Annotated in this window: 38 protein-coding genes and 1 pseudogene; 32 read left to right on the top strand and 7 right to left on the bottom strand. The window is 66.9% G+C overall.

Annotation, left to right across the window (positions count from 1 at the left end; translation table 11 throughout):
- Positions 1–3: 3 nt before the first annotated feature.
- The 3 genes from ureG to G1C96_RS08465 form a co-directional block, all read right to left on the bottom strand.
- Positions 4–612 (bottom strand): urease accessory protein UreG, encoded by a 609-nt coding sequence (gene ureG / locus G1C96_RS08475; RefSeq protein ID WP_169276158.1) that lies wholly within the window; start codon positions 610–612, stop codon positions 4–6.
- A gap of 204 nt (positions 613–816) precedes the next feature.
- On the bottom strand, positions 817–1719 hold the full coding sequence (locus G1C96_RS08470; protein WP_169276157.1) for an urease accessory protein UreF: 903 nt from the start codon (positions 1717–1719) through the stop codon (positions 817–819).
- A 49-nt stretch (positions 1720–1768) separates the two neighbouring features.
- Complete coding sequence (locus G1C96_RS08465; protein WP_169276156.1) at positions 1769–2446, bottom strand: urease accessory protein UreE; 678 nt, start codon at positions 2444–2446, stop codon at positions 1769–1771.
- A 375-nt stretch (positions 2447–2821) separates the two neighbouring features.
- Here G1C96_RS08465 and cbiM point away from each other — a divergent pair, with 375 nt between their 5' ends.
- The 11 genes and pseudogenes from cbiM to G1C96_RS08415 all read left to right on the top strand — a co-directional run bounded on the left by cbiM (position 2822) and on the right by G1C96_RS08415 (position 16914).
- Positions 2822–3934, top strand: coding sequence for a cobalt transporter CbiM (gene cbiM, locus G1C96_RS10315; RefSeq protein WP_240945179.1), 1113 nt, complete (start codon positions 2822–2824; stop codon positions 3932–3934).
- Complete coding sequence (locus G1C96_RS08455; protein WP_169276155.1) at positions 3934–4830, top strand: energy-coupling factor transporter transmembrane component T; 897 nt, start codon at positions 3934–3936, stop codon at positions 4828–4830. The genes cbiM and G1C96_RS08455 overlap by 1 nt, the downstream gene beginning before the upstream one ends.
- A 9-nt stretch (positions 4831–4839) precedes the next feature.
- The gene (locus tag G1C96_RS08450) at positions 4840–5595 is read left to right on the top strand and encodes an energy-coupling factor ABC transporter ATP-binding protein (protein WP_205832106.1); all 756 of its coding nucleotides are present in this window, start codon (positions 4840–4842) and stop codon (positions 5593–5595) included.
- 333 nt (positions 5596–5928) lie between these two features.
- The gene (locus tag G1C96_RS08445) at positions 5929–7767 is read left to right on the top strand and encodes an ABC transporter ATP-binding protein (protein WP_169276154.1); all 1839 of its coding nucleotides are present in this window, start codon (positions 5929–5931) and stop codon (positions 7765–7767) included.
- A gap of 89 nt (positions 7768–7856) precedes the next feature.
- Positions 7857–9680 carry an ABC transporter ATP-binding protein gene (locus G1C96_RS08440; RefSeq protein ID WP_169276153.1) on the top strand — a complete coding sequence of 608 codons (1824 nt, stop codon included), beginning with the start codon at positions 7857–7859 and terminating at the stop codon, positions 9678–9680.
- Between the two features lie 271 nt (positions 9681–9951).
- On the top strand, positions 9952–11625 hold the full coding sequence (locus G1C96_RS08435; protein WP_169276152.1) for a choice-of-anchor A family protein: 1674 nt from the start codon (positions 9952–9954) through the stop codon (positions 11623–11625).
- 12 nt (positions 11626–11637) lie between these two features.
- Positions 11638–11874 (top strand): annotated as a pseudogene (locus tag G1C96_RS10390) (SpaA isopeptide-forming pilin-related protein); the annotation flags it as partial.
- Positions 11875–11958: 84 nt separating this feature from the next.
- A complete protein-coding gene (locus tag G1C96_RS08430; RefSeq protein WP_240945183.1) occupies positions 11959–13062 on the top strand; it encodes a SpaA isopeptide-forming pilin-related protein in 1104 nt (367 codons plus the stop codon).
- Positions 13063–13185: 123 nt separating this feature from the next.
- On the top strand, positions 13186–14826 hold the full coding sequence (locus G1C96_RS08425; RefSeq protein WP_169276150.1) for a SpaH/EbpB family LPXTG-anchored major pilin: 1641 nt from the start codon (positions 13186–13188) through the stop codon (positions 14824–14826).
- Positions 14827–14887: 61 nt separating this feature from the next.
- Positions 14888–15832: a class C sortase gene (locus tag G1C96_RS08420; RefSeq protein WP_169276149.1), complete on the top strand. Its 945-nt coding sequence runs from the start codon at positions 14888–14890 to the stop codon at positions 15830–15832.
- Complete coding sequence (locus tag G1C96_RS08415; RefSeq protein ID WP_169276148.1) at positions 15829–16914, top strand: Cna B-type domain-containing protein; 1086 nt, start codon at positions 15829–15831, stop codon at positions 16912–16914. The genes G1C96_RS08420 and G1C96_RS08415 overlap by 4 nt, the downstream gene beginning before the upstream one ends.
- Before the next feature lie 99 nt (positions 16915–17013).
- Here the strand turns inward: G1C96_RS08415 and G1C96_RS08410 are convergent, their stop codons facing one another.
- Positions 17014–17808 carry an HAD family hydrolase gene (locus G1C96_RS08410; protein WP_169276147.1) on the bottom strand — a complete coding sequence of 265 codons (795 nt, stop codon included), beginning with the start codon at positions 17806–17808 and terminating at the stop codon, positions 17014–17016.
- Positions 17802–19475 carry an alpha-amylase family glycosyl hydrolase gene (locus G1C96_RS08405; protein ID WP_169276146.1) on the bottom strand — a complete coding sequence of 558 codons (1674 nt, stop codon included), beginning with the start codon at positions 19473–19475 and terminating at the stop codon, positions 17802–17804. Before G1C96_RS08405 ends, G1C96_RS08410 begins: the two co-directional genes overlap by 7 nt.
- 254 nt (positions 19476–19729) lie before the next feature.
- On the opposite strand from G1C96_RS08405, the gene G1C96_RS08400 reads away from it, so the two are divergent.
- From G1C96_RS08400 to G1C96_RS08380, 5 genes are all read left to right on the top strand, one after another.
- Positions 19730–20992 carry an extracellular solute-binding protein gene (locus G1C96_RS08400; protein ID WP_169276145.1) on the top strand — a complete coding sequence of 421 codons (1263 nt, stop codon included), beginning with the start codon at positions 19730–19732 and terminating at the stop codon, positions 20990–20992.
- A 296-nt stretch (positions 20993–21288) separates the two neighbouring features.
- On the top strand, positions 21289–22695 hold the full coding sequence (locus G1C96_RS08395) for a carbohydrate ABC transporter permease (protein ID WP_169276144.1): 1407 nt from the start codon (positions 21289–21291) through the stop codon (positions 22693–22695).
- Positions 22692–23603 (top strand): sugar ABC transporter permease, encoded by a 912-nt coding sequence (locus G1C96_RS08390; RefSeq protein ID WP_169276143.1) that lies wholly within the window; start codon positions 22692–22694, stop codon positions 23601–23603. The genes G1C96_RS08395 and G1C96_RS08390 overlap by 4 nt, the downstream gene beginning before the upstream one ends.
- Positions 23604–24020: 417 nt before the next feature.
- On the top strand, positions 24021–26030 hold the full coding sequence (gene pulA / locus G1C96_RS08385; protein WP_417852183.1) for a type I pullulanase: 2010 nt from the start codon (positions 24021–24023) through the stop codon (positions 26028–26030).
- A 93-nt stretch (positions 26031–26123) separates the two neighbouring features.
- Positions 26124–26885 carry a TraX family protein gene (locus G1C96_RS08380; RefSeq protein WP_169276141.1) on the top strand — a complete coding sequence of 254 codons (762 nt, stop codon included), beginning with the start codon at positions 26124–26126 and terminating at the stop codon, positions 26883–26885.
- A gap of 53 nt (positions 26886–26938) precedes the next feature.
- On the opposite strand, the gene G1C96_RS08375 is transcribed toward G1C96_RS08380, so the two are convergent.
- The gene (locus G1C96_RS08375) at positions 26939–27958 is read right to left on the bottom strand and encodes a LacI family DNA-binding transcriptional regulator (RefSeq protein WP_169276140.1); all 1020 of its coding nucleotides are present in this window, start codon (positions 27956–27958) and stop codon (positions 26939–26941) included.
- 619 nt (positions 27959–28577) lie between these two features.
- On the opposite strand from G1C96_RS08375, the gene phoA reads away from it, so the two are divergent.
- The 5 genes from phoA to G1C96_RS08350 all read left to right on the top strand — a co-directional run bounded on the left by phoA (position 28578) and on the right by G1C96_RS08350 (position 35925).
- A complete protein-coding gene (phoA, locus tag G1C96_RS08370; RefSeq protein ID WP_335341944.1) occupies positions 28578–30884 on the top strand; it encodes an alkaline phosphatase in 2307 nt (768 codons plus the stop codon).
- A gap of 351 nt (positions 30885–31235) precedes the next feature.
- Positions 31236–33125: a molecular chaperone DnaK gene (dnaK, locus tag G1C96_RS08365; protein ID WP_169276139.1), complete on the top strand. Its 1890-nt coding sequence runs from the start codon at positions 31236–31238 to the stop codon at positions 33123–33125.
- An 11-nt stretch (positions 33126–33136) separates the two neighbouring features.
- Positions 33137–33808, top strand: a complete 672-nt coding sequence (gene grpE, locus G1C96_RS08360) for a nucleotide exchange factor GrpE (RefSeq protein WP_169276138.1) — start codon at positions 33137–33139, stop codon at positions 33806–33808.
- An 81-nt stretch (positions 33809–33889) separates the two neighbouring features.
- On the top strand, positions 33890–34900 hold the full coding sequence (locus tag G1C96_RS08355) for a DnaJ C-terminal domain-containing protein (RefSeq protein WP_169276137.1): 1011 nt from the start codon (positions 33890–33892) through the stop codon (positions 34898–34900).
- A 434-nt stretch (positions 34901–35334) separates the two neighbouring features.
- Positions 35335–35925, top strand: coding sequence for a heat shock protein transcriptional repressor HspR (locus G1C96_RS08350; protein ID WP_169276136.1), 591 nt, complete (start codon positions 35335–35337; stop codon positions 35923–35925).
- 111 nt (positions 35926–36036) lie between these two features.
- Here G1C96_RS08350 and G1C96_RS08345 read toward each other — a convergent pair whose 3' ends face one another.
- Positions 36037–37158 (bottom strand): LacI family DNA-binding transcriptional regulator, encoded by a 1122-nt coding sequence (locus G1C96_RS08345; RefSeq protein ID WP_335341943.1) that lies wholly within the window; start codon positions 37156–37158, stop codon positions 36037–36039.
- Between the two features lie 278 nt (positions 37159–37436).
- On the opposite strand from G1C96_RS08345, the gene G1C96_RS08340 reads away from it, so the two are divergent.
- The 11 genes from G1C96_RS08340 (at position 37437) to G1C96_RS08290 (ending at position 56560) form a co-directional block, all read left to right on the top strand.
- Positions 37437–39434, top strand: coding sequence for a glycoside hydrolase family 127 protein (locus tag G1C96_RS08340; protein ID WP_169276134.1), 1998 nt, complete (start codon positions 37437–37439; stop codon positions 39432–39434).
- 184 nt (positions 39435–39618) lie between these two features.
- A complete protein-coding gene (locus tag G1C96_RS08335) occupies positions 39619–41040 on the top strand; it encodes an MFS transporter (protein WP_169276133.1) in 1422 nt (473 codons plus the stop codon).
- 267 nt (positions 41041–41307) lie between these two features.
- Positions 41308–42651 (top strand): MATE family efflux transporter, encoded by a 1344-nt coding sequence (locus G1C96_RS08330; protein WP_169276132.1) that lies wholly within the window; start codon positions 41308–41310, stop codon positions 42649–42651.
- Between the two features lie 145 nt (positions 42652–42796).
- Positions 42797–43486, top strand: a complete 690-nt coding sequence (locus G1C96_RS08325) for an HAD family hydrolase (protein ID WP_169276131.1) — start codon at positions 42797–42799, stop codon at positions 43484–43486.
- A 556-nt stretch (positions 43487–44042) separates the two neighbouring features.
- On the top strand, positions 44043–44948 hold the full coding sequence (locus G1C96_RS08320) for an ABC transporter substrate-binding protein (protein ID WP_169276130.1): 906 nt from the start codon (positions 44043–44045) through the stop codon (positions 44946–44948).
- A gap of 45 nt (positions 44949–44993) precedes the next feature.
- Positions 44994–45782 carry an amino acid ABC transporter permease gene (locus G1C96_RS08315; protein ID WP_169276129.1) on the top strand — a complete coding sequence of 263 codons (789 nt, stop codon included), beginning with the start codon at positions 44994–44996 and terminating at the stop codon, positions 45780–45782.
- Positions 45783–45827: 45 nt separating this feature from the next.
- A complete protein-coding gene (locus G1C96_RS08310) occupies positions 45828–46622 on the top strand; it encodes an amino acid ABC transporter ATP-binding protein (protein ID WP_169276128.1) in 795 nt (264 codons plus the stop codon).
- 19 nt (positions 46623–46641) lie between these two features.
- A complete protein-coding gene (locus G1C96_RS08305; protein WP_169276127.1) occupies positions 46642–47511 on the top strand; it encodes a FadR/GntR family transcriptional regulator in 870 nt (289 codons plus the stop codon).
- Positions 47512–47591: 80 nt separating this feature from the next.
- Positions 47592–48752, top strand: coding sequence for an acetamidase/formamidase family protein (locus G1C96_RS08300; RefSeq protein WP_169276126.1), 1161 nt, complete (start codon positions 47592–47594; stop codon positions 48750–48752).
- A 203-nt stretch (positions 48753–48955) separates the two neighbouring features.
- Positions 48956–49891 (top strand): 3-hydroxyacyl-CoA dehydrogenase, encoded by a 936-nt coding sequence (locus G1C96_RS08295; protein WP_169276125.1) that lies wholly within the window; start codon positions 48956–48958, stop codon positions 49889–49891.
- A gap of 522 nt (positions 49892–50413) precedes the next feature.
- Positions 50414–56560 (top strand): InlB B-repeat-containing protein, encoded by a 6147-nt coding sequence (locus G1C96_RS08290; protein WP_169276124.1) that lies wholly within the window; start codon positions 50414–50416, stop codon positions 56558–56560.
- Positions 56561–57671 lie beyond the last annotated feature (1111 nt).

The raw sequence follows: 57671 nt of genomic DNA, 5'->3' as shown, positions 1-57671 counted from the left end.
CGGTCACATGCCTTCGAACAGGACGTACTTCTTGATCCACGCGATCACGTCGTCCACGCCCGCGCCGCCCATGAGGTCGGTGAAGATGTACGGACGGCCGTTGCGCATGCGCTCGGAGTCGCGCGCCATCACGTCGAGGTCGGCGTGCACGAGCGGCGCAAGATCGGCCTTGTTGATGACGAGCAGATCGGAGCGCGTGACGCCCGGTCCGCCCTTGCGCGGGATCTTGTCGCCCTCGTCGGTGGCGATCACGTAGATCGTCGCGTCGGCCAGATCGGGGCTGAACGTGGCGGACAGGTTGTCGCCGCCGGACTCCACGAACATGATCTGCACGTCCGGATGCGCCTTGGCCATCGCCTCGCACGCCTCCAGGTTCATCGAGCAGTCCTCGCGGATCGCGGTATGCGGGCATCCGCCGGTCTCCACGCCCACGATGCGGTCGGGCGAGAGACGCGAATGCTCGATGAGGAACTCGGCGTCCTCCTTGGTGTAGATGTCGTTGGTGACGACGCAGATGCTGTAGTCGTCGGCCATCTTGCGGGTGAGGCGTTCGATGAGCGCGGTCTTGCCGGAGCCGACCGGGCCGGCCACGCCGATGCGTACGTATGACATTGGTTCTCCTTGTTCTCGATGGGGTAGGGTTTTTGGCTCCCCTCAGTCGCCTGTCGGCGACAGCTCCCCTCGGGGAGGGGAGCCAGGGCGGGATGGTTTCCTTTGGCGCCCCTCGGGGAGGGGAGCCGGTCGTGTGTGGCTTTTCTTGGCTCCCCTCGGTGAGGGGAGCTGTCGGCGCAGCCGACTGAGGGGAGCCATCTGCAGTCAGCTCATGTAGAGCCTTGAGTAGAGGGTCTCGTGCTGCATGGCGGCGATGTCGAGGTAGGCGCCGGAGATGCCCAGATCCTCGGGGGCGAGCGTCAGCGCGATGTCCACGGCGCGCACGAGGCGCGGGAACGAGTCGTGCAGCGCCACCTGCCCGGCGTTCTGGCTGAGCGGGATCGCCTTGGCCGCGCACATCGTGAGCGCGCTGAGCAGCGAGTAGCCGTACATCACGGCCGCCTCGCGGATGCCGGGCGCATGGTCCGCCGCATACAGGCCCATGGCGATGGCGTGCACGCCGCGGCAGCGTCCGCTCTCGACGAGCTCGGCGTAGAGGTCCAGACGCGGCGACGCGGCGACGTTCGCGGCGGATCCGTGCAGCCGCGAACGCTCGGTGTGCGTCTTGTGCACGGCGATGATCTCGTCGTCGCGCGCGTCCGCGCCGACGGGCGCTTCGCCATCCGCTGCGTGTGACGTGCGCGCTGCGTCCGTTGCATCCGCCGCGTTCCCGCGATGCCGGTCGGCCGCCACCTGCCCGGCGTCCATCTGCCGCGCGAGCTTGATCAGGCGCGTGCACATGCGCTCGCTGCCCTCGCGGATCTCGCGCGCCGATTGCAGCGCGCTCGCCAGATCGTCCAGCTCGATGATGCGCTTCGCCAGCCCCTTGCGCGACAGCCGCGCGTCGGTGCCGTAGCGTCCGGCCAGCGCCATCTGCCCGATCTCCTTGTACGGCGCCACCTCGAGGTAGTTCTTCATGTACTGCTCGAAGTCGGCGCCGCGGCGCAGGAAGTCGCGCTGCACGAACGTCTCCATGCCGTTGGAGAGGGCGAACGCGCCGATCGGGAACACGCTGTCGCACACCTGCAGCATGGCGAGGCGGCGCGATTCGGTTTCGTTGGCGTTCATGGCGGTGGTCCTGGCATTCATGGGCATTGCGGTTTCGGTGTGCGTGCGGTCAGTGCGTATGCCAGGTGTGGCCGCCGTCATGGCTGTGCATGCCGTCGGCGCGGTGGAGCACGCCGTTGACCTCGTATTCGCCGTCGTGCGCGTCGTGCTCGTGGTGCGCATGATCGCCGTGTTCGTGCGCGTGCTCGTGCGCCTGCTCCCGCGCGAACTGCGCGTCCGCCTCGGCCTCCTGCTCCTCCTCGTTGAGATCGCCCGTGGTCTTGTTGGTGCCGGGGACGATGGTGCCGGAGCCGGCGTGCGCCTTGACGATGAGGAATCCGTCGAATCCGCCTTCGATGATGTGCGGCTCGTAGCCGATCTTCTTGGTGTACTCCATGGTGGGGTGGTCGTACGGCACGAGCACGCGGTCGTCCTCCACCTTGAGGCTCAGGTGGCGGTTGCCCAGCTCGAAGCACAGGCGGCCCATCTCCTTCATGGTGTGCACCGGGATCTCGATGAGCTGCGCCGACTTGATGCGCGCGAAGTAGCGCTTGTCGTCCGTCTCGGCGAGCACGTCGCCGTCCTGGATGGTCCGGCCCACCATGATGCCGAACTCGGTGCCGTCCTCGGCCACCTTCGACAGGCGCTTCTTGCTGGTCTCGAACCATTCGAACGCGATCGGCACGTTGAGCTTGCCGTCGCCGTACGTCTGGCTGATGACGTTGCCGGTTATCTCCTTGGCGATCATCCGCCCTCCTTCATGGCATGGTCATGGCGTTTCGTGGCGTCAGTGTAGCGGCGCGCGTCGCGGCGTTTGTAACGGGCGGAGGAACGATGGGGGATGCGCTCGGCGCACGGCGGCGCATAGGGGCGGATATGTGCGGAAAGCACGCCGGAACGCGCGCGTCGGGCGGCGTTGGAGGACATGGTCCGTATGGCGGACAGTGGCGTGTCGTCAATGATCGCAACGATCCGTGCGCGCGCGATCGTGCGCGAAGCAGCGGCGACGCACAAGTGTGATATTACGTCTGCAAGTTCACGGCATCATGCAACGTCACGCCGCGGCGCCACGGGACACGCAACGCCACAGGAAAACACCACAGGAAGAGAAAAGAGGACGGCCATGCTCGACGGACCCCAGATCACTCTGGCCATGCACATCCCCGACAACTTCGTCTCGCCGTCCACGGGCGGCCTGTTCTGGCTGGTCATGATCCCCGTGTGGACGCTGTGCCTGCGCGCCGTGATGCGTGAGGCGACGCCGGAGAAGATGGCGTATCTGGGCGCGGGCGCCGCGTTCTCGTTCCTCGTGATGATGTTCAACGTGCCCACGCCCGGCGGCACCACCGCGCACGGCGTGGGCGGCGCGCTGATCGCGATGCTGCTCGGGCCGCAGTACGCCACGATCGCCGTGTCCGTGGCGCTGCTGCTGCAGGCGCTGCTGTTCGGCGACGGTGGGCTGATCACCCTGGGCGTCAACTGCTTCAACATGGGCGTGGTGCTGCCGTTCGCGGCGTACGGGGTGGCGGTGCTGCTGCGCGGCTTGCCTGCGCGGGGCGTACCCGGCGGGGCGAGGGACGATGCGGCGGGCGGCTGGCGCGAGCGTGCGGCGCAGTTTGCCGGCGGCTACGTGGGCCTCACGCTGGCGGCGCTGTGCGTGGCGCTGGAGCTGGGCGTGCAGCCGCTGCTGTTCCGCGCGGCGGACGGCCAGGCGCTGTACTTCCCGTTCGCGCTGAACGTGACGGTTCCGGCGATGCTCGTGCCGCACCTGCTGGTGGCGAGCGTGGTGGAGGGTCTCGTCACCGTGGCGGCGGTGGGGTTCGTGCGCCGCAGCGCGCCGGAGCTTGTTGCGGGCGGGACGCCTGCGTCGGCTTCGGAGTCGGTTTCGGTATCGGCATCGACCGCATCGCATCGCGGCGGGCTGCGCTGGTCCGCATGGGTCGCGCTCGGCGTGGCGGCGCTGCTCTCGCCGATCGGCCTGCTGGCCACGGGCGACGCGTGGGGCGAATGGGGCGCCGAGGACTTCATGGGCGCCACCGGGCTCGACTACGTGCCGCGGTACATCGCCGACGGCTTCACGTGGAACGCGCTGCTGCCGGACTATTCGCTGACCGGGCTGCCGGATGCGGCCGGATACGTGCTGTCCGCGGTGATCGGCGTGGCGATCCTCACGATCGCGTTCCGGTTGCTGGCCGCCGCGCTGCCGCGCCGGAGCCGGGGCGCGGGCGCCCGCTGATGCGCGAACCGCCGCGTGAAGCCCGGCCGCCGCGCGATGCCCAGACGCTGCCCGCGTGGCTGTGCACGAGCGAACGCTACGTGCCGCTGCCGGACCGCTCGTCGTTCATCGGACGCAATCTGGGGCACGTCGGCGCGCTGCTCGCGCAGGTCGGCGCTCCGGTGCCGGTCGCGCGCAACGTCGTGGACCGCGCGCTGGGGTGCGTCTCGCCGGCGCTGCGTCTTGCGGGCATCGTCGCGCTCGTCGTCGCCATGAACCTCACGCATGCCATGGCGTTCACCTATCTGCTGTTCGCCCTGACGCTCGTCATGCTCGCCGCGCGCCCGGCGCGGCTCATCGCCGCGATCCTGCGCCCCACGCTCGCCGTGTGCGCGCTGAGCCTCGCGGTGGCGCTGCCGAGCGTGCTGATCGGCCAGGCAGCCACACCCGCGCGTCTGACGCTGCGCGCGTTCGTGGCCGTCTCGCTGGTGGTGGCGCTGGCGCGGACCGTGGCGTGGAACCGGCTGATCGCGTCGCTGCGCGCGTTCGGCTGCCCGGCTTCGGCGGCGTACGTGTGCGACGTGACGATCCAGTTCATCGACGTGCTCGGGCGGTCCATGATGAGCCTGCTCACGGCGCTCAGGCTGCGCAGCGTGGGACGCGACCGCACCAAGCTCACGTCGGCCGGACGGCTGCTCGGCGCGGTGTTCCTGCGCGCGCAGTCGCAGGCGCGCCGGATGGGCCAGGCGATGGTCTGCCGCGGGTTCGACGGCACGTACCCGGTGCGGCGCGTCCGCCCGTCCGCGGGCGGGATCGCGGCGAACGCGGCGTACGCGCTGGGCGTGGCGGCGCTGCTGGCCGCGGCCGCGTATCTGGAGCTGGCGGCGGGGCGGCCGCTGGGATACGCGCTGGGATAATGGGGCGTGATGTTCGGATTCAGACGCAGAGGCAAGGGCGGGGCGGATCTGCCCGCGGACGCCGCGGCATGGTTCTCCGGCGACCCGATCGTGGAGCTGGAGCACGTCGACTTCGCGTATCGCGCTGCCGCGGACATGGGCGCCGGCACCGCGCGTCCGGTGCTGCATGACTTCTCGATGACGGTCCGCCGCGGCGAATGCGTGGCGCTGCTCGGCCCCAACGGCAGCGGCAAGACCACGATCATGACGATCGTCAACGCGCTCGCGTTCCCCGACGCGGGCACGTACCGGCTCGGCGGCACCCCGGTGGAGCGCGCACGCGTGGAGGCGCGCGACAGTCCGTTCGCCAAGGCGCTGCACCAGCGCGTGGGATACGTGTTCCAGAACGCCGAGGTGCAGCTGTTCTGCCCGTCCGTGCGCGAGGAGATCGCGTTCGGCCCGCAGCAGATGGGACTGCCCGATGCCGAGGTGGACCGTCGCGTGCGCGACATGGCCGCGCTGTTCGGACTGGACGCGCTGCTCGAGCGGCCGCCGTACCAGCTCTCCGGCGGCGAGAGGAAGCGCGTGGCGCTGGCGTGCGTGATGTCGATGAACCCGGACCTGCTGGTGCTCGACGAACCCACCGACGGGCTGGACGAGCGCAACACCGACGTGCTGGTGCGCGCGCTGCGCGGGTTCGCGGCCGCCGGCAAGACCGTGCTGTTCTCCACGCATCACGACGACATCGTGCGCGAGCTCGGCGCGCGCGTGGTCCGTCTGGGCTGATCGTCGCGCCGCCGCCATCGCAGATTTGGCAAAACCGACCACGCGCGATCCCCGCGTCATCGCAGATTTGGCGGAAGTGACCCCGGAGGCCCGGAAAATCGCTGCTCCGGGGTCAGTTCCGCCAAATCTGCGGAAAGCGCGCGTCGGAGGATGGTCAGTTCTGCCCAATGTGCACGGTACCGGCGGACGACTATACTGGCCGGCGTCGTGAGGACGTCGTGAGGACGCGGCGCAGGCGACGGCGACCGTCCGGACGGACATCCGGCCGCGTCCGCCGAGCAGGCGGTCCGGCGCCGAGCGGTCCGGCAGCCAAGCACAAGGAACGGAAGCATCATGTACGTCGACCCCGCCCGCAACCGGTCCGCGAGCAACATCCGCTGGATCATGCCCTACTGCCGCCCGGACATGCCGCGCGTGGCCGGCGCGCTCGTGCTGTTCTGCCTCAACAACGCGATGGCGTTCACCATCCCGCTGCTGGCGGGCATGATCGTGGACCAGGTGATCGTGCAGGGCATGCGCGATCGGCTCGTCCCCCTGTGCGCGGCGATGATCGTGGCCACGCTGGTGCGCGTCGGCTCGCGCTACTCGTACGTGATGCTCATGGAACGGTTCGGGCAGAACTCCATCTACCGCCTCGTGTCCGACGAATACGAGCGCCTGCACGAGCTGGACTTCACGTACTTCAACCACACGCGCACCGGCGACATCATGAGCCGCCTCACGTCCGACACCGACGCGATCCGCCACATGCTCAGCTGGGTGAGCTACAACATGCTCGACTGCGTGGTGATGTTCGTGGGCGCGCTGTGCGTGATGTCCGCGATCGACTGGCATCTGGCGCTGGCGCTCGCCTGCATCACGCCGTTCATCTTCGTCGTCACGCGCGCGCTGGCCCGCCACGCCCGCCCGCTGCACTTCGAGATCCGCCAGTCGCTCGCGCGTCTCAACTCGATGGTCGAGGAGAACATCGAGGGCAACCGCGTGGTCAAGGCGTTCGCGCGCGAACCGTACGAGACCGAGAAGTTCGACGCCTGCAACGCCGACTACATGCGCCGCAACATGGATCTGGCGCACAACTCCCGGCGGTACATGCCGTGGCTCGACGGCATGGGCTTCTCGCTGCAGCTCATCACGCTGGCGCTCGGCGGGTACCTGGTGATCAACGGCGTGATGACGCTGGGCAACCTGGTGAGCTTCAACTCGCTGCTGTGGATGATCGACGGCCCGGTGCGCCAGTCCGGCTGGCTCATCAACGACTACCAGCGCTTCAACGCGAGCTGCGTGAAGATCCGCAGCCTGCTCACCGCCGAGTCGCGCATCGAGGACCGGAGCGCGGCGGCGTCTGCGGCGGCATCGGCTGAGGCGTCGGCGTCCGACGCGACGTCCCCCGCGCCCGCCGACCGCATCCGCGGCGACATCCGCTTCGAGCACGTGGGCTTCGCGTTCCCCGACGATCCCGCCACGCCGATCCTGACCGACATCGACTTCCACGTGCCCGCCGGCTCCAAGCTCGGCATCCTGGGCGAGACCGGCTCCGGCAAGTCCACGCTGGTGAGCATGATCGCGCGCTTCTACGATCCCACGGAAGGCCGCGTGCTCGTGGACGGCCGCGACGTGCGCGACTGGCCGCTGGCAAGCCTGCGCGGACAGGTGTGCATCGTGGCGCAGGACACGTTCCTGTTCTCCGACACGATCGGCAACAACATCGCGTTCGGCGCCGGCGACGACATGGCCGGCGACGAGCGCGCGATCCGCCGCGTGGCCGACATCGCCGGCGCCGACGCGTTCATCAGCGCCCTGCCCGAAGGCTACGACACCGTGGTGGGGGAGCGCGGCGTGGGACTCTCCGGCGGGCAGAAGCAGCGCCTGAGCCTGGCGCGCGCGCTCGCCGACGACCCGGCCATCCTCGTCATGGACGACACCACGTCCGCCGTGGACATGGCCACCGAGGCGGAGATCCAGCGGCATCTGGCGTCCATGGGCGGCGGACGCACGATCGTCACCATCGCGCACCGCATCTCGTCGGTCAAGGACGCGGACCTGATCCTGGTGCTGGAGCGCGGGCACATCGTGGAGCGCGGCACGCACGCCGAGCTCACGGCCGCGCGCGGACGCTACTGGGAGATCTACCAGCGGCAGCTCGGCATGGACGCCGACGCGCTGCAGGGCTGACGCGGCACGGACACCACACGAAACGACGCATCGCGCGAAACGACGCATCGCACGACACGGCACAGACAGGGCAGACGGGACGGAGCAACATGGCGCAACGCAACACCTTCCGCGAGGACGAGGAGCTCGAGGAGCGCATCAACCTGCGCGACATCCTGCGCGTGGGACGGTATCTGAAGCCGTATCTGGGCCGCGTGGCGCGCATCCTCGCCGTGGTGGTGACGATGAGCTGCATCCAGGTGGCCGTGCCGTACCTGACGAAGATCATGATCGACGAGGCGATCCCGAACCGCGACCTCGCCACGCTGGGCACGCTCGCCGGCGTCCTGGGCGCGCTCATCGTGACGTACGAGCTGGGCCTGCGCTACCGCACGGTGGCGATCACGCGCGTGGGCCAGCTCATGCTCAGGGACATGCGCCGCGACATCTTCACGCACATCCAGACGCTCCCGTTCGACTACTTCGACTCGCGCCCGCACGGCAAGATCCTGGTGCGCGTGGTCAACTACGTGAACACCCTCTCGGACACGCTCTCCTCCGGTCTGATCAGCGTGATCGCCGACGTGTTCACGTTCGCCATCACGCTCGTGGCGATGTTCGTGATCGACTGGCGCCTCGCCGCGTTCAGCCTGGCGCTGTTCCCCGTGCTGGTGGCGTGGGTGACGACGCTCAAGCACTTCCAGCGCCGGGCGTACCGGATCCTGTCCAACAAGCAGAGCAACCTCAACGCCTACATCCACGAGTCCATCGCGGGCGTGAAGACCACGCAGACGTTCGCGCAGGAGGCCGCGCAGTTCCGCACGTTCCAGGAGCAGCAGGGCGAGGTGCGGCGCGCGTGGATGCGCACCGTGCACATCCAGTTCCTCATGTGGCCGGGCATCCAGACCATCTCCGTGACCACGATCTCGCTCATCTACTACGTGGGCGTCACGGGGCTCGGCGGCGTGGACGTGACCACCGGCGTGCTCATCGCGTTCGTGGGGTACGCGAACAACTTCTGGAACCCGGTGATCAACATCGCGAACTTCTACAACCAGCTCATCACGTGCAGCGCGTATCTGGAGCGCATCTTCGAGACGATGGACATCGTGCCCTCGATCCGCGACCGCGCCGACGCGCGCGACCTGCCGCCGATCGGCGGGCGCGTGGATTTCGACCACGTCACGTTCCGCTACGAGGAGGACGGCGAGACGATCCTCGACGACGTGGACCTGCACGTGGCGCCCGGACGCACCGTGGCGCTCGTGGGCCCCACCGGCGCGGGCAAGACCACGATCGTGAGCCTCATGTCGCGCTTCTACGACGTGAGCGCGGGCGCGGTGCGCGTCGACGGGCACGACGTGCGCGGGGTGACGCTCGCCTCGCTGCGCCGGCAGATGGGCGTGATGCTGCAGGACACGTTCATCTTCTCCGGCAACGTGCGCGAGAACATCCGCTACGGGCGCCTCGACGCCACGGACGAGGAGGTGGAGGCGGCGGCGCGCGCGGTGCACGCGCACGAGTTCATCATGGAGCTGCCGGACGGCTACGACACGGCGGTGCAGGAGCGCGGCTCGACGCTGTCCGCCGGGCAGCGCCAGCTCATCGCGTTCGCGCGCGTGCTGCTGGCCGACCCGCGCATTCTGATCCTGGACGAGGCGACGAGCAACATCGACACGCACACCGAGGAGGCGCTGCAGGCGGGCCTGCGGCACCTGCTCAAGGGGCGCACGAGCTTCATCATCGCGCACCGCCTGAGCACCATCGAGAACGCGGACGAGATCTTCGTGATCGACCACGGGCGGATCGTGGAGCACGGCTCGCACGCGGAGCTGCTGGCGGCGAAGGGCGAATACTGGCGGCTGCACGAGTCGCAGTACGCGATGATCCGCGCGGAGGAGGCGGCCGGGATGTCCGAGGTGGCCGGGGCGTAGCGGTTCGCGCGGCCGTGGTTTGCGGCGGCGGTGTGCGATCGTGCCGGGCGATGTCCATGATGTGACACACTGCGGAAACGTTGTCATTCCTTGTGTTGGCGCGGTTTGTGTGGTTTGCGCCGTCATTGTTTGACAACGTTTGCTATCATGTGATGCAACAATACAACGCAACGAAGCTGTAGGGTGCCAATCCATTGAGCTGTTTCGGATTGATGACGCCCAAGAGAAGAGACAACGTTTGCATCGATAGGGATGTCCGAAGGAGGGCGTCATGGATATGCGGTCTGCGCGATCGACGGTCCGGGCATTGCGACGTCTGGCCTCCGCGGCGCTGCTCGTCGCCGTCGTGGCGGCGAACGCCTGTCTGGCTCCGGTTTCGATGGGCGCGGACTCGGCGTCTGCGGCGTTCGGCGATCTCCCCGCCGGGAGCCTGTGCACGCCCACCGAACAGTCCATGGGCACCAACGTCGACGCCTCCAAGGACCGCGATCCCGGCGTCGCCACGTGGGTGGGCGGCAACATGTACATCGGCAGGAAGCCCGCGGACACCGCCGCATGGACGAACGGCACCGGTCCCGACGGCTCGTACGCCGTGGAGGCCGAGGGCCTGACGGTCGTCAACGGCAAGCTGATGATGAAGCCGCTCAAGAACTCATGGAAGGGCGCAGGCTTCCGCTTCGGCATTGCCGGCTTCGGCACGCAGTTCCGCCCCGCGCGGAACAGCACCGCCCTGGTGGTCGGCGGCAACACCACCGACACCACCCTGCCGGATTGGTCGAACGTGCAGGCGTGGTCCCATTCCGGATTCCTGCGCGACAACGGCCATATCGCGTCGATCGCCGGTAAGAGCTCCGACCTCTGGGGCGCGACCGCGCAGGGCACGAAGTCCCTCGACAAGAACCCGGCCAATACGGATGCCGCGGTCAACTGGAACGTGACCAATCCGATGAAGCACGTCACCGTCAGAAGCGGTGACGACGACACCGACACCACCGACGACGTCAGGAACCTTTCCGAGTCCGAGTACTACCAGGACTACGTCGTCGAAGACATCTCCGCCCCGCTGGCCTTCCAGACCGCGACGGGCACGGTGACGCAGGGCGTCTCCACTCTGGACGCGCTGATTCGTCACAAGTACAACTACTACACCGAGGGGAATGACGCAGGCAGCTCCCTCCAGTACGATTTCATGTACACCGATGACGCCAAGAACGGGACCGGCCGCGGTCTCGAAACCACCGACTCGTACACCAACCGCGAGAAGCTGATCACGTTCACCGGCACGAACAACCCCACGATGGAAGTGTTCGACCTCGACGCGAGCATGCTCACCGACTACATCGACGGCACACGTTACCGTGGCGTGGCATTCGCGTTCACGAACATCACCGACACCGCGTCCGTGGTGATCAATGTGACCGGTGATAGCAAGGACATCTCCTTCCATAACGGTTGGCAGTTCTGGTGGAATGGCACGGAGATCTCCGACGGCTATTCCAACTACAACAGCATGAGCACCGACGAGAATCTGAAAAAGAAGTCGGAGCTTTACGCGAAGGCCGCGCAGAAGATCCTGTGGAACTTCCACGACACGAACAGCCTCACCATCTACGGCGGCATCGCCAACGAGGGCACGGACAAGTACACGGAGGACGACCCGGCCGCCGCGATGCTGGGCAGCATCATCGTGGTCGGCAACGCCGAATCCGGCAACAACGGGAAGAACGCGGACAACACCACCGGCAACTTCGAGTCGCACGTGACCACGAACGGCCGCGTGTACACCGAGGGCGACTTCTCCATGCACAACCCGTACTACGCGGCGAAGTTCACCCAGCAAGGCGCGAACGACGGCGACTCCGCCTCCGTGATCGACATGGACCAGGAACGCCACAACTTCCCGTGGAACGGCTCCTACACCGAAGCCTGCGCCGCCATCGCCTAGACCAAGACCCGCGAGGACGGCACCTCGAGGCTCGCCGGCACCACCTGGGCCGTGTACGGCACGTACGACGACGCCGTGAACGGCAGGAATCCGCTGCTCACCGTCAAGGACAACGACTTCCGGGACAAGAACGCCGACGGCGGCGAATTCACCGTCGAAGGCCTCGCGCCGGAAGCCAACTACTTCCTCAAGGAGACCGGCGCCGACGAAGGCTTCCAGCTCAACGGCACCATCTACCACGTGACCACCGGCAAAGCCACGAGCGAGGCCGCGAAAGTCACCCAATCGGTGACGAGGAACGTGCACGGCACGCTCGAGACCGGTACGGCCGGCATGAAGAACGGCAACATCACCAACAAACCCACCGAAGCGACCTGGAGCAAAACCGACGTCAATGGCGCCAAGCTCGCCGGATCACAGTGGAAACTCGTCAGATCGAACGGCGTCGCCTACTGCGTGGCCGACGACGTGACCGTCGGCGCGGACGGCGCGGTCAGCCCGTCCGGAACCACGTTCAAGGACTGCCCGGACGGCGCCACGACGATCTCCGACCACGCCGCCGGAACGGCCGGCACCGGCGTCATCACCGTGAAGGAGCTGCCCGCCGGCATCTACACGCTCACCGAGACCAAGGCCCCCGCCGGCTATCAGGTCTCCATGGACACGTACACGCTCGTCATCAGGGACGACAGCACCGCCTCCACCATCACCAAGAACGGTTCCGCGCTCGTTGACAACACCGTGACCGACGAAGCGTTGCCGGTGGACGTGGAGATCCCGGTCCGGAAGACCGTGACCGGCGGCTCGTGGCCGAAGACCGACGGCAGGTATGTGCCGTTCCGGTTCGCCATCACCGGTGACTCCGACGACGCCGGGGGATGGCCCGTGCCCAAAGGGTGCGACAACCTCGCCGACTGCATCATCGACCTCGCCCCGGCGGACCACGCCACCGACCCGACGCAGGCCGTCGCGTCGTTCGGCAAACTCACGTTCACCGACGCGCAACTGTCCGACGAGCCCGGCAGCGGCGGCGACTACGCGAAGACCTACACGTACAAGATCGCCGAAGTCGCGGGTTCCGACCCGTTCGTCACCTACTCGAAGGCCGAGTACCGGCTCACCATCACCGTGAGCCGCGCCACCGACGAATCCGGCGCGCACGCCGGCATCAAGGCGCACGCCGTGCTGGTGCGCGTGAAGGACGATGACGGGAACGCCGCATCCGGTGACGACGCCACCGTGGGCGAGTGGACCGTCACGTCCGGCGATGCCGCGGATGCTGCGAATGCAAAAGCCACGGCCTTCACCAATGCGGTCTCCGGTCCCGTTCTTCCGGCCACCGGCGGCGCGGGCACCGTGGGACTCACGGTCGCCGGCGCGATCGCCGTGCTCGTCGCATCGGCGGGACTGGCCGTGGTCAGGAGGCCGAGACGATGACCGGTGCACGAACGAGGGGAGAAGACCCGTAGCCTCCGCGATCCCCGACCCATGCAGCCACTCCGACCATTCCGCCACTTCAACCGTCATTTCAAACAGCACAACCATCCGAAAGGAACCATCATGAAGAAGCTGAGCAAGGCCCTGCTGGGCCTCATCGCCGCAGTGGCGATGCTCTTCACCGGTCTCGCCACCGGCACCGCCGCCGTGGCCGACACCGGTGGTCAGACCAATAACACGTACTCCATCACCATCAAGAACGGCACTGAGGGCTACACGTACGAGGCCTATCAGGTGTTCAAGGGCGATCTGTCGGACAGTACCCTGTCGAACATCCAATGGGGTGACGGCGTCAACGGCACCGAGTTGCTGGCGGCGCTGAAGGACGATGAGACACTGAAGGACACGTTCAAGAACGCCAAGGACGCCGCCGACGTGGCGGCGAAACTGTCCAGCGACAACGTCCAGAAGTTCGCGGAGATCGTCAGCGATCACGTGACGGCGGCACAGAGCAGCGTCGATTCGCCGACCAACGGCAAGTACGTCATCTCTAATCTCGCCGCCGGCTACTACCTGGTGAAGAACACGAAGGTGCCGACCGGCGTGGATGCGGCCTACTCCAAGCTCATCATCAAGGTGACGGACAATGTGGAGGCCGAATCGAAGATGGACAAGCCGAAGGTCACCAAGAAAGTCAAGGACGTCAACGACTCCACCGGCGCTGTCTCCGACTGGCAGGACACCGCCGACCACGACATCAACGACTGGATCGACTACAAGCTGGACGGCACGCTGCCGGCCGACTACGACGCCTATAACACGTACTCCTACACGTTCACCGATACGCTCTCGGAAGGGCTCACGTACGACGGCAACAACGAGAGCCACAAGGTGAAGGTGTACGTGGTGAACAAGGGCGCCGATGGCAAGGAAGTCGAGACCGCGATCACCGACGGATACACCGTGGACGCAGTCAAAGACGATGACGGAAAGCTCGGTGCCCCGTACGAGAACGGCACCACGCTGACCGTGGCGTTCGCCGATCTGAAGTCCGCTACCGTGGATGGCGGTGTCAAGATCACCAAGGACAGCATCATCCGCGTCACGTATCAGGCTCAGCTTAACGACCACGCCAAGGTCGGTTCCACCGGCAACCCGAACGAGGTGACTCTGACGTACTCCAACAATCCAACCAAGGAGGGCACCGGCACGACGGCTCCGGACAAGGTCACGGTGTTCACGTTCACGCTCAATGTCAACAAGTACGTCGACTCCGTGTCCAACAAGAAGCCCGGTGCCAAGTTCACCCTGTCGAAGCTCAAGGACGGCAACTGGACCGAGGTCAAGAAGTACGACAGCGGCACCGAAACCACCTTCGAGTTCAAGAGGCTGGACGATGGCTGCTACAAGCTCGTGGAGGACGCGGCCCCCGCCGGCTACAACAGGATGGCTGACCTCTACTTCACGGTGGCGGCCACGCACACCGTGGATCAGGAGAATGACGGTGGCAATCTGGAGCTGAAGAGTCTGACGATCACGGTGACGGACGCGAGCGGTACGGAGCTGACCAGTACCGACATCCAGAAGTTCACCACCGACATGACCAGCGCCACCGTCAACATCAGCACCGACATCATCAACCACAAGGGCTCCACGCTGCCGTCCACCGGCGGCATGGGCACGGTGATCCTGTACGCGGCGGGCGGCATGTGCCTGCTGGCCGCGGGACTGTGGTTCGGACTGCGTCGCCGCACCGCGCGCTGAGCGCGGGACCGCGAACGCATCGCATCGCCGCGAGCACATCGCACGCCGAACGGACCTGACCATGACCACCCGCCAGCATCATCGCCGCAGGAACGCCGGAACCGCGCCCGTCGCAGCCGACGCGCTCTCCCGCGTGCTCTCCGCGTTCTTCGCCGTGGTGCTGGTGGCGGGCGTCTGCCTGGTCTCGTACCCCACGGTGAGCGACTGGTGGAACCGCATGCATCAGTCGCGCGCTGTGGCGTCGTACATCGAGCAGACCGAGGACCTCTCCGCCGTGCAGCGGCAGACGATGCTGGACGCGGCGCAGGCGTACAACCGGCGTCTGGCGCAGCGCGACGACCGCGGCCGCTGGACCATGACCGACGCCGAGCGCGCCGAATACGACTCGCTGTTGGACGTGAGCGGCACCGGCGTGATGGGGTACGTGACCATCCCTCGGATCGCCGTGCGCCTGCCCATCTACCACGGCACCGACGAAGGCGTGCTACAGATCGCGGTGGGGCATCTGGCCGGCAGCTCCCTGCCGGTGGGCGGCGCGGACACGCACGCGGTGGTCTCCGGGCACACCGGGCTGCCCAGCGCGAAGCTGCTCACCGGGCTGGACCGGCTGCGGGAGGGCGACACGTTCGCCTTCCACGTGCTCGGCGAGACGCTCACCTACCAGGTGGACCGCATCGACGTGGTGCTGCCGGACGAACTGGACGTGCTGGGCATCGAACCCGGACGGGACTACGCCACGCTGGTCACCTGCACGCCGTACGGGGTCAACTCGCATCGGCTGCTGGTGCGCGGGCACCGCATCCCCACGCCCGCCGAGCCGGACGACGTCGACTACGCGGCGCCGGTCGCGCTCATGGGGCTGGCGATCGGTGCGGGCGCCGGCGCGCTGCTGGCGGCGGCCGCGGTGGCGGCGTGGCGTCTGACGCGCAGGCGTCCGCGCTGCCGCGGCGCGCACATCAGCGGTGCGCACATCACACAGGAACATCACATGCACGAGGAGCGATGATGAACAACGTGATCGGAGACTTCCTCACCCGGTGGGGAACGCGGCTGCTGGGCGCGATCGGCGCGCTGGCCGTGACGCTCGCCGCGATCTGCTGCCCGGCCGTGGCCGCGGCCGACGCAGGAACGGCGTCCGCTGGGTCCGGCGACGGGTCGATCACGGTGACCTACGAGAAGGACGGCACGGCGCTCGCCGGCGTGGAGGTGCGCGTGCATCGCGTGGCCGAGATCGCCGCGGATGGCGCGTCCGGCGGCGCACCCACGCCCACGCCCGACTTCGCCGGGTACGCCGTGGACTGGGGCGCGTCCGGCGACGAGGCGCTGCGCACGCTCGCGGAGACGCTCGCCGGATACGCGGCGCGCGACGGCATCGAGCCGCTGGGCACCCGTGCCACGGACGCGCACGGCACGGCCGCGTTCGAGGGACTGCCGCGCGGGCTGTATCTGGTGATCGTGGGCGCATACCGCGGCGACGCGCTGCGGTGCGACGCCGCCGCGATGCTGGTGGCACTGCCCTCCGGCGACGCGGCGACGTCCGATGCCGCGGCGGCGATGCACGTGACGCTGCAGCCCAAGTCCGACTGCACGCCCGGCTCCACGCCGCCTCCTACGACTCCGCCGGCCACTCCGCCGCCGACCATCCCTCCGACGACGCCTCCCACCACGCCACCCGAGACCCCGCCTGCCACCCCGCCCTCCGAGACGCCGCGGAACGCATCGCTCACCGTGCGCAAGGTCTGGCGCGACGACGACGCGTCCACGCGCCCGGAGAGCATCGTGGTGCAGCTGCTGCGCGACGGCGAGGTGCACGATCAGGTGACGCTGGACGCCGCGGGCGGCTGGTCGCACACGTGGACGGACCTGGAGTCCGGGCACGACTGGCGCGTGGTGGAACGGTCCGTGCCCGACGGCTACACCGTGGCCGTGGACCGTGAAGGCGCGGAGACGCTGATCGTCAACACCGGCACCACGCCCGTCCCGCACACGGGCGCCGCGGTGGTGCTTCCCGCTGCAGCGGGCGCGATCTGCCTGCTGCTGGCCCTGATGCTGCTGGCCATGCGCCGGCACCTGCGCCGGCGGAACTGAAAAACAGCCGTTGTCCGACCCGTCGGCGCGCGTACGCCCGCACTCCCCGTCTTTCCCGGGGCGTGCGGGCGTATCGCTGCCTGTGGCGCGGTGATGCGCTCAGCCCAGCAGAAAATCCAGAAGCGCGGCGTAGTCCGGCGCGGGGTCGCCGCGCAGCGTCAGCACGGCCTGCGGGCAGACGTGCGGATCGCCGGCGGGGGAGATGGCGGTGCGCACGTACACGCCATCGACGCCCGCCGCGGCCGCGCCCAGGATGTCGCAGCGCACGTCGTTGCCCACCATCACCGCACGATCGGGACGGTCGGACAGCCCCTCGCGCTCCAGAGCTCGGCGGTACAGCGCGGCGGACGGCTTGCGCACGCCCTCCTCGCTGGAGATGACGATGCGGTCGAGCGCGGCGTCCAGACCCAGCAGCGCCAGTTCGGGGCGCGTGTAGCAGGACTGCGCGTTGCTCAGCAGCACCACGCGCAGGCCGCCGCTGCGCAGGGCGTCCAGCATCTCATGCACGCCGGGGTAGAGACGCAGCAGATTCGTGCAGGCGCGACGGAACGTCCACGCCAGCTCGCGTGCGGCGCGCGTGGCCGCTTCGCCGGACAGTCCGGGCAGCAGTGCGCGGTAGACGGGCAGCATGTCCGGCTCGTAGTGCTCGCCGGCGTCCGCGGGCTCGAGCAGGGCCATCGCGCAGTCGAACGCGTCCCGGGCGGAAGGCTCGTCGCGGTACGGCGACGAAGGGTCGAGCCGGCCGATCGCCCCGCACAGCGCCGCCCACGCGCACGGCGAGGACTCGTCGGTGCGGATGTCCACCAGCGTGCCGTACAGGTCGAAGAACGCCACGTCGTAGCGGCGTCGCGATGCGCTTCGCGGCATCGCCATGGCGGACGTGCGCGTCACCATGCGAACACCGCGAAGCTCTGCGGGCCGAGCGTGATCCGGTCGCCGTCCGCGTGCGCTTCGCCCACCAGCAGCAGCGGCTCGGACGTGACGCCGCGCCCGTCGGCGTCGTCGCCGCGCGCGGGCGCGTCGAAGGACTCGGTCCCGCGCCCGGGGTTCATTGCGACCAGCAGATGTTCCGCATCGTCGTCCATGCCATCGTTCGCCGTGCGCAGGAACGCGAAGACGCGCCCGTCCTCCGGCGCGGCCGCCACGCTGAACGCGGCGCCGGAACGCAGCGCGGCGTGCCCGGCGCGCACCGCCAGCACGCGGCGCACCCAGTGGTACAGCGAGTCCGGGCGCGCGATCTCGGAGGCCACGGTGGGCGCGTCCGGGGCGTCGTCGGCGGGCAGATAGCGCGAATCGGCGATCGCGGGACCGGAACCGTACCCGCCCCACTGCATGGGCGTGCGGCTGCCGGTGCGCACGTAGCCGCCCTCGAACGTGGGCAGCGGGCGGTAGCGCATGCCTATCTCGTCGCCGTAGTAGACGAACGGGCAGCCGGGCATGGTCAGGATCATGCCGTACGCCACCTTGCGCTCGCGTTCGGTGAGGCGCTGGGCCGTGCGCAGCGTGTCGTGGTTGCAGGTGATGAGGTCGAACCGCCCGCCGTGCGCCTCGGCGTCGCGCAGCTGCGGCAGGTACTCGTCCAGGAACGGGCGGACGGACGCGCCGGAGTCGGCGTTGAAGTAGCTGCGGTCGCCGTCGCGGACCAGCGGCGTGTCCGTGTCGCGCAGCAGACGGTTGTAGCCGTTCGGGCTGCCGTCCCAGCGCCAGTCGAGGTAGAAGTCCATGTCGAACCCGGCCTGCATCGACTCGTGCGGGCGCCCCCACTCGGAGACGAACGCGGCCTCGGGGAACTCCGGGCGGATCCGGGAGAACAGGTGCCGCCACGTGCGGATGGTGTACGGCTTGCCGTCGTCGTCGCGCTTGACCAGGCTGTCCGCCATGTCCACGCGGAAGCCGTCGGCGCCGAGGCGCAGCCAGAAGCGCATCACGTCCAGCATCGCCTCGCAGGTGGCCAGCGCGTCCGGGCCGAGCGCGGGCCTCTGCCACGCGTGGCGCGGGTGCGCGAAGCCGTAGTTCAGCGCGGGTTGGCACTTGAAGAAGTTCAGCACGTAGGTGCCGTCGCGCTCGGTCTCGCCGCCGATGAACGGCAGGCCGTCCGCGCCGGAGATCCACGAGTCGGTCCAGATGTAGCGTTCGGAGACGTCCTCGCCCCGGGTCGTGACGCGCTTCGCCGGGTCGGCCTGCGCGCTGGCGGCGAACCACGCGTGCTCCTCGCTGGTGTGCCCGGGGACGAGGTCCAGCAGCACGTGCATGCCGCGTTCGTGCGCCGCGGCGAACAGGTCGGCCAGGTCGCGGTTGGTGCCGTAGCGCGGGGCGACGCGCGTGTAGTCGCGCACGTCGTAGCCGGCGTCCCGGAACGGGGAGTCGAAGCAGGGGTTGATCCACAGCGCGTTGCAGCCCAGGTCGCGCACGTAGTCGAGGCGGGCGGTGATGCCGGGGATGTCGCCGATGCCGTCGCCGTTCGCGTCGGCGAAGCTCTGGGGATAGATCTCGTAGAAGCGCGCGTCGTCCAGCCACTGCGGCGTGGGGAAGGGGCGATCGGCGTGTCGTGATGCTGTCATGATTCGCGATCCTTGTGTTTCGTAGCGTTCCGCGGCCGTCGCGGACGCTGTGTCGCGATTCATTCTACCACTGATTGCGAACGTTTGCAAAAACCGTGCTATAGTCGGTACCACTGATGCGCTGCGGCGCTGCGGTATACAAGCATCAGATGTGACGTTCACGCTGAAGCGACGTATATGGCTCCGCAGTTTGCAATCATTTGCAAACATTGCATGCGTCATTAGCCGTTCAGTGATTGAGGAAAGGACGATCAATGAAGATCAACATGAAGAAGGTCATCGGGCTGGCGGCCGCCGTCGCCATGCTCACCCCGCTCGCCGCGTGCGGCTCCGACGGAGGCTCGAACGCCGCGTCGAACGGCACGTCCGCCTCCGGCACCACCGAGGTGGCGCTCAAGGTGTGGGCCCCGCAGGCCGACCAGACCGCCGAGAGCGGCGACTCCTGGCTGGCCACCGTGGAGAAGTCCTTCGAGAAGGCTCACCCCGAGTACAAGATCACCTGGACGAACGACGTGGTGGGCGAGGACGACGCCGCCAAGACCGTCAAGCAGGACGCCGCCTCCGCCGCCGACGTGTACATGTTCGGCAACGACCAGCTCGGCACTCTGATCGAGAGCAAGGCCATCGGCCAGCTCGGCACCGACGCCGAGAAGCGGGTCAAGGAGCAGTCCGACGCGGCCACCCTGCAGTCCGTCACCTTCACCGACGGCAAGCTGTACGGCGTGCCCTACACCGGCAACACTTGGTTCATGTACTACAACAAGTCCAAGTTCTCCGCGGACGACGTCAAGTCGCTCGACGCCATGCTCGCCAAGGGCAAGGTGGCCTTCCAGATCGGCGGGCCCTGGTACTACACCTCCTTCTACACCGGTGCCGGCGCCAAGTTCTTCGGCTCCGACGGCATGACCGCCTCCGAGGGCATCAAGCTGGGCGACAAGGCCGCCGATGTGACCAAGTACCTCGCCGACCTGGCCAACAATCCGAACTTCGTGGTGGACGACGGCACCACCGGCATCGCCGGCCTGCAGAACGGCAGCGTGGACGCCTACTTCGACGGCACTTGGAACGCCTCCAAGGCCAAGGCCGCCCTCGGCGACAACTACGCCGCCGCCCCGGCCCCGAGCTTCACGGTCAACGGCGAATCCATCCAGATGACCCCGTTCTCCGGCTCCAAGGCCGCCGCCTACAACCCGAACTCCAAGAACGCCAAGGCCGCCGCGCAGTTCGCCGCCTTCCTGGGCTCCACCGAGTCGCAGAAGTCGCACTACACCATGAGCGGCGTCACCCCGTCCGACAAGTCCCTCGCCTCCACTGCCACCGACCCGGCTTCCAAGGCGCAGATGGACACCATCGCCAACATCGCCGTCACCCAGCCCACCATCTCCGCGATGAACAACTTCTGGGATCCGGCCACCACGTTCGGCAACGGTCTGAAGAACAAGGACGTCACCCCGTCCAACGCGGCCGAGAAGGTCGCCGAGTTCCAGGCCCAGCTGGACGCCGCACAGAAGAAGTGACGGACCTGGCCCGACGGGACCGGCCGGGACCCGCCCGGGCCGCACGCAACCACATCAACCCCCGGCCACCAACCGTTCCATCTCCTCCTTCTCCAACCGGTGCGGCCCGCTCTTCCGAAGGCCGCACCGCCTTCCGTCCGCTTCGACCCGGCGCATCTTTTCCCTTTCTCCGTGCGCCGGGACGGGCGGACACCTGCATGCATCGGAGCTCGGGGCGTCCCCATCGACGCGGACGTCCGAAGCAACCACACCGCATCATCCACACCGAAACCACATTCACACTAAGGCGGTAAGCAATGTCCAGTGCGACTGTCACCACCGCGAAGCGCCGCCGCAGGACGACGACCAAGGACGACATCGCCCCCTCGCCCTACACCCTGCGGGCCGCGTTCGCCAACGGCGGCGCGACGACCAGGCTGTCCGCGCTCGTCCTCGGACTCGGCAACCTCGCGCACCATCAAATCGTCAAGGGCCTGATCCTGCTCGCCGGCGAGATCGCCTTCATCGCGTTCATCGCCACCTCCGGCGCGCACAACCTCGCCATGCTCCCCTCGCTCGGCGACAACGAGGGCGGCCAGCAGCTCGTGGACGGCTTCTGGGAGTACGTCCAGGGCGACAACTCCGTGGTCATCCTGCTCTACGGCGTGTGCACCGTGGCCATCTGCGCGGTGTTCGTGCTGTGGTGGGCCATGGCCGTGCGCAGTGCGTACAAGGCCGAGTGCCTCGCCCGCGCCAACGACGGCAGGGCGCCGAGCTTCGCCGACGACCTGCGCGACCTCACCGACGGCAAGGTCTCCAACCTGCTCATGGCGCTGCCCACGCTGGGCATCGCCGTGTTCACCGTGCTGCCGCTGATCTTCATGATCTCCATGGCGTTCACCAACTACGACCAGAACCACGTGCTGCTGTTCGACTGGACCGGGCTCGACGCCTTCAGGTCGGTGTTCTCCGGCAGCGCCACCGGCGACGTCAACGCCAGGCTGTTCTTCTCCGTGCTCGGCTGGACGCTGGTGTGGGCGTTCTTCGCCACGTTCCTCAACTTCTTCTTCGGCCTGTTCATGGCCATGATCATCAACCGCAGGACCACGCACGGCAAGGGCTTCTGGCGCGCGGTGTTCTCCATGTCCATCGCCGTGCCGCAGTTCGTGTCCCTGCTCACCATGCGCACGATGCTGCAGCCGCAGGGCGCGATCAACCGCATGCTCATCAACTGGGGCTGGATCGACCAGGCGCTGCCGTTCTTCACCGACGTGACGTGGGCGCGCGTGACCGTGATCGTCATCAACCTGTGGGTCGGCATCCCGTACACCATCATGCAGGTCACCGGCATCCTGCAGAACATCCCCGCCGAGCAGTACGAGGCCGCGAAGATCGACGGCGCGAACTGGTGGCAGATCTTCACCAGGATCACCATGCCGTACATCTTCTTCGTGCTCACCCCGTACCTCATCACCACGTTCACCGGCAACGTGAACAACTTCAACGTGATCTTCCTGCTGTCGCAGGGCGAGCCGAGCCAGGTGGGCCAGTCGGCCGGCAAGACCGACCTGCTCATCACGTGGCTGTACAAGCTCACCGTGGACCGCGGCGACTACAACCTCGGCGCGGTGATCGGCATCATGACGTTCGTGGTGCTCGCGGTGGTGGCGCTGCTCACGTACCGCAGCTCCGGATCCTACAAGAACGAGGAGGCGTTCCGATGAGCAGGAACGAGAAGGCGACCGCCGAGGTCGCGCGCGAATCCCACGGCCTGATGCACGACCAGCGCAAGCGCCGCATCGCCGGCGACGTCGCGGCCCACCTGTTCCTAGGCGTCATGGCCGTGATCTGGCTGGTGCCGATCGTGTGGGTGTTCTTCGAGAGCTTCAACAGGAACACCGCGCCCTACACCGACTCCTTCTTCCCCAAGGAGTACACGCTGAACAACTACGTGGCGCTGTTCACCGACCGCACGGTGATGAACTTCCCGAGGATGTTCATGAACACGCTCATCGTGGCGTGCTTCACCTGCCTGATCTCCGTGTTCTTCGTGCTCTCCGTGGCGTACTGCATGTCGCGTCTGCGCTTCCGCTTCCGCCGCACCTTCATGAACGTGGCGCTGATTCTGGGCATGTTCCCCGGCATCATGGCCGTGACCGCCATCTACTTCATCCTCAAGGCCATGCAGCTGACGGAAGGCTCCACGGCGGTGCTCATCGCGCTGATCCTGGTGTACTCCGCGGGCTCCGGCGCCGGCTTCTACGTGATGAAGGGGTACATGGACACCATCCCCATGTCGCTCGACGAGGCCGCGCTGATCGACGGCTGCACGCGCTGGCAGGTGTTCACCAAGATCATCATCCCGATCTCCCGGCCGATGATCGTCTACCAGGCCATCACCGGATTCCTCACCCCGTGGCTCGACTTCGTGATGGCCAAGGTGATCTGCCGCACGCAGTCGAACTACACGGTGGCGCTGGGCCTGTGGCTCATGCTGGACAAGGAGTACATCCAGGACTGGTACGCGCGCTTCGCGGCCGGCGCCGTGGTGGTCTCCATCCCGATCGCCGTCCTGTTCATCGTGATGCAGCGCTTCTACCAGGAGTCGATGAGCGGTTCGGTGAAGGGCTGAAGCCATCAAGGAAGCCCTGTGGGCTTCCGACTGGCTTCAGCCTGAGCGGGTTTTCTTCCGGTCATCCTGAGCGGATTTTTTCCTTCCGGTCATCCTGAGCGGAGCCCGAAGGGCGGAGTCGAAGGATCCGTGCATTGCGGCGCATGCCAAGGATCCTTCGACTCCGGGGCTGCGCCCCTCCGCTCAGGATGACGGGGTGGAAGAAAGGCTGTCGTCCCTCCGCTCAGGATGACGGGGTGGAAGAAAGGCTGTCGCCCCTCCGCTCAGGATGACGGGGGGGGGAAAGGCGGCCGTCGCCCCTCCGCTCGGCAACGCCGCATCACGCCATCAACCATCATGCACACCAGGAAAGGAACCGTCATGGAACAGCAGGCTGCCGCAACCGCGGTCGGCGACCGGACCCCCGCCGAGGAGGGCATGCCCTGCCCGGACCTGCCCGTGTACGAGGGCGACGATCTGGGTGCGCGCCCCGACGGCGCCGGCGCGGTCTTCCGCATCTGGGCGCCCACCGCCGCGGGCGTGACGCTGCGCCTGTTCGCCGCCGGATCCGAGGGCGAGCCCCACGGCGCCGAACCCACGGAGACGCGCGAGATGACGCCCGGCGCGTGCGGCACCTGGCAGGTGCGCTGCGACGGCGCCGGCCACGGCACCTACTACGACTATCTGGTCCGTTTCCCCGACGGCACCGTCAACCGCACCGCCGACCCGTGGGCGCGCGCCGCCGGCGTGAACGGCCGCCGCAGCATGGTGGTGGACCTCGCGCGCACCGATCCGGACGGCTGGGACGAGGATCGTCGCCCGCGCGTGCCCGCGCATGCGCTGGTGATCTGGGAGACGCACGTCGGCGACTTCAGCAACGACCCGCACGGCGGCGTGCCCGCGGAGCATCGCGGCACCTACCTCGCGTTCACGCACGCCGACACCACCGTGGACGGCGAAGGCGACTTCCCCACCTGCGTCAACTACCTCAGGCGTCTCGGCATCACCGCCGTGCAGCTCATGCCGTTCTACGACTACGGGTCCATCGACGAGTCGCTGCCCCTCGGCTCGCCCGAACGCGGCTTCAACTGGGGCTACGACCCGCTCAACTACAACGTGCCGGAAGGCTCCTACAGCACCGACCCGTTCCACGGCGAGACGCGCATCCGCGAATGCAAGCGCATGATCCAGGCGCTGCACGCGGCCGGCATCAAGGTGATCATGGACGTGGTCTACAACCACATGTTCTCCGCCGACAACTGGTTCGAGCGCACGGTCCCCGGCTATGCGCTGCGCCGCCGCGCGGACGGGACGCTCGCCAACGGGTCCGCGTGCGGCAACGACGTGGCCACCGAACATCCGATGATGCGCCGGTACATCGTGGACTCCGTGACCTACTGGGCGCGCGAATACCACGTCGACGGCTTCCGCTTCGACCTCATGGGGCTCATCGACGTGGACACCATGAACGCCGTGCGCGCCTCGCTCGACGCCCTGCCGGACGGCGCGTCGATCCTCATGCACGGCGAGCCGTGGTCCGCGCGCCAGACCGCGCTGGACCCGCAGGCGCGCGTCATCCTCGCGGACAAGCGCGGCCTGCCGTACCTCGACCCGCGCATCGGCGCGTTCTGCGACTCCACGCGCGACGCCGTGCGCGGCCACGTGTTCTTCCAGAAGGTGCCCGGATACCTCACCGGAGCCTCCGCCGACTACGCCGACGACATCCGCCTCGCCGATGACGCGTGGCGCGGCACGCTGTGCGAATCCGCAGGCGTGGGGCAGGTGATCCAGTACGTCTCCGCGCACGACGACCTGACGCTGTGGGACAAGCTGTGCGCCACGATGCGCGGCATGCCCACTGACGCCGACTACGAGGCCGAGGGGCCCGAATGCGCCGATCTGATGGCCGCCAGCCGCCTCGCCGCCGGCATCGTGTTCGCCGCGGCCGGCGTGCCGTTCCTGTTGGGCGGCGAGGAGTTCGCGCGCACCAAGCGCGGCGTCTCCGACTCGTTCAGCAGCCCGGCCACGCTCAACCGGCTGGACTGGCGGCGCGCGCGGCGCCTGCGCGGACTGGCCGAGCACTATGCGGCGCTCATCCGGCTGCGGCGTGAGAGCCCGGCGTACTTCGGCGGCGCGCGCATGGTGGTGCCGCGCGACGACGACGTGGTGGCGTTCCGCGTGGGCGACGACTGCGTGACCATCAACCCCGGCGACGCGGCGCGCACGCAGTCCACGGTGGATCTGGAGATGCCCGGGCCGTACGACGAGGTGGCGAAGATCGCGCCGGACGAGTGGGAGCGTCTGTACTGCTCGTGCGGGGAAGGCTCCGCTTCCGGGGGCGATGGGGCCGGGGAATCCGGCGCCGCCGCGTGCGCCGCGCGCGTGGACGGGCGCGACCTGATGCTGCCGCCGCACAGCTTCGTGGTGTGGCGTCGCCGGCACGGGTAGGCAGGTAGATTGGGATCGGAAGGCGGATCGTCGTCGAACGGCGGTCCGCCCGTCGCGTATGCGCGGCGTGCGCCGCGCGGGAAGGGGACGAGGATGCATCGGGACGAATCGAACCGCAGGGACCGGGCGCGCGGACTGTCGTCGCTGCGCCTCAAGGTGATCGGCGCGGTCTTCATGGCGCTGTCCGTCGCCTCCATCACCGTGCTGCCCGCGCTGCTCGGTGCGCCGGGCTCGGACGACATGGGCGCGCTCACCGCCGTGGTGCTGTGCGAGGCCGCGTCGTGGTGCGCGGTGCCGATCTACGCGTGGCTGCTCGCCGAGGGGCAGCGGCGCACGCGCAACGTGACCGCGTACGGGCTGCGGCTGTTCGCGCTCGCGGCGGTGTGCGAGGTGCCGTACGACCTGACCGTGTCCGGCACGGCGTTCGACCCGCGCTCGCAGAACCCGGTGTGGGGGCTGCTGGTGGCGCTGATCGTGCTGACGCTGCTCGACCGGGCCTCTCGCCTCGCGGGCGCCGCGCGGTGGGGTCTGGCGGTCGTGGCGGTGGCGGCCGGCCTGGCGTGGGACGTGCTGCTGGGCGTGGGCGTGCGCCAGCGCGTGATGTTCGTAGGCGCGGCCACGCTGCTGTTCGCGCTGATCTTCCGCTGGCTGCGCGCGCGGGAGAACACGATGATGTTCACGGCCGGTCTGCTGGGCGCGGTGATGTGCATCACGCCGGCCATCGGGGTGGCGTTCCTGCACTACCGCAACGACGAGCTGGGCTATTCTCCCGCGCGTCCGTGGGTGCGGTGGGCGCTCTATGCGGTCTATCCGGTGCTGCTGTGCGCCGGTGCGGCGGTCGCGCTGCTGGGCTGAGGCCGGCGGTTGACTGAGACGGCCGGGCCGATGCGCCCGGTGGGCCGGCGCGCTCAGCCGGCGAACGGCACCGCCGTGCCGCGCGGGATCAGCTGCGCCTCCACCACCTCGTGCGGGGCCTCGAGCGGCTGGCCGTTGATGAGGCGCATCGCCTTGACGGCCGCGCGCCTGCCCATGTCGTACGGATCCTGGCGCATGGTGGTGAGGTTGATCGTGTCCGCGTAGGGGCTGTCGTCGAAGCCGACGATCGAGTAGTCGCGCGGCGTGATGTGCCCGTACGCGCCCAGCTTGATCACCAGCGGGATGGCCATCATGTCCATCTGGCAGCAGATCGCGTCCGGGAACTCGTCGAGCGTGAGCAGCGCGGCCAGCGCGGAGTCGGCGAACTCCGGGCCGCGCGGCACCGGCAGCACCTGCCAGTTGATGTCGCGTCTGCCCTCGGCGTCCTTGCAGGCGGCGATGAAGCCCTTGGCGCGCGCGTCGATGGAGGAGTTCATGGCGGCCGCCTCCGAGCACGCGTACACGATGCGGCGGTGCCCCAGGTTGATGAGGTACTGCGTGGCCTTGTACATGCCCTTCTCGTCGTCGATGCTGATCGTGGCGTCGAAGCCGTCGATCGAGGGGGTGTTGATGCCGATGATCGGCACGTGGATGCGCCGCAGCTGCTCCACCTCGTGCGGGTCGATGGCGAACGACGCCACGAACACGGCGTCCACGTTGCGTCGGATCGGCGGGTTGGTGAAGAAGTCGCGGCGGTTGGCGTCCGTGTCGATGTGCTGGAACAGCGAGATGTCGTAGCCGGCCGGATGCAGCTGCGACTCGATGCCGGCGAACACCTGCGTGTTGAACCAGCTGGTGATCTCCTCGTTCATGAGCAGCGCCACGCGGTACGTCTGGCCGGACTTAAGGGCGGTGGCGGAGCGGGAGATGTTGAAGTCGAGCTTGTCCGCGATCTCCATCACCTTGGCGCGCGTCTTGGCGGAGACGAGCTCGGGGCGCGTGAACGTGCGCGACACCGTGGAGATGGATACGCCCGCCGCCTTCGCCACCGCGTAGATGTCCGCCTTGCCCATGCCTGGTCCTCCTTGCGTTCCGTAAGATCGTCCGGCCGTCATGCCGCGCGTCGCCGTGCGATGCCTCGCTGCGGGGCACGGCCTTCCGCGTTTCCGAACCATCATACTGCAAACGTTGGCAAAAATCCTGCAAACGCGCGCCGCGCGTCGCGGATGGCGGCGCGCGCCCGCGCGACGGTCCCGCAGGGCGCGCCTCGCAGAGCCCGCGGACCCGAAATTCGCGCACTCAGAAGATGGGTCCCTTCTTCTGAATGTGAGCCGGCTGAAGAGACCCGCGATCCGCGAGATCGCCCGTCGGAAAAACGGCGGAATGAGGCCGTTTTGCGTTCACGTGAGATCGGCCGGACGGCCGCTCTATCCGAGCCGCACACTCAGAAGTCGCACCCCTTGCGTGTGCGGCCCCGAAATGCGCCCCGAATGGCTCTCCCGCAACGCATTCCGCAGTGGAACTACGTAGCTACGTGAGAGTCGTTTTCGTTAGCGAACGTGTTTGCCGACTGTTCATCTGACGTTCGGGACGGCGCCGCCCGCCCGTCGTTTCCGCGTTGGGTTCGGGGCGGAACCTCGGCGGTGAATCGGGGCGCGAAGGGCGTTTCCGACATCTGAAAGGAACAGAGAAGTGAAGCACAAGGGATTGAAGGCGGCCTGCGCGGCCGTCGCTTCGCTCGCCATGCTGGCCGTCGTGCCGGGCGTGGCTTCCGCGGCCGAAGGCAAGCAGGTGCAGGACCTTGCCGTCCACGGCGGTGCGCAGCGCATCGCCGGCGTGTACGGCAACGCCAAGACCGCCAAGAACGTCATCTACTTCCTCGGTGACGGCATGGGCGACTCCGAGATCACCGTCGCGCGCGACTATCTGCACGGCGCCAACGGCAGCTTCGACGGCCTGGACAAGATCGGCCAGCCGAACCTGAACCCCGGCGTGGAGACCGGCACCGGCCAGTACACCACGTTCTCGCTGGGCAACAGCTCCAACGACTCCCTGATGGCCAAGGACAAGGCTGGCAACCTCGCCGGCAACACCAAGGCCGGCGTGGTCACCCCCGTGACCGATTCCTCCGCGTCCGGCTCCGGCTGGTCCACCGGCACCAAGACCTACAACAACGCCGTGGACGTGGACATCTACGGCAACCCGCAGCTCAACCTCATCGAGCTCGCCAAGGCCAAGGGTCTGGCCACCGGCAACGTCACCACCGCCGAGATCCAGGACGCCACCCCGGCCGTCCTCGAATCCCACTCCACCGAGCGCGCCTGCTACGGCCCGCAGGGCAAGTGGGACGGCAAGACCGACACCAACAAGGACGGCAAGCTCGACGCCTCCGACGGCAACCAGGCCAAGAACTGCCTGGCCGACCAGCTCAAGGTGAACGGCGGCATCGGCTCCATCTCCGAGCAGCTGCTCGACACCCGCGCCGACGTGACCATCGGCGGCGGCTCCAAGTACTTCAACCAGCTCGACGAGAACGGCAAGACCCTGTGGCAGCAGGCCGCCGACCGCGGCTTCCAGACCGTGCAGTCCGGCGACGTGAACGGCTTCAAGAACCTGTCCTACAAGGACGATGCCCCGGTGCTCGCGCTGCTCGGCGACGGCAACCTGCCCACGCAGTTCAAGGCCACCCCGGCTCTTGCCCAGAAGGAGACCGAGGCCCGCGGCGCCATTCAGTGCGAGGCCAACCCCGACTGGCTCGGCGCGCAGGGCGCTTCCCTGGCCGACATGACCAGCAAGGCCATCGACCTGCTGCAGGCCAACCCGAAGTCCTCGAACGGCTTCTTCCTGCAGGTCGAGGGCGCATCCATCGACAAGCAGGACCACGCCGCCAACGCCTGCGGCCAGATCGGCGAGACCGATGACCTCGACAAGGCCATCTCCGCCGCCCTCAAGAAGGTGGACCTCAGCGACACCCTGGTCATCGTGACCGCCGACCACGCGCACACCAGCCAGATCGTCGGCGAGCCGCCGGCATACGCGCTGAGCACCATCCTCAAGTCCCCGGTCGACGGCGCCACCATCGTCGTCTCCTACGGCACCGCCACCGCGGTCGACCCCGACGCCGAGAACCCCGAGGTGGGCTACAACGACGGCGGCATGGAGCACACCGGCACCCAGCTGCGCATCGCGGCCTCCGGCCCCGGTGCCTCCCGCGTGGACGGCCTGACCGACCAGACCGACGCCTTCTACACCATGGCGCACGCGCTGGGCCTCGCGGCCGACACCGCCGACCAGAACAAGCTCTCCGACGGCGCCAAGCTCGAGTACGACGCGGCCTCCGGCTCCGTCAAGGCCACCGGCTTCAACGGCGACGCGGTCCTCTCCTACCAGCTCAAGGGCGCCGACGGCAAGGTGAAGGACGCCTCCGTGTCCGACACCCCGGTCTCCGGCATCCGCGTCCAGACCGCCGCCACCACCACCTTCGCGCTCAACGGCGCCAAGAAGGGCGACGTGGTGACCGTCAAGGGCAACCAGTCCGGCAAGAGCGTGGACCTGACGATCGACGCCGACGGCCCCGCCGGCTACGTGAACGTGTACCGCGTGTACAACCCGGCGAACGGCGACCACATGGTGACTGCTGACCGTGGCGAGGCCAAGAGCCTGGTCAAGAACGGCTGGCGTTCCGAGGGTACGGCCTTCAGGACCGTCCCGGAGGGCACCGAGGGTGCCGTGGTCGTGGAGCGCTTCTACAACGCCCAGATCAACGACCACGTCTTCACCACCTCCGACGCCGAGATCTCCGCGCTGCGCGACGCCGGCTGGAAGGACGAGGGCGTGGCGTTCTACGCCCCGGCCGACGGCACGCAGACGGTCCACCGCCTGTACGACACCGTGAACAACCACCACCTCTTCACCTCCAGCGAGGACGAGTACAACGCGCTCAAGGGCGCGGCCGGCTGGAACGACGAGGGCACGGCCTTCGCGGTGAACGCCGCCTGAGCGGTTCCTCTCGGGTGATCCGGGTGGGGCCGGGCGTGCGTATGGCGCGCGCGTGATGCGTGCGTGACGCCCGTGCGGTGTCTGCCCGATGACGACGGGGCTTCCCTCGCGTGGATGACGCGCGAGGGAAGCCCCGTCCGTCGTCTTTGGGTCGTCTTCGGCGCGGCGGGGAGCGGGCCGCGGGCCTGCAAAAAATTCCCGCCGAAGTCGGGAATAAAAAGTTGCGATCGAAAGTTGAGTGATGTAGGCTCAAGTTTTGGAAGGCGAAGGAACCGCCAAGGTCACGGCAGCGACCGCCGAACGGAACCTGAGCGAAGAACGTACGAACGAACAACAACAAAGGAGCACATTATGGGACGCGCAGTAGGCATTGATCTGGGCACTACGAACTCGTGCATCGCCACGCTGGAAGGCGGCCAGCCCACCGTCATCGTGAACGCCGAGGGCGCTCGCACCACGCCGTCCGTGGTCGCGTTCTCGAAGTCCGGCGAGATCCTCGTCGGCGAGGTGGCCAAGCGTCAGGCCGTCACCAACGTCGACCGCACCATCTCGTCCGTGAAGCGTCACATGGGCACCGACTGGTCCGTCGAGATCGACGGCAAGAAGTGGACCCCGCAGGAGATCTCCGCGCAGGTCCTCATGAAGCTCAAGAGGGATGCCGAGGCCTACCTCGGCGAGCCCGTCACCGACGCCGTCATCACCTGCCCGGCGTACTTCAACGACGCCCAGCGTCAGGCCACCAAGGACGCCGGCACCATCGCCGGCCTGAACGTCCTGCGCATCATCAACGAGCCGACTGCCGCGGCTCTGGCCTACGGCCTGGAGAAGGGCAAGGAGGACGAGCGCATCCTGGTCTTCGACCTCGGCGGCGGCACCTTCGATGTGTCCCTGCTGGAGATCGGCAAGGACGACGACGGCTTCTCCACCATTCAGGTGCAGGCCACCAACGGCGACAACCACCTCGGCGGCGACGACTGGGATCAGAAGATCATCGACTGGCTCGTCGGCGAAGTCAAGAACAAGTACGGCGTCGACCTGAGCAAGGACAAGATCGCCCTGCAGCGTCTGAAGGAAGCTGCTGAGCAGGCGAAGAAGGAGCTGTCCTCCTCTACCTCGACCAGCATCTCCATGCAGTACCTGGCCATGACGCCCGACGGCACCCCGGTGCACCTGGACGAGACGCTGACCCGCGCCCACTTCGAGGAAATGACCTCCGACCTGCTTGGTCGCTGCCGCACGCCGTTCAACAACGTGCTGCACGACGCCGGCATCGGCGTGGGCGACATCGACCACGTGGTGCTCGTGGGCGGCTCCACCCGTATGCCCGCCGTCAAGGAGCTCGTCAAGGAGCTCACCGGCGGCAAGGAAGCCAACCAGTCCGTGAACCCGGATGAGGTCGTGGCTGTCGGCGCCGCCGTGCAGTCCGGCGTCATCAAGGGCGACCGCAAGGACGTGCTGCTCATCGACGTGACCCCGCTTTCGCTGGGCATCGAGACCAAGGGCGGCATCATGACCAAGCTCATCGACCGCAACACCGCCATCCCGACCAAGCGCAGCGAGGTGTTCTCCACCGCCGAGGACAACCAGCCGTCCGTGCTGATTCAGGTCTACCAGGGCGAGCGTGAGTTCGCTCGCGACAACAAGCCGCTGGGCACCTTCGAGCTGACCGGCATCGCGCCGGCTCCGCGTGGCGTCCCGCAGATCGAGGTCACCTTCGACATCGACGCCAACGGCATCGTGCACGTGTCCGCCAAGGACAAGGGCACCGGCAAGGAGCAGTCGATGACGATCACCGGTGGTTCCGGCCTGCCCAAGGACGAGATCGACCGCATGGTCAAGGAGGCCGAGGCTCACGAGGCCGAGGACAAGAAGCGCAAGGAGGACGCGGAGGCCCGCAACCAGGCCGAGGCGTTCGCCTACCAGACCGAGAAGCTCGTCAACGACAACAAGGACAAGCTGTCCGACGAGGTCTCCAAGGAGGTCACCGAGAAGGTGAACGCCCTCAAGGAGGCCCTGAAGGGCGAGGACATCGAGAAGATCAAGAGCGCGCAGACCGAGCTCATGACCGCCGCGCAGAAGATCGGCGAGGCGCTGTACTCGCAGCAGGGCGCTGCTGGCGCCGCTGCGGGCGCGGGCGCTGCCGGTGCCGCGGGCGCCGCGTCGGGCGCTGCCTCCAACGGCGGCGATGACGATGTGGTGGACGCCGAGGTCGTGGACGACGACGACAAGGACAACAAGTAAGGGTCCTCGCCATGGCAGAGTTCAACAAGGATGACTATCTGAACGACCTGCCGAACGCCGATGACGCCGCTGCCGCATCCGATCAGGATGCGGCCGGCGCCGCGGCTTCGGCCGGTGCGTCCGGTGCCGCGCAGGCAGCTGCCGGCGAGCAGCCGGCGGGCGCGGATGCCACGGCGGGCAAGACCGCCGACGGCGCTGCGAACGACGGTGCTGCCGCTGACGGTGCTGCTGATGGCACTGACGAGCTGACGCCGCTGGGCAAGGCGAAGAAGGAAGCCGCAGACTACCTCGAGGCGCTGCAGCGCGAGCGCGCGGAGTTCATCAACTTCCGCAACCGCGCCACCAAGGAGCAGGAGCGGTTCCGCCAGCACGGCATCATCGACGTGCTCACCGCGCTGCTGCCCGCGCTGGACGACATCGACCGCATCCGCGAGCACGGCGAGCTGAGCGACTCGATGACCGCCGTCGCGGCCAAGATCGACAAGGCGTTCGCCAAGTTCGGCGTCGAGAAGTTCGGCGAGAAGGGCGAGGACTTCGACCCCACCCGTCACGACGCGATCCTGCACAAGCCGGACGCTTCGGCCGAGAAGGAGACCGTCGACACCGTGGTGGAGGCCGGCTACCGCATCGGCGACCGCGTGATCCGCGCGGCCCGCGTGGTGGTCGCCTCGCCGCAGGCCTGACACGTACACCGGCTCCCCTCCCCATCGAGGGGAGCCTTCTCATAAGGACTGAATGAACACTTTGAGGAAAGGAGACATGGGATGGCTGAGAATGAATGGCTGAGCAAGGATTTCTACAAGGTCCTCGGTGTCTCCAAGGACGCCAGCGATCAGGAGATCACCAAGGCGTACCGCAAGCTCGCGCGCAAGTACCATCCGGATCTCAACAAGACCAAGGAGGCCGAGGAGAAGTTCAAGGACATCTCCGAGGCGTACGACGTGCTGAGCAACAAGGAGCAGCGCCAGAAGTACGACGCGATCCGCCAGTTCGGCATGGGCGGCGCGCGCTTCGCCGGCGGCTCCGGCCAGGGCGGATTCGACGCCTCCGGCTTCGCCGACATGTTCGGCGGCATGTTCGGCGGCGGCGCGGGCGGCAACGGCTCGCGCATCCGCTTCAGCACGTCCGGCGGCGGCAACCCGAACCTCAACGACATCTTCTCGATGTTCGGCGGCGCGCAGGGCGCCGGCGCGGCGGGCGCGGGCTCGCCGTACGGCGGCGCGGGCTACGGCTACGAGGAGCCGCCGCGTCCGCAGCAGGGCAAGGACCGCAACTCCAAGATCACGCTGACGCTGCGTCAGGCGGTCAAGGGCGCCACGGTCTCGCTGAGCGTGGACGGCGAGAAGTTCAAGACGCACATCCCCGCAGGCGTCAAGGACGGTCAGAAGATCCGTCTGGCCGGCAAGGGCCATGCGGGCATCAACGGCGGCAAGCACGGCGACCTGTATCTCGCGGTGAGCGTCAAGGACGATCCGACGTTCGCGATGCGCGGCCGCGACATCGTCATGGACCTGCCGGTGAGCGTGGGCGAGGCCGTGGCCGGCGCCAAGGTGACGGCCAGGGACATCGACGGCAACGAGGTCACGTTCAAGGTGCCTGCCGGCTCGTCGTCCGGCACCGAAGTGCGCATCGCCGGCAAGGGCGTGCAGCGCGGCAATACGCCGGGCGATCTGGTGGGGCGCGTGATGATCCAGGTGCCCGCCAAGCCGGGGCTGGGCGTCAAGCACGCCGCCAAGGAATTCGACAAGGCCGCCGGCGAATACGTCGAGCGGTGACGGTCTGGCGGGGTGCCCATGGCTCCCCTCAGTCCGCGTTCGCGGACAGCTCCCCTCAAGGAGGGGAGCCGCAGCACGGGCCCCTCTCCGAGGGGGCACATCTCTCTTGGCTCCCCTCTTTGAGGGGAGCCAAGGGCTGGAAGGACTCGCGACGGCAACTCCCCTCGTCATCCTGAGCGGAGGCGCTGTCTCTCCGTCATCCTGAGCGGAGGCGAAGCCGGAGTCGAAGGATCCTTGACGTTCCGGGAAAGCCAAGGATCCTTCGACTCCGCCCTACGGGCTTCGCTCAGGATGACCGAAGGGGGGGCTTGGCTTCGCTCAGGGTGACCGGGGTAGGGGTCTTGCTCTGGTCAGGAATGACCGGGGGAGGAGAGCCCCGCTCGGCTCGGGATGATATCGATGTTCACGACACACGTTCGGAAAGGAGCGCGCAGATGACGGCAAAAATCGCCCAGCAGATCCGCAAGGCGTACGTGCTGTGCGCTCGCACCCTGGTGGACGGGCGCATGGAGCTTGACGAGGCGGACGACATGGGCTTCGACGTGAACCTGCCCGTGTTCACCGTGTCGCAGGCCGCGCAGCTGGCGGGCGTGCACCCGCAGACGCTGCGCCAGTACGATCGCATCGGTCTGGTCACTCCGCGGCGCACGGGCGGCGGCGCGCGCCGCTATTCGCTGCGTGACATCGACCGGCTCGTGCAGGCCCAGCATCTGAGTCAGGACGAGTCGATCAATCTTGCGGGCATCACCCGCATCCTCGAACTGCAGGAGGAGAACCGCCAGCTGCGTCGGCAGGTCCGCCGCCTGCGCAAGCCGGCCGGGTCGTCGATCTTCGCGGCCGACGCCGACGGCGACATCGTGGAGGTGCAGCGCTCCCGCCGCGCCCGCATGTGGCGCCACGAGATCCACGCCCACGCGCGCGAGATCACTGCCGGCCCATCATCTGGCTCTGCGGACGCCGATGCGCTGCTTCCCGCCATCCGCCCCGCCGCATCCGGTTCCACCATGGTCGTCTGGGGTGCGTAAAAGCCGAATTCCGGGCCCAAATCCGCGCCAATATACGATCCCGAGCGTCAAACCCGCGCTGAGCAGCCCCTCAGCGCGGGTTTGACGCTCGGGATCGCTTTTTCATGCTTTTTATGCGTTGTTGCGGCGGAAGATGCGGTCGGAGCTGTTGAGCGCGGTCCGGCGCTCGGGCTCGGTGGACTCGCGCACGATCATCGGGCACTCCACGGCCGTCACGCCGCGGTGCGGATGCCCGCGGATCGCGTCGAGCAGGAACTTCGCCGCGGTTTTGCCGATCAGCGCGATGTTGTTGTCGAACGTGGTGAGCGTGGGGTGCGCGTTCGAGCAGAACACGAACCAGTTGTCGTGCCCGATCACCGCCACGTCCTGCGGCACGCGCTTGCCGATCGCCAGCAGCCCGCGCACGGCCCCGCGCGCGATCTCATCACTCAGCGCGTAGATCGCGTCCAGATGCGGATACCGGTCCACCAGCACGCGGGCGACCCGCTCGCCCCATTCCTCGCTCCACGAGTCGTACAGCACCGCGACCGGGCGGAAATCATATAGCGTGAACGTGCGCCACGCGCCCTTGACGCGATCGTGCGCGGCCTGAAAGTCCTCCGGTCCGGCGATCACCGCAATGTAGCGGCGACGCAGGCTCAGCAGGTATTCGATCGCCTGCGCGCCCGCGCCCACGTTGTCGCACACCACGCTGCAATCAGCCGGGTCGGTGGACGGATCATACGTGTAGACCACCGGCAGGCCCATCGTGGTGGACGGCTTGAGCGGCGGGCGCGGGTTCGAGGTGTCGCCCACCACGATCAGCCCGTCCACGCCGTGCGCGGCCAACTGGTCGATGTGGCTGCGCTCCAGGGCGGCCCGGCCGTGCGAGCTCATGAGCAGGGCCGCGTGGTTGGACGCGCCCAGCGTGTTCTCCGCGCCCATGAGCAGCGGCAGCGAGAACCGGCCGTTGTAGTCCGACGTGATCAGCCCCACCAGCCCCGACCGCTGCGTTTGTCGCACTGCGGCGGCCCGATTTGCGCCCGGCACGCCCGGTCTGGCCGCTGCGCCCGCCGTGCCCGCCGCTCCCGCCGCTGCCGGATTGGCGTAGCCGTCCGAGTCGGCCGCGGTCTTGCGGTATCCCAGTTCCTTCGCCGCGGTCTGCACGATCCGCCGGGTCTTCGCGGACAACCGTCCCGTGCCGTTGAGCGCCTTCGACGCCGTCGCCACGGACACGCTGGCCGCCTCGGCCACATCCCGCAGCGTGACGCGCCGGCCGCCACGCGCATCCCCGTCCCCGCGTCCGTCTGCGTCCGATGCGCTCGATGTGTTCGATGCCGTTCCCCTCATAGGGGGAATAGTACCCGCCGTCGCCGTTTTGGGAAAATTTTCCCATTCGCACGACCCACGCGAACGCCGCGCGCCGGGCTCGTACCATCGTCCACAGATGCCGGTTCAGGGGCAAGGAGTTGCGCAGCTGCAGGTCTTGGAGCCGGATCGACCGATCGACGTGGAACGGAAAGGACGGGAGCATGAGCACCAAGGTGACGGTGACCTCGCCATTCTGGCGCAGGTATCGCGAGAATGTCGCCAAGGAGGTGATCCCCTACCAGTGGGCGGTCATCAACGACGAGCAGAAGATCGACATCCCGCGCGACCCCTCGGGCGCCAAGCAGGACATCGACTACCACTACAGCCGCGCCGTGCGCAACCTGCGCATCGCTGCCGGCGACGAGGAAGGCGAGTTCAAGGGCTTCGTCTTCCAGGACTCCGACGTGTACAAGTGGCTCGAGGAGGCCGCCTACTCGCTGGCCTACGAGCCCGACGAGCAGCTCAAGGAGCTGTGCGACAAGCTCGTGGACCTCATCGCCCGCGCCCAGCGCGAGGACGGCTATCTGGACACCCCGTACATCATCAAGTCCGGCGCGTTCGCCAACCGCGAGCGGTTCACCCAGATCCAGCAGTCCCACGAGATGTACGTGATGGGCCATTACATCGAGGCCGCCGTGGCGTACTACGAGGTCACCGGCAACGAGCAGGCCCTCGACGTGGCCCGCAGTATGGCCGAGTGCCTGGACGCCAACTTCGGCGAGGAGGACGGCAAGATCCCCGGCGCCGACGGCCACCCGGAGATCGAGCTCGCCCTGTCCCGCCTCTACGAGGTCACCCACGAGCGGAAGTACCTCGACCTCGCCAAGTTCTTCATCGACGTGCGCGGCAAGGATCCGAGCTTCTACGACAAGCAGAACGAGAAGATCGGCGACGGCTCCACGGACATCTTCCCGCAGATGCGCGGCTGGACCCACGAGTACACGCAGACCGCCCGCCCGATCCGCCAGCAGCAGACCGCCGAGGGCCATGCCGTGCGCGTGGGCTACATGCTCACCGGCGTCGCCCACGTGGCCCGCCTGACCGGCGACAAGGAGCTCGAGGAGACCGCCAAGCGCCTGTGGCACAACATCGTCACCAAGCGCATGTACATCACCGGCGGCGTGGGCTCCACGCACGTGGGCGAGGCGTTCACCTACGACTACGACCTGCCGAACGACACCATGTACGGCGAGACCTGCGCCTCCGTGGCCATGAGCTTCCTGGCCCGCCAGATGCTCGAGCTCGAGACCAAGGGCGAGTACGCCGACGTGCTGGAGAAGGAGCTGTTCAACGGCTCGATCGCCGGCATCGCGCTTGACGGCAAGCACTTCTACTACGTCAACGCCCTCGAGGCCGATCCCCAGGCCACCGAGCACAACCCGGACCGCTACCACGTGCTCATGCATCGCGCCGAATGGTTCGGCTGCGCCTGCTGCCCGGCCAACATCGCCCGCCTGATCGCATCCGTGGACCGCTACCTGTACACCGTGCACGAGGATCGCCGCGAGATCATCGCCCACCAGTTCATCGCCAACGACGCGGAGTTCTTCGACGGCGTCAAGGTCTCCCAGAAGTCCAACTTCCCGTGGGACGGCCACATCGAGTTCACCGTCACCGTGCCCGAGGGCGCCGATCCGGTCGAATTCCTGGTGCGCATCCCGTCCTGGTCCGCCTCCAAGCACGAGATGACCGTCAACGGCGAGGACGCCCGCCGTCTGCCCGTGGACAACGGCTTCGTCTCGATCGAGGTGACCTCCGGCACCACCGAGATCACGCTCGACCTGGACATGGCCGTGAAGTTCATGCGCTCCAAGACGCTCGTGCGCCACGACATCGGCAAGATCGCCGTGATGCGCGGCCCGATCGTGTACTGCGCCGAGGAGGCCGACAACTCCGCCCCGCTGTGGAACTACCACATCGGCAGCCACGACGCCGGCCGCGCCAAGGCCGAATACCACTTCGGCGAGCTCGATGGCGTGGAGGTCATCACGGTCCCGGCCACCAAGCGCACGCACGACGGCGACGACTTCCCGCTGTTCGCGGACGTCGAGGAGCATCCGGTGGGGGAGAAGTCCTACGACCTCAAGCTCGTGCCGTACTACGCCTGGGCCAACCGCGAGGTGGGCCAGATGCAGGTCTGGTTCGACTCGGACTTCTAAGCCGCCAAGCCGCGCGCCCGATCCGTCTGGGGCGCGTCGCCGTCCGCCGCGTGCCCCGTACAATTCAAGATTTGCTCCCATGCCCCCGCCCAGCTTCGCCGTTGTCCGCCGCGGGGGTAAGGGGGCCCTATAACCCAACACCAACCAAAACCTCATAAACCATCAATCAACGAAGAAGGGAATTATGAGCACCGCAACCCAGACCGCCCCGGCGATCAAACTCACCACGAAGGAGAAGGTCGCCTACTCCTTCACCGATATGGCAGGCAACCTGCTGTACGTGACGATCTCCTCGTACATCATGTACTTCTACACCAACGTGTTCCACATCCCGGCCGCGGGCGCGCTGGGCGCCGGCACCATCCTGCTGGTCGCACGCTTCGCCGACGCGATCTCCGCCGTCGTGTGGGGCTCGATCGTGGACCATACCAACACCAAGTGGGGCCAGAGCCGCCCGTGGTTCCTGTGGCTGTGCGTGCCGTTCGCCGTGACCGTGTTCATCGCGTTCACCGCCCCGAGCCTGCCCGACGGCGCCCCGAAGTTCTGGTACGCGCTGATCACCTACATCCTGGCCGCCGGCGCCGTCTACACCGGCATCCAGACCCCGATCACCGCCATCCTGCCGAACCTCACCGACGACCCGACCGAGCGCAACAACGCCAACTCCTTCCGCATGGCCGGCGGCCAGATCGGCTCCTTCATCACCTCCTCCTTCACCATCCCGCTGGTCGGCTGGTTCGGCGTCCACTTCGGCGGCGACAAGACCGGCTTCATGATCGTCACCGCGATCTGGGGCATCGTGGCCATCGTGCTGCTCCTGTTCTCCTTCAAGAACCTCACCGAGCACAACTACCACCCCGAACTCAACAAGCCGATCCCGCTGAAGGACTCCTTCAAGGCCGCCAAGGGCAACTGGCCGTGGATCATCCTCGTGGTCGCCTTCCTCATCTACTGGATCGCCCAGTCCACCCGCAACGGCGTGTCCACCTACTACGCCCAGTACGTGCTCGACAACCGCGATCTGACCTCCATCTTCAACGGCGTGCAGGTCATTGGCCTGCTCGGCACCATCGCCATGCCGATCATCGCCAACAAGACCAAGAACAAGACGCTGACCATGCTCATCGGCCTTGCGATCGGCGGCATCGGCCAGGCCCTCATGCCGCTCGCCGGCCAGAACGTGCCGCTGCTGGTCATCTTCTGGACCGTCGGCGTGCTCGGCGCGGCCATCGCCATCGGCATGCCGTTCGGCATGCTGGCCGACACCGTCGACTATGGCGAGTGGAAGACCGGCGTCCACGCGGCCGGCTTCCTGACCGCCGTCGGCTCCGCCTTCTGCATCCAGGTCGGCTCCGGCTTCGGCGCCTTCCTGCCGCTGGAGATCATGGGCGCCGCCGGCTACGACGCCAACCTCGATCAGCAGTCCCAGTCCGCGCAGGACGCCATCAGCTTCTGCTTCATCTGGCTGCCGGTGATCGTCTACATCATCGTCGGCGTGATCATGTGCTTCTACCGTCGCTTCGAGAAGATGGAGCCGCAGATCAAGGCCGAGCTGGCCGAGCGCCACGCCAAGGCCGCCGCCGAGCTGGGCGAATCCGCCAAGTGACCGGCCGGTTGGCTGATCGGCTGATTGGCTGATCGTTTGATCATCCGGTCGGGCGATCAACCGGTCGATCAGCTGACTGCCTCCGCAACGCTTCCTCAACCATCGTTCTTCCGTGATTGAGGTTGTTTCCCTGCCCTCCCGCGATTCACCCCGCGGGAGGGTTTTTCGTTCCCCGGCGTCATTTCCCGGAAAACCGGGGCAACGCAGCCGCATGGCCGCGCGCCCGCGTCTACGCTCGGGTGTCGGAAACTCGGGAGGGGAGCGCGCATGGCAACCATCGACATGACCGAAGGCGCACCCACCCCGCACCTCATCAGCTACGCGGTGCCGCTCGTGCTCGGCAACGTGCTGCAACTGTCGTACAACGCGTTCGACGCGATCATCGTCGGCCGTTTCATCGGCAAGGAGGCGCTCGCCGCCACCGGCATGGCCAGCCCGGTCATGAACCTGCTGATTCTGGGCGTCTCCGGGCTCACGATGGGCGCCGGCGTGCTCATGAGCGAATGCTTCGGCGCGCGCGACTACGGCCGGTTCCGCCGTGCGCTCGCCACCACGCTCATTGCCGGGCTCGTCGCATCCATCGCCGTCGCCGCGCTGGGCATCGCCTGCGCCGATCCGCTGCTGCGCGCGCTCAACGTGCCGCCCGAAGCGTTCGCCATGACCGGCGTCTACATGCGCATCACGTTCCTGGGCCTGCCGTTCACCTACTGCTACAACGCGCTCGCCGCAGGGCTCAAGAGCGCCGGCGACTCCCGCACGCCGCTCATCTACCTCAGCATCGGCATCGTGACGAACGCCGTGCTGGATGCGGTGTGCATCGGCGCGCTCGGCTTCGGCATCGACTGGGCCGCCCTGACCGACGTGCTCGCGCAGGGATTCGCCATGACCGCCACCGGCATCGCCATGATCCGCCGCATGCCGCGCTTCCGCATCCGCCGCGAGGAATGGCGCATCGACCGCGCGCTGCTCGGCACGATCTGGAAGTACGGGTCCGTCACCGCGCTGCAGCAGTCCATCCAGCCGATCTGCAAGCTCATCATCCAAAGCGCCGTCAACACGCTCGGCGTGGACGTGATCGCCGCGTTCAACGCCGTCACGCGCGTGGACGACTTCGCGTTCACCCCGCAGCAGAGCATCTCCCACGGCATCACCACCTACGTGGCGCAGAATCGCGGGGCCGGGCGCCGCGAGCGGATTCGGCCGGGCTTCCGCGCGGGCCTGCGGCTGGAGTTCGGCTACTGGGTGATCATCGGGCTCACGGTGCTGCTGCTCAACCGGCCGATCATGCGCCTGTTCGTGACCGCCGACCAGACGCGTGTGGTGGATCTCGGCTGCCAGTACCTCACCACGATGGCGCTGTTCTACATCTTCCCGTCGTTCACCAACGGCATTCAGGGATTCTTCCGCGGCATGGGCAACATGTCGGTCACGCTCGTCTCCACGTTCATTCAGGCGTCGCTGCGCGCGGCGTTCACGTGGCTGCTCATCGGGCGGCTGGGGATGTACGGCATCAGCTTCGCGTGCGCGATCGGCTGGAGCGCCATGCTGCTGTTCGAGGTGCCGTATTACTTCATTTGCCGTTCACAAGATTTTCGTCGACTCATCTTGTGAGCCCGAAACGCACACGGGCGAACATGTGCAATACTCGATATTGGCTTGATTCGGCGAATTGGCGCGTGCGAACGAACAGACCGCCAGTTCACAAGATCGATGGGCCCGCAACTTGTGACCCCGGAAGGACCGGAAGGAGACGGCGATGGAGCTTCGCGCGGTGTTTTGGGACCTGGACGGCACGCTGATCGACTCGGAGCCCCTGTGGCATCAGGCCGAGATCTCCATCGCCACCAACAACGGCGGCACGTGGAGCGAGGAGCTGGGCTGGAAGATGTCCGGCACGCCGGTGCCCAAGGTGGCGCAGATGCTCGTGGAGGCCGGCACGCAGCTGCCCGCGGAGGAGATCGGGCGCCAGATGATCGAATACGTGAAGGATCGCGAGTTCGAGGGCCTGCCGTGGATCCCCGGCGCGCTGGAGCTGGTGCGCGCGCTCGCGGCGGCCGGCGTGCCCAACGTGCTGGTCACGGCGTCCCCGCGCATGATGGCGGAGAACGTGCTGCGCCAGGCCGGCGATGGCGCGTTCGCGGCGTACGTGTGCGGCGACGACAACACCGCCAAGAAGCCGTCGCCGGAACCGTACCAGGCGGCGGCGCGCAAGCTGGGCATCGACCCGGCGGATGCCGATGCCATGGCGCACTGCGCGGCGCTCGAGGATTCCGGCGTGGGTCTGCAGGCCGCGGCGGCGTCCGGGGCCACCACCGTGGCGCTGACCGGCTACACGCGCACCGACGCGACCGGTGGGCCGCAGTTCGCGTCGATCCACGACTACGACGGCATGACGGTGGATGCGCTGGACGCGCTGGTACAGCAGCGGCTGGCCGGCTGGCGGTGAGCCGCCGCCGGTAAGCCGCGGGCGGGCCTTTCCTGCGCGGTGCCTGCCGGTGTGACGCTGTGGCGTTGCACGTGAGCACTGAAGCTGCTCATTATGCGGCATCGGGTGTGCAGAATGAGCGGATCGGATGCGCGGCGGGTACAGAATGAGCGGATCCGATGCCTGACGGCGTTGAATGGGGGTGCTGCGCACTGGATTTGCTCATTGTGTGTCGGTGGGTGTACAGAATGAGCGGATCGGATGTCCTGATGCCGGGCGGGGCGCATGCGTATGCGATTCATGCGGCTCGGCGGGAGGACTGACGCGCGTGCGGTCCTGAATCGGCAACGTGGCCGAGTCGGAGGATGCCGGGATGTATGCGGGGTTCATTCATGGATCATAAGCTGCGTGGACCGCAAGCTGGGTCACGGCATGGTCCGCGTTCCCGCCAAAGGCGCGTTAATTAAACCACTCACTCGTAACTGGTCTGAAATAATCAAATAATCTGTTGAAAATACAAGGTTCCTAGCTTGTAAGTGGTTCAAGAAATGAACCACTTACAAGAGGGGACAACATCATGACGCAGCACAACAGGATCATCGCCGCAGTGCTGGCGATCGCAATGGCCGCGGCCGGTCTCGCCGCCTGCGGCGCCGGAAACGCTACTGACGCGGCCTTGGCTCAGCAGCAGAGCTCCGCGCCGACGGTCACCAAGGACAAGGCTGCGAGTGCGACGGTATCGTCACCCGCCATCCAGACCAACGGCACGCTCAAGATCTGCACCGCGTTCAGCACCGGCAATCCTCCCACGTACTTCACGGATGCGGAGAACAAGCCGGTGGGTGCCGAAGTGGAAATGGGCGAGTGGGTTGCTCATGATCTGGGCCTTGAGGCCAGCTTCGTCGACGTGGCGTTCGCATCCATCGTCCCGGCGCTGCAGGCCGGCAAATGCGATGTCATCATGTCGTCGCTGTACATCAAGCCCGAACGCGCCAAGGTGGTCGATTTCGTCCCGTACCTCATGAGCGGATCCGCGGTGGCCGTGCCCAAGGGTAATCCGAAGAAGATCACGGGCATGGACGACAGCCTGTGCGGGCTCAAGATCAGCGCCGCCGTAGGCAAGACCGCCACGCTGCAGGCCCAGCAGCAGGTGGAGCAGTGCGCCAAGGACGGCAAACCGGAGCTCAAGCTCGTGCAGACCGACCAGACCACCGCCGCCGTGCAGCAGCTGGTCACGGGGCAGGTGGACGCCTACGCGGGCGAGACGCCGGTGGTGCTCTACTACCAGCAGAAGCAGCAGGACTCCTTCGAGATGGCCGGCAAGGAGTTCGCACCCATCGAGGTCGGCGCCGCCGTCAACAAGGGCAACTCAACGCTGTCCGACGCCCTGACCGCCTCGTTCAAGAAGCTCAACGATTCCGGCGACTACGCCAAGATCCTCGCCAAGTGGAACATGTCGTCCCTGGCCTACACCAAGTTCTGAGCTTCCGAAGCATTCACACGGAATCCAAGCGTGAGGAGGCCTGACATGCATTTCGATTGGACGTTCTTCTGGGACAGCCTGTTCCAGCCCAGCAACGCGTATCTTCACGGACTGATGCTCACGATCGTCATCTCCATCCTGGCGATGATCCTCGGTCTGATCCTCGGTCTGGTCCTCGCCCTGATGCGATTGTCGCGCAACGGCGTGCTGCGGTTCATCTCCGCCACCTACGTATGGGTGCTGCGCGGCATCCCGCTGCTGGTCACGCTGGTGATCATCTATCTGGGTCTCGCCGCGGCCGGCATCTACAAGTTCCAGGATGCCTCGGTGCTGGGCATCAGCATCGCCGGATCCATCCAGGCGGCGCTCGTTGGCCTTACCCTCAACGAGGGCGCGTATGTCTCCGAGATCATCCGTTCCGCCGTGGCGGCCCTGCCCGAGGGGCAGCTGGAGTCCTCGCTGGCCATGGGCATGACCCGCGCGTCCGCGATGCGATGGATCATCCTGCCGCAGGCCGTGCGAACCATGATCCCGCCGCTCGGCAATCAGTTCAACCAGCTCATGAAGAACACGTCGCTGCTGAGCATCATCGGTGTCAGCGAGGTCTTCCTCATCACCCAGTCCATCAGCTCCGCCACGTTCCGCACGTTCGAGATCTTCATCGTGACCGGCATCTACTACCTGCTGCTCACCACGATCTGGACCTTCGCGCAGAACGCGTTGGAGAACATGTTCAACCGTCGGCTCGGCATCGAGACCGTGAGCCTGCGCACCCGCATGGCGTCGATGTTCGCCGGTGCCCGTGCCAAGCTCAGCCCTTCCTCCCGCGACTGAGGTCGCGCATCGCACATCATTCCCGATCTCTGATTGGAGCATCCCATGCGATTCCCATCGAAACTGCCTCCCAAGGACGTGATCGTCCGCGCCACGGACGTGTGCTATTCAGTGAACGGACACCAGATCCTGCACGACGTCTCGCTCGACGTGCACCGCGGCGAGGTCGTAGTGCTGCTTGGTCCATCCGGCGCCGGCAAGACGACGTTCCTGCGCACCATCAACATGCTCAACCCCTATGATGACGGCACCATCTTCGTGGACGGTCACCTCATGGGGTACAAGAAGACCCGCTCGGGCGCCTATACGCCCGATAGCGGACGCCATCTGGCCGAACAGCGCCGGAACATCGGCTTCGTGTTCCAGCACTTCAACCTGTGGCCGCACATGACGGCGCTGGAGAACGTGTGGCACACGCCGGTGCGCATCCTCAAGCAGCCCAAGGCGCAGGCCGTGGAGGAGGCGAAGCAGCTGCTTGCGCGCGTGGGACTTGCGGACCGTATGGACGCGCATCCGAATGGACTGTCCGGCGGGCAGCAGCAGCGCGTCGCCATCGCTCGCGCCCTGGCCATGCACCCCTCGCTCATGCTGTTCGACGAACCCACGAGCGCGCTCGATCCGGAGATGACGCTCGAAGTGCTCGCCGTGATGAAGCAGCTGGCCCGATCCGGAGACACCACGATGATGATCGTCACCCATGAGATCGAATTCGCACGCGAGGTGGCCGACCGCATCGTGGTAATGGCCGATGGTCGTCTGCTGGAACAGGGAACTCCCGAGGAGGTGCTCGATCATCCCAAGGAACAGCGCACGCGGGAGTTCCTCGCCAAAGTGCTGTGAGCGCTGCGAGAAAGGTGCCGTGAGCGCCGACCGCACGCTCCGACGTTATGATGGTCGTGACGTACGGGTAGGCGCAGGCGAGGTGATTGCGGGGATGACTACTGCCGCGAAGACAACGGAATCGGCCGGACGCCCGGCCACGGTCTTCCTCAAAGCCGGCAAAGGCAAGGCTTCCGAGGTGGCCGTGGTGCTCGAGCGCCGGATCATCTCCGGGGAATACCGCCCCGGCATGCGGTTGCCTTCCGAACGCGATCTTGCCGCCAGCTTCGCCGTCTCGCGCAACACCGTGCGCGATGCCCTGTCGCTGCTGGAAAAGCGTCAGCTCATCCGGATTCGTTGGGGCGCCGGCACCGTGGTGCTCGGTCCCGAGGAAGCGGTGCTGCGCATGACCAGCGCGCTGGAGCAATCACAGCATGAGCTCGACAACGTCACCGAGCTGCGTGATCTGCTCGAACCCGAGATCACGGCGCTGGCGGCCCGTCGGGCCACCGATGCCGATCTGATCGCCCTCAACGACATCATCGAACGGTCGAATCCGCGCATGCAGCCGCGCGAATCCCTGAAGCTCGACATGGCGTTCCATATGGCACTGGCCCGCAGCACCGACAACGCGCTCATCGTCACGATTCTCGATTTCGCCAACGATGCCACCGAGCGGGTGCGTCTGTCGTCGCATCGCACGCTGGATCGGCGAGAGATCTCCCTTGCCGGTCATCGACGGATCTTCGAGATGGTGCGCGCGCATGACGTCGACGGTGCGCGAGAGGCGATGCGTCGGCATCTGGACGAGGTCGCCGCCATCAGCGATGCGCCTGATGTGTCCGCTGCGGCCGACCCGTTCGACGCGTCCGCAGAGCTCGGCTCCATAACCGAAACCACAACCGAATAGCCCGGGGCCGCGGTCCCTTCCCTCCGCGTGGATTGCGCTTCCCGGCACATGCAGTAGGTACTGCAGAAAGCTCAATCATCATGACCACCGTTTTCCCTTCCCCTGTTGCCGTAGATGGATCTTCGCGCGACGACGTCGTGCTGCGTGTGGGTGCTGATCCGGGTTCCGTGCGTTGGGGTACGTTGCCGGCGCGCGGCGACGAGCCGCTGGCGACCGTGGCGTCCGGCGCCGTGGTGGTGTTCGACACGCTCAGCCATGAGGGCATCCTCGAGGATCAGGGCCGTGACCCGATCGCGTTCTTCGGGGCGCAGGGCGTGGCGCCCGACGACGTGTTGGATGACGCGATCCGTGTGGCCTCCGTAGGCGATCATCCGGCAGGATCCGGTCCGCATGTGGTGAGCCGTCCCATCGCCGTGGAAGGTGCACGTGCCGGTGACTGGCTGCGCGTCGACGTGCTGCGGCTCACGCCGCGTGTGCCGTATGGCGTGATCTCCAACAGGCATGGAAAGGGAGTGCTGGCCGACGAACTGCCGAGGGGCGGCACCACCGTAAGCGTCTTCGCGCGTGCGACGGAACGCGACGGGCAGCTGTATGGCGTGATCGACCGAACCGGTCCCGACGCAGTCGCCGCGTATCGTGCCGCGACGAAGGGGAGCCACCTCGGTGTCGTAACGGACCCGCGCGGCGCATCGGATGCGCTGATGTTCCTGCTGCACCCGTTCCTCGGCATCATGGGCGTGACGCCGAACACCGATGAGCATCTCAACACCGTGCCGCCGGGCGATTTCGGCGGCAACCTCGACATCAATCTGCTCACCGAGGGCACGAGCCTCTATCTGCCCGTGCAGGTGGACGGTGCCGGCTTCACCGTGGGCGATCCGCACTTCGTTCAGGGCAACGGCGAGGTGTCGCTTACCGCGCTCGAGGCGTCGCTTACCGCCGAGCTGCGGCTTACCGTGGTGCCGCATGACCGTTTCGTCGCGGACTTCGGCGAACTTTCCGGTCCGCTCGTGGAGACGCCGCGGTACTGGGTGCCTACCGGCCGTTCGCATGATCTCGATGTCGCCCTGCGCCGCTGCGTGCGTGAGGCGATCTCTCTGCTCGAGACGCGCGCCGGTATGGACGAGGCGCATGCCTACGCGTACCTGAGCGCGGCGGTCGACTTCGATATCTCCGAGGCGGTGGACGTGAACCTCGGCGTGCATGCCTGCATTCCGAAGGATGATCTGACGCGCCGCTGAAGCGGACCGCCCGCCGCGGCACATCGCGACAACGCGTGGAAACGGATTGCCGCATCGTGATCGGCGCGGGCTAGTCTGGAGGCATCGGGCGCGCGCCGGGTCAACAGGGACCGGGCGGGCCCGCAACCCATCCGTCCGGGATGCGATGCAGGCAGGCACGGTCGTCCGGCCGCACGCCCGGACGCATCCGAAGGAGGATATCTATGGACATCAGGAACGTGGTGGTCGCGGGCGGCGGCGTGCTGGGCAGCCAGATCGCATTCCAGAGCGCGTACAAGGGCTGCAACGTCAAGGTGTGGCTGCGCTCCGAAGGGTCGATCGACCGCGCGAAGCCGAAGTTCGAGCGACTGAAGGGCATCTATCTCAACACGTTGGAGGCCATGAAGACCAACCCGGCCGCGTACTGCCGCGGTCTGGCGCCCAAGGACGCCACGCCGGAGCAGCTCGACGCGCTCAAGGCACAGGTGGAGGCCGCGTACGAGGGCCTGACGCTCACCACGTCCTACGAGGAGGCCGCCGCGGACGCCGATCTGGTGATCGAATGCATCGCGGAGGACCCGAAGCAGAAGGTGGCGTTCTACACCGAGCTGGCGAAGCACCTGCCGGAGCGGACGATCGTGGTCACGAACTCGTCCACGATGCTGCCGAGCGCGTTCGCGCAGTACACGGGACGCCCGGAGAAGTACCTGGCGCTGCACTTCGCCAACGAGATCTGGCGTAACAACACCGCCGAGGTGATGGGCCACGCGGGCACCGATCCGGCCGCGTACGACGCGGTGGTGGCGTTCGCCGAGCAGATCGGCATGATCCCGCTCAAACTGCACAAGGAGCAGCCGGGCTACATCCTCAACTCGATGCTGGTGCCGTTCCTGTCCGCCGCGGAAGCGCTGCTGGCGAACGAGGTGGCGGACGTGGAGACGATCGACAGGACGTGGCAGCTGGCCACCGGCGCGCCGATCGGCCCGTTCCGCATCCTCGACGTGGTGGGTCTGACCACCGCGTACAACATCGGCATGCTCGACCCGCGCGCCGCCGACCCCGCCACCGTGCAGGGCAAGGTGGCCGCGATGCTCAAGCGCTACATCGACGAGGGCAAGACCGGCGTCAACGCCGGCGAGGGGTTCTACAAGTACCGGTGACGCCGGGCGGTGACGCCGGGGCGGCGTAGGCGATGGGCTGACGTCGGCGGCGCGCGTGCGCATCGCGTGACATGTGATGCGTGATACGTGATACGTGCGTCGCACCGGAGTTGTTGAGGGTCCTTCCGCAGCGTGCTACGGGAGGACCTTTTTGCGTGCCGATGCGGGGTGCGGCACAGGGCCGGGGCGCTGGGGCGGGGAACGTGGGGCTCCGATGCGCAATCAGGCGCTCGCGGCGGTTCGTATCGGCTCATATCGGCGCGTATCGGCTCATATTGAACCGACAGAAGACTCATACAGAAACATCGTGAAACACCCCGTTTCCCCCAAGGATGATCGTTTCTGAACGTTTGCATTTAGGTGTGTTCACGGATACACTGTGATCAATCGGTTTCGATCTCGATGGTTGAGTTCGCGGCCGGTGCGTCGGCGCATCGTAGGCCCAGGGGACAAGGGTTGTCCCCGCGGAAGGCGAGTCGCGGGCGGAAGGAAGGAACACAAGGTAGTGGATACGGAGTGAATATGAAACAAGGGAACACCCCCCCCGATAAGCCCATCGGAGGAATGGCGCGCTCGCTCGCCCGGAAGGCCACGGTGGCCGCCGCGGCGCTGGCGATGTTCGCGCCGTTCGTCGTCTCCGGCACGGCAGCGTATGCGGCCGATACCCCGATCGACGTCGTGGTCAACGGCGCCGACGTGGAGACCGCGGCGAAGAGCGTCAACGGTCTGACGTTCAAGGGATTCGGCGTGCTGAGCGCCAACTCCACCAGCTCGCTGCTGATGGACTACAAGGCGCAGCATCCGGAAGCCTACTGGGAGATGATCAAGGTCCTGTTCGGCGGCGACAACCCCGTCATGAACACCGTCAAGATCGAGATGGGCAACGACCAGAACACCTCCACCGGTCCGAACGCCGCGACCATGCGTTCCTCCACCGAGTACCCGAACGTGAAGCACGAGCCCGGCTTCCAGCTGGCCGCCGACGCGCTCAAGGTCAACCCGAACGTCAAGGTGAGCATCCTGCGCTGGCGCTCGCCCGCGTGGGTCAAGGGCAACGACGACGTCTACAAGTGGTACAAGAACACGATTCTTGCCGCGTACCGCGAGTACGGCTTCATGGTGGACTCCGTGAACCCGCACATCAACGAGTCCGGCCCTGATTTGGCCTGGACCAAGGACTTCGCCAACCGCGTGAAGACCGACTCGACCGGCTTCGACAGCAAAGACGAGAACGCCGGCTTCAAGTCCGACACCGAAAGGGAGCTCTTCCACAAGATCCGCACCGTCATCTCCGACGAGGTGAGCACCGGCTCCTTCGGCGACGACATGCTCAGCGACGAAGCGCTGCGCAACGCCGTCGACATCGCCGGATACCACTACAACACCGCCGATCAGGGCAACAACTTCAAGACCCTGGCCGACCAGTACGACAAGGAGGTCTGGAACTCCGAGGCCCAGGCCAGCTTCTCCGTGACCGGCGATCGTCCGAACAACACCATGAACACCGGTTCGGGTGAAGGCGACGGCACCAACAACGGCCAGAACAACGGCACGTCCGGCACCGGCATCGGCGGCATCAACTCCGCCCTGGAGATGGCGAACACGTACGTCAAGGGCTTCACCAGCTCCCGCCGCACCAACTTCATCTACCAGCCGGCCATCTCCGCGTTCTACGACGGCTTCCAGTACTCCTCCAAGGAAGTCATCACCATGCACGACCCGTGGAGCGGCACCATCAACTGGGACGGCGCGTTCGCCGTGCTGGAGCAGGTGTCCCGCTTCGCGAAGACCGGCTACGACTCCAACAACAACGCGAGCATCTGGCGCGGCATCCCGAACGCGTCCCGCAGCGACATCACCGACGGCAACCCGCCGGGACGCGGCAGCGCAGCCAACAGCTCCCGCGGCGGTGCCACCAGCTACATGACGCTGGCCGCCCCGGACAAGTCCGACTTCTCCACCGTGATCGTCAACGATTCGCAGTACACCAAGACGTACCGCATCAAGGCTCAGGACATGAACCTCGGCGATGACAAGACGATGGAGCTGTGGGAGACCCGTGCCGCCGATGACGGCGAGGCCTACGACGCCAACTACGTCAAGCCGATCTCCGAGCTGCAGCCCGACGCCGATGGCTACTACGAGTTCCAGGTCAAGCCGTGGAGCATCGTGACCGCCACCACGCTGGATGACGCCGTGAACGACTGTGGCATCATCACCGCGCGCGACGGCAAGGGCAGCCAGATGCCGTCCAACAAGGAGTACGTGGACGGCAACGACTACGCCGTGCTCGACACCGACGAATCCGGCAAGGACAACGGCAAGACCGACGACGAGACGCTGTACGCGGACGACTTCGAGTACAAGGGCTACGGTAACGTCCAGACCATCGACACCAACGGCAATCTGGTCGATTCCGGCGAAAGCTACCTCGACTCCCGCGGCGGCGACACCGGCGCGACCGCGCGCTACACCAACGACACCAACGGCGCCTTCGAGATCGTGAAGAACGCCGACGGCAACCATGTGATGCGCCAGCAGGTCGGCCCCGGCATGGCCTACGGCTCGTGGAACGGCGGCGCATGGAACGGCGGTGACCCGGTCACCACGCTCGGCGACTACCGCTGGGCCAACTACAAGGTGAGCGTGAACGTGCTGTTCGAGGCCGATGCCGGCAACGCCACGGTCGGCGCCCGCCAGTGGGGTAACAGCTCCAACGGCAAGGACGACTCGCCCGCGCAGCTGCGCGTCAAGCCCGACGGATCCTGGGACTTCATGCGCTTCGGCGCGGTGCTCCAGTCCGGCAAGGCGACGAACTTCAAGACCGGCGCGAACCAGTGGAACAACATCGCCGTGCAGGTGCTCGGCGACGTGTACACCGCGTACATCAACGGCGTCGAAGTCGCCACCTACACCGACCCGCAGCCGCAGGCCACCGGCCGTGTTCAGCTCGGCTCCACCTTCAACTTCGTCCAGTTCGATAACCTGAAGGTCGAGCGCATCGCCGGCGCTACGCCGTACTACACCGATCTGATCGACAACATGCACCAGCGCAGCTGGGCCGACGGTTCCGCGCTGCTCACCTACAACGAGAAATGGCAGCACCTCAACGGCCAGGGCATGTACGTCTACAAGCGCTCCATCTCCAACTCCACCGGCAAGGGCGCTACCCTCACCTACACGTTCAACGGCACGGGCATCGACCTGCTTGGCGCCAACAACGGCAAGGCCAAGCTCAACGTGACGGTGGACGGCACGAAGATCGCTCTCAACGCCGCGACCATCGCCGCCGACAACGGCAAGCCGACCACGTACGAGCTGCGCGGCCTCAAGAACGGCACCCACACCGTGACGTTCGAAACCGCCGACGGTAACGCGATCTCCATCGACGCCGTGGGCGTGGTCAAGGCCACCGCCGCCGGGCAGCTGGACGTCTCGCCGCTCCAGACCGCCGTCGACTCCTACGCCAACCTCACCGCCGACGACTGGAACCCGGATACGTGGGCCGTGTTCAAGGCCAACCTCGATGCCGCCAACGAGGCGCTCGCGGATCCCGCTGCCTACGGTCTCGACACCGAAGGCGTGCAGGCGCTCGTCGCCCGTCTCGACGCCGCGAGCAAGGGGCTGGTGGACAAGAACATCAGCCCGGACGTGAAGCAGCTGGGTCTGGTCGCCGCCGCGGCCAAGGGCGCTGGATTGCCGAAGACCGTCACGATCGACGGCAAGGACGTCTCCGTGACGTGGGATGCGTCTGCCGCCCAGAGCGTGTCCAACGCCGGCGACTACACGCAGGCCACCATCACCGGTCTGACCGACGACAAGATCGACGGCACTTACCGCTACCGCGTCACCGCGAGCGTGGAAGTGCTGCCTTCGCTCAACATTGAGTACTTCATCGACTCCGGCGTGACCGGCGATGCTGGCTCACCCGAGTACAACGCCGTCAAGGCCGCGATTCCGTCGCTGCGCAACGCGGTGGCCGACCAGAAGGCCGGAGACTGGGGCTATGGCAACGGCGTCACGGTGAAGACCAACACCAACGCCAATGACAAGTACAACACCGGCCTGTACCAGACCGGTAAGGAGCTGACGTACACGCTGCCGCTCGAAGCCGGTTCCTACAACCTCGCCGCAGGTTTCACCGAATGGTGGACCGGCGAGAACCGCCCGATGAAGCTGCAGGCCACGTGGACCGAGAACGGTCAGGACAAGACCGTCGACGGCTCCGAGCTCGCCAGCCTTGGTACCGCAGGCAAGACGTCCACCGGCAACGTGAGCTTCACGCTCGCCGAGGACGCCACCGTGACGTTCAAGGTGCTCTCCAACGGCGGCAAGGATCCGGTGATCTCGTGGCTCGCCGTCGAGAAGCAGCCGACCAACATCGGCGTCGTCGCCGGCACCGTGGGACAGGATCTGCCGAAGACCGTGTCCTACAACGGCGCGGACGTCACCGTCACGTGGAATGCCGCATCGGTCGCCGCGTTCAAGGCCGCCGAAGCCTACGACACCCTGACCCTCTCCGGTCAAGCCACCGTCAACGGCAAGGCGCAAACCATCGAGGCCACTGTCGAGGTGATCCCGGATGGTCTGGTCTACTACATCGACTCCGGTACCAGCACTGCCTCCCCGCAGTACACTGCGGTGAAGAACGCCGTGACTCTGGAGAACGACAAGGTCGATCAGGTGTCCTCCGCGGACGACCAGTGGGGTTACGTCAATGACGGCATCAACGTCAAGGGCGGCACGGACATCAACGACAAGAACTCCACGGGCCTGTGGGCTGGGGCCGACAAGGACATCGTGTACCGTCTGCCGCTCAAGGCCGGCAAGTACACGCTGACCGCCGGCTTCAACGACTGGTGGCCCCGCGACCGCAACCTGTACCAGACTGTCTCCGCGGGAGACAACGAGCTGGCCAAGGGATCCATCCCGCTGAGCGCGAACTCCAGCACCTACACGGGTGGCTTCGACTTCACGCTGACTGCGGATGCGACTGTGACCTATCGCGTCACCAAGCAGGGCGCAGGCTCCAATGATCCGGTCATCTCCTGGCTGGCCGTGGCCAAGCAGGCCGCCGACACCACCACTACGGCGAACAAGGCCGTTGCTCGGCAGTCGGTCGCCAAGGCCCAGTCGCAGGAGACCAAGGTCGCTGCCCAGCAGACGGCTGCCCCGGCGCTGGTCGACGTGACGCAGCCTGCTGAGGCTGCCGCCGAGGCTTCCGCAACGCCGACTGCCGCTCCGAAGGCTGCCGCCAAGGCTGCTGCCGCCGCTGGTCAGTGCGTCGTGAAGTTCGATGCGAACGGCGGCACGCTTGCGGGCGATGCCACCGCGACCGTGACCAAGGGTGACAAGCTGGCCAAGCCCGCCGACCCGACCTACGACGGCTACGACTTCACGGGCTGGACCACGGACAAGGAGGGCAAGAACGCCTACTCCTTCGACGCTCCGGTGACCGGCGACCTGACGCTGTACGCGCAGTGGAAGGCCAAGGCGGGCGCGGGCGATACCACGGCTCCGGTGATCTCCGGTGCCGATGATGTGACCGTCACGGTCGGCGACGTCTTCGATGCGAAGGCGGGCGTGACCGCTTCGGATAACGTGGACGGCAATCTGACCGGCAAGATCACGATCGAGGGTGCCGACAAGGTGGACACCTCGAAGCCCGGCGCGTACAAGGTCACCTACAGAGTGTCCGATGCCGCGGGCAACGAGACCACCAAGGAGCGCACCGTCACCGTGGTCGCCAAGACCACTGTGGACAGGTCCAAGCTGCAGGCGAAGGTGGACGAGGTCACGGCCGACATGGGCAACCTGAAGGCCGATGACTACACGTACACGTCGTGGGACAACCTGAGCAAGCAGCTGGATGCCGCGAAGCAGGTGCTGGCCGACCAGGACGCCACGCAGCAGCAGGTGGACGACGCGCTCAAGTCGCTGACCGACGCGCGCGCCGGTCTGGTGCAGCGCCCGTCGACCGGCGGCGGCACGACGGTCATCACGAAGAAGCAGGCGACGATCGCGGGCGTGGCCGCGGCGGACGCGTGGTTCGACGGCCAGTCGCACGCCGGCTACACCGGCACGCCGTCCAGCGAGTTCAAGGGCACGTACGAGATCACGTACACGGGCGCGGGCACGACCACGTACGGTCCGTCGAAGACGGCGCCGACCGCGGCGGGCACGTACCGCGTGACGATCTCGGTCCCGTCCTCGGATTCCACCTGGTATGGTTCGCTGGCTCTGGAGTTCGCGATCCGCAGTGGTTCCACGGTGGTGAACCGCTTCTACTCGGCCGGTTCGAACCGTCACATGTGGACGGCTTCCGCGGCCGAGTCCGGTGCCCTGCCGGGCATGGGCTGGAACGCGGAGGGCGCGGGCTTCACGATGGACGAGCATGCGGGCGTTCCCGTGTACCGCCTGTATGATCCTGCGGGCAACCAGCATCTGTGGACGACCTCGACCGAGGAGCGCGACCACCTGCTGGGCGTGGGCTGGAACGACGAGGGCATCGCGTTCTACGAGAATCCGACCGCGAAGATCGACGTGTACCGCCTGTACGACCCGTACACCGGGGAGCATCTGTGGACCACGTCGCTGCTGGAGCGTGATTCGCTGGTCGCTTCGGGTGAGTGGACGTACGAGGGCATCGCGTTCAAGGCGCTGTCCTGAGCGTCTCCGATCCGCTGAATAACCGAATGCATAACTGAATATCGCCGGGGGCGGCCCGGGCGGATTGATCTCCGTCCGGGCCGCCTTTCCGTATGCGTCTCGTCATGCGTTTCACCGTCATGCGGGATCGTCATGCGTTTCACCGTCATGCGGGGCGGATCCGTGCGCGGGCGTCACGTGGGGCGCTTCTTGCGTCACGCGGAGCGTCCGCTCCGTGTGACGGTGGTGCTGGGATCGGCGTGATTGCGCGGTTTTCCGGTCGCGTCATCGGGAGCGTGTCCGCTCCGCGTGACGCAGGGGGCGCTCCCGGTGACGCGCGGCCGCTTCCCGGTGTTGTCGTGTTTGTCTCCGGTGATGCTGGGGGCGACGGTTGCGGGTTGCGGGGTCGGGTGGTTTCGTCCGTGCGCGTGGCGTGCCGGGACGCGGATCGGACGGTTCCGGTTTCCATTCGGCATTTGCGGTTCCGGCGTCCGGCCGCGCAGATTTGGCGGAACCGGCCATCATCGGAATCGTACGGTTCGCAGATTTGGTGGAACCGGCCATCGCGAAACATCGGTTGCACGCAGAGTTGGCGGAACTGACCATCGCGAAACATCGGCTGCACGCAGATTTGGCGGAAGTGACCCCGGGGCGACCTGAAAACGGCTCTCCGGGGTCACTTTTGCCAAATCTGTGACCCACGCGGTCCGGGTGATAGTCAGTTCCGCCAAATCTGCGATTCGCGCGGTTCGGGCGATGGTCGGATCCACCCAACCTGCGTGCGGTGGGTGTTTGCTGATGGTCAGTTCCGCCGATCTGTGTGCGGCCGGTAGCGCGATGGTCGGATCCGCCCAATCTGCGGACGGTCGTCGCGGCGACCGGTATCGCGCGGCGGCCGATGGTGCGCGATGGTCGCTTCCGCCCCCAATCGGTGCGTGGGCGGTGTTTTGTGATGGTCACTTCCGCCAAATCTGCGTGGCCGAGCGCCGACCGGACGGCCGGATCCACCCAATCCGTGCGCAGCCGCTCCCGTCCAACAGCTGCTCCCGCCCAACATCCGCACCCGTGCGCTCCGGCCGCCAATCCCGGCAGCGGACATCGGTTTCCCTGTCGTCCGAGCCCCGTTCCCGCC

The organism is Bifidobacterium moraviense (assembly GCF_012932365.1).
GTDB classification, from domain to species: domain Bacteria; phylum Actinomycetota; class Actinomycetes; order Actinomycetales; family Bifidobacteriaceae; genus Bifidobacterium; species Bifidobacterium moraviense.
The sequence above is the reverse complement of the archived record's forward strand: the minus strand, read 5'-3'. Positions and strand labels throughout refer to the sequence as shown.

What these genes read in the sequence shown, in the direction of transcription:
- ureG (WP_169276158.1), bottom strand. Translation starts at nt 612, where the DNA reads ATGTCATACGTACGCATCGGCGTGGCCGGCCCGGTCGGCTCCGGCAAG.
- G1C96_RS08470 (WP_169276157.1), bottom strand. Translation starts at nt 1,719, where the DNA reads ATGAACGCCAACGAAACCGAATCGCGCCGCCTCGCCATGCTGCAGGTG.
- G1C96_RS08465 (WP_169276156.1), bottom strand. Translation starts at nt 2,446, where the DNA reads ATGATCGCCAAGGAGATAACCGGCAACGTCATCAGCCAGACGTACGGC.
- cbiM (WP_240945179.1), top strand. Translation starts at nt 2,822, where the DNA reads ATGCTCGACGGACCCCAGATCACTCTGGCCATGCACATCCCCGACAAC.
- G1C96_RS08455 (WP_169276155.1), top strand. Translation starts at nt 3,934, where the DNA reads ATGCGCGAACCGCCGCGTGAAGCCCGGCCGCCGCGCGATGCCCAGACG.
- G1C96_RS08450 (WP_205832106.1), top strand. Translation starts at nt 4,840, where the DNA reads ATGTTCGGATTCAGACGCAGAGGCAAGGGCGGGGCGGATCTGCCCGCG.
- G1C96_RS08445 (WP_169276154.1), top strand. Translation starts at nt 5,929, where the DNA reads ATGTACGTCGACCCCGCCCGCAACCGGTCCGCGAGCAACATCCGCTGG.
- G1C96_RS08440 (WP_169276153.1), top strand. Translation starts at nt 7,857, where the DNA reads ATGGCGCAACGCAACACCTTCCGCGAGGACGAGGAGCTCGAGGAGCGC.
- G1C96_RS08435 (WP_169276152.1), top strand. Translation starts at nt 9,952, where the DNA reads ATGGATATGCGGTCTGCGCGATCGACGGTCCGGGCATTGCGACGTCTG.
- G1C96_RS08430 (WP_240945183.1), top strand. Translation starts at nt 11,959, where the DNA reads ATGAAGAACGGCAACATCACCAACAAACCCACCGAAGCGACCTGGAGC.
- G1C96_RS08425 (WP_169276150.1), top strand. Translation starts at nt 13,186, where the DNA reads ATGAAGAAGCTGAGCAAGGCCCTGCTGGGCCTCATCGCCGCAGTGGCG.
- G1C96_RS08420 (WP_169276149.1), top strand. Translation starts at nt 14,888, where the DNA reads ATGACCACCCGCCAGCATCATCGCCGCAGGAACGCCGGAACCGCGCCC.
- G1C96_RS08415 (WP_169276148.1), top strand. Translation starts at nt 15,829, where the DNA reads ATGATGAACAACGTGATCGGAGACTTCCTCACCCGGTGGGGAACGCGG.
- G1C96_RS08410 (WP_169276147.1), bottom strand. Translation starts at nt 17,808, where the DNA reads ATGGTGACGCGCACGTCCGCCATGGCGATGCCGCGAAGCGCATCGCGA.
- G1C96_RS08405 (WP_169276146.1), bottom strand. Translation starts at nt 19,475, where the DNA reads ATGACAGCATCACGACACGCCGATCGCCCCTTCCCCACGCCGCAGTGG.
- G1C96_RS08400 (WP_169276145.1), top strand. Translation starts at nt 19,730, where the DNA reads ATGAAGATCAACATGAAGAAGGTCATCGGGCTGGCGGCCGCCGTCGCC.
- G1C96_RS08395 (WP_169276144.1), top strand. Translation starts at nt 21,289, where the DNA reads ATGTCCAGTGCGACTGTCACCACCGCGAAGCGCCGCCGCAGGACGACG.
- G1C96_RS08390 (WP_169276143.1), top strand. Translation starts at nt 22,692, where the DNA reads ATGAGCAGGAACGAGAAGGCGACCGCCGAGGTCGCGCGCGAATCCCAC.
- pulA (WP_417852183.1), top strand. Translation starts at nt 24,021, where the DNA reads ATGCCCTGCCCGGACCTGCCCGTGTACGAGGGCGACGATCTGGGTGCG.
- G1C96_RS08380 (WP_169276141.1), top strand. Translation starts at nt 26,124, where the DNA reads ATGCATCGGGACGAATCGAACCGCAGGGACCGGGCGCGCGGACTGTCG.
- G1C96_RS08375 (WP_169276140.1), bottom strand. Translation starts at nt 27,958, where the DNA reads ATGGGCAAGGCGGACATCTACGCGGTGGCGAAGGCGGCGGGCGTATCC.
- dnaK (WP_169276139.1), top strand. Translation starts at nt 31,236, where the DNA reads ATGGGACGCGCAGTAGGCATTGATCTGGGCACTACGAACTCGTGCATC.
- grpE (WP_169276138.1), top strand. Translation starts at nt 33,137, where the DNA reads ATGGCAGAGTTCAACAAGGATGACTATCTGAACGACCTGCCGAACGCC.
- G1C96_RS08355 (WP_169276137.1), top strand. Translation starts at nt 33,890, where the DNA reads ATGGCTGAGAATGAATGGCTGAGCAAGGATTTCTACAAGGTCCTCGGT.
- G1C96_RS08350 (WP_169276136.1), top strand. Translation starts at nt 35,335, where the DNA reads ATGACGGCAAAAATCGCCCAGCAGATCCGCAAGGCGTACGTGCTGTGC.
- G1C96_RS08340 (WP_169276134.1), top strand. Translation starts at nt 37,437, where the DNA reads ATGAGCACCAAGGTGACGGTGACCTCGCCATTCTGGCGCAGGTATCGC.
- G1C96_RS08335 (WP_169276133.1), top strand. Translation starts at nt 39,619, where the DNA reads ATGAGCACCGCAACCCAGACCGCCCCGGCGATCAAACTCACCACGAAG.
- G1C96_RS08330 (WP_169276132.1), top strand. Translation starts at nt 41,308, where the DNA reads ATGGCAACCATCGACATGACCGAAGGCGCACCCACCCCGCACCTCATC.
- G1C96_RS08325 (WP_169276131.1), top strand. Translation starts at nt 42,797, where the DNA reads ATGGAGCTTCGCGCGGTGTTTTGGGACCTGGACGGCACGCTGATCGAC.
- G1C96_RS08320 (WP_169276130.1), top strand. Translation starts at nt 44,043, where the DNA reads ATGACGCAGCACAACAGGATCATCGCCGCAGTGCTGGCGATCGCAATG.
- G1C96_RS08315 (WP_169276129.1), top strand. Translation starts at nt 44,994, where the DNA reads ATGCATTTCGATTGGACGTTCTTCTGGGACAGCCTGTTCCAGCCCAGC.
- G1C96_RS08310 (WP_169276128.1), top strand. Translation starts at nt 45,828, where the DNA reads ATGCGATTCCCATCGAAACTGCCTCCCAAGGACGTGATCGTCCGCGCC.
- G1C96_RS08300 (WP_169276126.1), top strand. Translation starts at nt 47,592, where the DNA reads ATGACCACCGTTTTCCCTTCCCCTGTTGCCGTAGATGGATCTTCGCGC.
- G1C96_RS08295 (WP_169276125.1), top strand. Translation starts at nt 48,956, where the DNA reads ATGGACATCAGGAACGTGGTGGTCGCGGGCGGCGGCGTGCTGGGCAGC.
- G1C96_RS08290 (WP_169276124.1), top strand. Translation starts at nt 50,414, where the DNA reads ATGAAACAAGGGAACACCCCCCCCGATAAGCCCATCGGAGGAATGGCG.